The following is a 57671-nucleotide window of genomic DNA, read 5'->3' on the forward strand; positions in this document are numbered from 1 at the left end:
GAGATCTTAAACAAGTATTGATATTCTCATTCGATGCCGAAGATAAAGTTGGCATCAGTGATACAGCATATACACGTAAGTTATAATTGACTTGTGGTGTATTTCCACCGCCTGATGTCGAGTTTAGTGATTGAATATCTGTACCCAAACTTTGCCCTTCAAAAGGTTGTGTGGTTTCGCTTGGCAAATTCTGAATAGATATTTGGGTAAGTACAGCATTCCGGCCGCTATTAAAAAAGTTATTATTGCCTGCTTGACAGTAGCCTAACACTCCATGAGAGCTGCTAGGTTGACCTTGTCCCCTTATCCATTCGGTCACACTGTATCGGATGTTAGAAAAAAATTCTGCTTGAGTTTTTTGGTAGCAAAATACAATTTCTTTACCGTCAGTAGAATTATTTCTTGATAACTCCAAAATATTACTAACTGATAGGACTAATGTTCCATTTGCATTTTGAAATTTTGATAATGCAGCATCTGAGCTCTGAAACATGATTTGTTTCGCTTGAGCATTGGTTGATATATTTAAACCCGTCATACTTTGTCTGACTGCAACAGCCCCAATAATGGTTATGAGTAATAAAACGATTACTGTAATTGCAAAAACAGCAGACCCCTGCTGATTATTTGAAAATTTCATTTAGCTCCCCAAAGCATTTCTTAACGCGACAGTCTGAATAACAACATCACGTAAAAATTGTTGTTTTACTGCCTGTGTATCTGCATTTAGTTTTACTTTTTGATCTAAAATTTGAATATCTCGGTTATTATCAATATATTTTTCTGTACCAAATGACTGGTTTGATCGCACAATAACGCCCATCTGAATACCAACTATGTTTGAAACCCCATCATAGCCTGCAATAGAAATATCTTTTAAATCATTCTTTTCATTTTTGATCATCAGTAAAACACGGAAATAATCTACACCAGCAATTACAAGCTCTCCATTACCAGATAATGCACTTAGATTACCACCTACATTAGATGTACAAGCTAACCCTCCACCTTCACGTACAAAATAGCGCTCAACGACATATCGGCTTGCTGTCACTTTCTGCCCTTGACAGTCAAAGAAGCCTTGATTCACTTGATCACTTGTTACTTGATATTGAATAGTTAACTGATCGCTCTTGACACTTACATTTGAGAAACCAACTTGTGCTTTTGTCAATAGACTTGTTGATGCGCCAGGCAAATTCTTATCAGTTAAAACAATTCCACTGTTTGAGCTTTCACCATTGACAACAGTACTTCCATTATAATTTGCCATTCGAATATTCTTAACCACATACTCTAGAGCAAAATTTGAATTTTCTTGCATTTCAGATGTTGCTTGTTGCAATGTATAACTACGCTGGGCAGAGAAAAATAATGCCAATGCTGCTGCACTCACCAATAAACCAAGTACAAGAGAAGCCATTAGCTCAACGAGTGTGAAGCCTTTTTGTAAGTTCAACATTACAAAACCTCCATTACAGTACAGGTTGAGTTATTTACATACCGAAAGCCATCTTCTTGGCTCACTGTACATGCGGTTTCTATAGTGCCGGTAGCAGCTGAAGATGATACATTGGTCGCCTTAGTTTTTCCCCAAGCAACATATATACAGCGCTTATCATTCACCGCACTTGGGCAAACGGTCATATTGAGTACCATACCAAGCGCAGTTGCAGCAGCTGCAGATTGACTAACATCAAAATCTGCTTTGGCTACTGCATTACAAAAGCTAGTAAAGCAGTTGGTTGCGAAGGTATTTTGCTTGTTTAGTCCGCCTGAAAGCTCTGTTTGATAACTTGCAATAACATCACCATTTAATCCACTATTGACTCGTATTTTTTCTGCCAAATCGCGTGCAATATTCATCGCTGCAATACGGTTATACGCTTCAGAAGATGCTTCTACTGCGCGAAGCTGCAGTGTGGCAAAACCTAAAATTCCTATTGATAAAATTAGTAGTGCAACCAACACTTCAACCAACCCCACTCCCTTTTCTAATTTCAATAAGTACATCAACAAGTCCCCATAATATCAGGCTGCTTAACGACTGAGCCAATACGCCCCAAAGTAAATACCTTGCTAACATTTAATTTAGTGTTACATACGCGAAAAGTTAACGTTTGATTTAATGTTGTTGTACCATCAAATCTAAATACAATGCTTGATATACTCGTATCTGAAACAATTAACTGTATATTCTCAGTTGGTGACCAATTGCGAGTTGTTGCTGTATCAACAGCTGTACTGTTTAAATTAACTGTTGCTTCTACACGCGCTGTTGCAGCTTGAGACCGGGCTTGAGCCAATTGATTAATTAATGCTTGCGTAGACTGATCCAGTCGCTGTTCTTCAAATAAACGTGAAAATGAAGGAGCTGCCATAGTTACAATAATTGCCATAATTGCAATTGTTACCATGAGCTCAATTAAAGTGAACCCCCGTAGAAAATTCATCTACGCCCCCGAAAATAAATAAGATAACTTAAAATAACAAATAGAACAAAAAAAAAGCGAATAAATATGTATTCGCTTTTATTGTATGCTCTTTTGACTACGATTGTACTACTTGAATACGAAGTTCTTTCGGTAAACTGAATGTAATGTTTTCTTCACGACCATCTAACTCTTTAGGTATTTGAGCACCCCAATCATTAAGCCGTTGAATTACCTGTTTAATTAAAATTTCAGGTGCAGAAGCGCCTGCAGTCACACCAATTTTACAATTTTCTTGAAACCATGCTTGATTCAGTTCATCTGCATTATCGACAAGAAATGCTTTTTTACCCATACGCTCTGCAAGTTCTCTTAAACGATTCGAGTTTGACGAGTTTGGCGAGCCAACTACTAAAACAACATCACATTGTGTTGCTAAATCACGCACAGCATCCTGTCTATTTTGTGTGGCGTAGCAAATATCATCTTTACGTGGGCCTTTAATTTCTGGAAATTTTTGGCGCAATGCATCAATGACTTTGGCTGTATCATCAATCGACAGTGTCGTTTGTGTGACAAATGCTAAATGTGTAGGATCATTGACTGTTAATGCAGACACATCATTTTCATCTTCAACCAAATAAATTTGACCACCATACTTGGTATCGTATTGCCCCATGGTCCCTTCGACTTCAGGATGTCCATGATGACCAATCAAAATGGCTTCACGTGCTTCTCTTGCATATCTTGTGACTTCAATATGTACTTTCGTCACTAAAGGACAAGTGGCATCAAACACTTTTAGACTTCTTTTTTGTGCTTCGTCTTGAACAGCCTTTGAAACGCCATGAGCGCTAAAAATAACAATATTATCATCAGGGACTTGATCTAATTCATCCACAAAAATGGCGCCACGCTGACGTAAATCATCAACAACAAATTTATTATGCACAACCTCATGGCGGACATAAATGGGGTGATCAAAACATTCAAGTGCACGATTCACAATCGCGATCGCTCGATCAACGCCTGCACAAAAACCTCTTGGATTCGCCAGTATAATTTCCATAAATTCCTCAACAACCTTTGAAATAATCAGTTTTCTGTAATGAAATGTCCGTCAAAGATAAATAAAGTATTTTGTTTAGATACAGTCTACTTTAAAATACAGAAGATATTTTATCATATCAGGAAAATATCATGTCAGGTCTATTGTTTGTCGTTTCTGCAGCATCGGGAACAGGCAAAACATCTTTAGTCAAAGCCCTGCTTGAGCGTGTGACGAATTTACATGTTTCGGTATCTCACACCACCAGAGGACAACGACCAGGCGAATTGCATGGTGTCCATTATCATTTCACATCAAAAGATGATTTTTTAGCCCAAGTTCAGCAAGACGGTTTTATTGAATATGCTGAAGTCTTTGGCAATTATTATGGAACCTCTCAAGCAACAGTACGTCAGCAACTTGAGCAAGGACATGATGTTTTATTAGAGATCGATTGGCAAGGTGCTGAGCAAGTTAGAAAAATCTTTCCTGATGCCAAACAAATTTTTATTTTACCACCAAGCCAATTTGACCTTCGCCAACGGTTATCCAACCGTGGTACAGATGCTGTTGACATTATAGAACATCGTTTAAGCTGTGCTGTAGAAGATATGCAACAATATGTGCACTTTGACTATGTGATTATTAATGATGATTTTAAAAAAGCATTACATGACTTAGAGTCTGTTGTTCATGCCAGTCGTCTTACAACCCTGCAACAAGCTCGTCGTCATGCTGCATTAATTGAAAAATTGTTACGTCCTGAAAGTTGAGTAAAACTTGAGTCTAGTGGCGAAGCCATTTATACTAGTCCATTGAGTTAAAACTAACGCATTCGATATAAGAGATCAATTATGGCACGCGTCACTGTAGAAGACTGTTTAGACCACGTAGATAACCGCTTTGAGTTGGTACTTGTGGCGAGTAAACGTGCGCGTCAATTGTCACGTCAAGGCATGGAACCTACTGTTGATTGGGACAATGACAAGCCAACTGTAGTTTCACTTCGTGAAATTGCGCTTGGTCATGTGACTAAAGGTATTTTGAAACAACGTGATCAAGATTATCAAACATCTAATCTCGACATGGCATTATCTGCAAACAACTTGAACTTAGATGGTTATTCTTTCTAAACAATTGTTTCCTGAAAAAAGCCTAGTCTGACTAGGCTTTTTTGTTTTTTCGCTGAATTTGTGAGAAATATCACCCTTTTTTTTAGTTTTTCCGCACTTTCTTGTTCATAAGATTTGACAATAGACACAGAATGCTTTTCATTAGTGTATATCCATTCTATTTTTGTCTAACATAAGGATTACCGGTCTATGCCAGGCGAAGATGTCAGCCAAGCCAAACAACACTTAAAAATGATTATCGACACTTATTTAGATGTTGATGATGTCGTTCGCGTATTGGCTGCCTGTGACTTTGCAGACTTGGCACACAGTGGTATTACACGCAAAAGTGGTGAGCCTTATATTCTTCACCCAATTGCTGTGAGCTGTATTCTTGCGCATATGCGTTTAGACACTGAAACTTTAATGGCATCATTACTTCATGATGTGATTGAAGATACTCAATTTACTAAAGATGACATTACTGAAAAATTTGGTAAAACAGTAGCTGATCTTGTTGACGGCGTCACTAAGCTGACACATTCAAGCGATAAAGAATTTAATAAAGCAGCTTCGTTTCGCAAAATTTTACAAGCTACATTACAAGATCCACGTGTCATTATTATTAAATTGGCTGACCGTTATCATAATATGACAACGCTTGATGCTTTACGTCCTGAGAAAAGAGCACGTATTGCACAAGAGACCTATGATGTTTTTGTACCGATGGCACGGATTGTCGGTATGAATGAAATCGCAGATAATCTTGAATATTTATGCTATCAAAATCTTGATTTAGACTTATTTAACCGAATTCAAGAAGCGCTGCGGCAAACACGACCTCGTCGTTGTCAATACCAACAAGTGTGGGAAGAAAATTTACATGCCCTACTTCAGCAGTTTAACTTGCAAGGGCAAATCAAGAAAAAAAATAATAATATTGAACTATTAAGACATTTTTTAAAAAATAAAATTAATTTAGAAGAACTCACCACAAGCCATAACTTTGAAATTATTTTAGATACTATTGCTGACTGTGACCATTTAGTTGAAGTTTTAAAAGCCAACTTTAAAGTTGTCAGCTTCAAAGACTATATCCGTCGTCCACTGCCTGGTGGCAACCAATTATTAATTTTGACTCTAAAGGGTGAAAAAACCACGCTAACACTGACCATTCAAACCAAGCTTATGCAAAAGGCAGCGCGGTTTGGTGTCATTTTAGGTGAAAATGCACCTCAAGCATGTCGTTCAGCAATACAAGCGTCTATGCAAAACTTAAATACGCTCATTGATACTGACTGTGCAAAAACCACTTTTAACTATTTATTAGATTACCTGCACCAAAAGAAAATTTGGGTCTATACCCCACATGGTCAGCTTCATGAGCTTCCACAAGGTGCAACCATTGTTGACTTTGCTTATTCAGCAAGCCTATTTTTAGGCAACCATGCCATCGGTGCAAAAGTTGATGGTGAAGTAAAACCACTGTCTACACCAATTGCTAATGGTCAAGTGATTGAAATAATAACAGATGTATTGGCTTCTCCAAATCCAGATTGGCTAAGCTTTGTAAATACTCAAAAAGCGCGTCGGGCTATTCAAAGCATTTTGAAAGACCAAGATATTGAAGAGCAGCGTGTCATTGGTAAACAAGCATTAGTACGCGCATTTAAATTGTTTAATAAAACACTCAGTGATATTTCTGCACACGAGTGGCAAGCGCTTCTTGAATGGCGACGTATTGATCTACCTGAACAGTTATATGAACAAATTGCTGTGGGTGAGCTTTTACCACAATTGGTTGCCAATCATTTATTTGCCAATGAAGCAGATTGTCCTGAGGAATCACAACGTTTAATACAAGGCACGGATGGGATTGATATTAAATATGCACGGTGCTGTAATCCTGTGCTTGGTGACCCTATTCGTGGGCATTTGTCTCGTCGTGGTCTAGTAGCACATCGTTTAGGCTGTTACAACCTATCGCATGAGCAGGAACTGCATCCTGAAAATATTATGCCATTGCATTGGAATAATGATGATAACAGCGATGTTAATTTCCCTGCTTACTTGTGCATTCATATGGCAATGGATGATGAGCAAATCTCTGAGCTGATTTATCAATGTCGTAAATCGCATATTGGAGTTGAACAAGTTCATCCTGAAGGCAAAAAAACCTATGTCAATCTTGTCGTCAATAACAGGCAACAAATTGCGCATCTTATTCGTGAGTTACGCATGCATTTTGGTTTTCCACGTATTGTAAGACAAGATATTCCTGTTGCTATTAATAAAATAAGTCGAGTCAGTTAAAGGCTCCATTTTCAAAGGACAATAAGCCATGACAACACGTCAAGTTATTCATACTGACCAAGCTCCTGCGGCAATTGGTACATACTCACAAGCCATACGTGTCGGTGATACAGTATATTTATCAGGACAAATTGGTCTTCACCCTGAACATATGCAGCTTGTAGACGGTATTGAAGCGCAAATTCGTCAAGTCTTCGAAAATGTCAAAGCCATTTGTGAAGCTGCAGATGCTACGCTTGCTGATATTGCTAAACTGAATATTTTCTTAACAGATTTATCTCACTTTCAATTGGTGAATGAAATTATGGGTGAGTACTTTTCTCAGCCTTATCCTGCACGTGCAGCACTTGGTGTTGCAAGCTTACCAAAAGGCGCATTGGTTGAAATGGATGGGATTGTTGTACCTCAATAACATCAAAATAGTGTTTTTTAAAAGCTGCCTAAAATGGCAGCTTTTTTTATTTACTCTACCTATCACATTAACAATTTAATTCGATCAAGAGCATTGACAAACGATAACAATTATCAATATTATAATTATTCTAATCACCCAACTGTGAGTCCGTCTCATGTATGTTTGTTTGTGCCGTGGAATTACTGATCAAGATATTAAGAACGCTATAAACAACGGTAGTGAGAGCTTTCGTCAGATTCGTGAAGAACTTGATCTTGGCACATGCTGTGGACGCTGTGTTCCAGAAGCACGACAAATTATCAGTGAAGAATTGGCTCAAATTGCTGCCCGTATATCAACTGCAGCATAACGTATATTAGCTACAAATGAATCCCCTCCTGTGCAGCAAATGATATCTATATAATTGTTTTTGATTCTGATTTCCATTTGCTGTTCAAAAAACATCTCGCTTTCATCGCCTGTCTTCGCTAGCATACGCATCTATACACTGCCTTTTTTACAGGGCATATAATTTTTGCGGAGAATATAGCCCATGAAAGGCCATCGTGATGTGATTAATCAACTGAATCAAGTGCTTTATCACCACCTGACAGCAATCAACCAATACTTTTTGCACTCACGTATGTTCAACGATTGGGGCATTGAGAAACTCGGTTCTATCGAATATAAAGAATCGATCCGCCAAATGAAACATGCAGATAAAGTGATTGAACGGATTTTATTTTTAGAAGGTTTACCAAACTTACAGCACTTAGGTAAATTATATATTGGTCAACATACTGTTGAAATCTTGCATTGTGATGTGCGTAAAGTAAAAGAAAATATTGATGTCTTGGTATCTTGTATTGAAATCTCTGAAACCAATCAAGATTACGTAACACGTGACATGCTGAAAAAAATATTGGCATCAGAAGAAGAATATTTTGATTGGGCAGAAACTCAAATTGATTTAGCTGAAACCATCAGTACTGAAAACTATATTCAAAGTAATCTGAGTAAGGATTAAGCTCATTACTTTAAAAAAGCTGCCTCAAGGCAGCTTTTTTTATGGTTTAATTCTGATTCTCTGAACGCTGAGTCAATTGTTTAGGGTCATGTTTCATACGGTATAACCCTTGAATTAAAGTCAATTGATGCATTGCCTCTGCACTTTGCCCATTAAATGCTAATAACTGTGCATATTTATATAAATCATAATGCGATGGTGATACCAAAACAGCACGATGAAAATGTAGTAACTCTTGAGGTGTCAGATGAGTAAAGCGATCTAAGTAATACCATTCAGTACGTGCTGAATACTCTGTGAGCATGAAAACCTGTGTGGCGGGTTGTTTAGCCAATCCAGCATCTGTGTGTTTACGTCCATCAGATAAGCCATCTACTGCATGGATGTAATCTCGCCAAATGAGTCCATAAAGCAAAATACAGACAATCAAAATACAGGTGTTTACTCCACCTTTCATTTTAAAAGCCACGCTAGATGTGGTTTCTGATTGAATAAACCCCAATAAAAATGCAACAGGTAATAAAAAGTATGCGTAATTTTGTGGAAACTCTAGCATGGCATGAATAGCAACAGACAAGACAATTAAGCTAGCAATTAGCGTTTCTTTAGAACGAACCACTCGGTTTAATGTCCACAGCCAATACGCAAAATATGCCAAAATACAAGTGCCTAAAATAATTCCATTCCACACGATAATTTCTAAGACAATATTATGAGCACTATTGGTTCTTTCGCTGTGCACAACATAATCAGCCCCGACCAATTGCGCCATTCCTGTTTGATTCCATCCATAACCAAGCCAAGGCTGTTCACGAATGGCATATAACATTTGCTTCCAAATACCAAAACGTGAATGACTTGTGTTGGCACGCTGAACAATATCTGACATTTGTGCTTGAGAAATACCCACATCCACCAATAAGCTATTTAAATATGGAATCCACAATAAACAATTGAGGTAAAGTAAAACCCACAATAAAAGATGCTTTTTGCTAAAGTGATAGCGGTCATGCTTGTGTTTCAATAAAAAATAACAGCTTAAAACAATACATGCGATCCATGGCGTACGTGATTGGCTCAAAGCAATACAAAATAAGATTATGCCTACACCCAAAGCCGTAAGCCATACAGGGATACTGCGCTTTTCAAACACATACAATGCGCCCATTAAGCTCATCAGTAAAAATGTTGCCATATTATTAGGCTGAGCAAAGTTTGCATAAGGACGATTGCCTTTTAGCTCCATCAGTCCCCAAATATTTTTTTCTAAATCAAACCATTGTAAGAGCGCAATGATTGAAGTGATGAAACCCACAATAAACAGCATTAACGATATTGCTGTGAATAAGGATCGTTTTTCATAATCTTTTGCCATGTTATGACCCAAGACCACAACCATGCCAAATGCAAATAAATAACTTGATGATAAAAGCGCTTTGCTAAAATATAGCTCAATTGAAAAACACCACTGTATTAGCGGGATGAGCACTACAAGCATCCAGCCTACTTGTAGCTTTGGCACTTCAAGGGGTTGGTCATAATACAATGCCAATAGACACATCATACTTGCAAATGCAAACATTTCGCTTGAAAAGGTTAGCCAAGGTGTATAGTGGTCAGGAGACAACCATGCCAAGCTAAGTAAAATTGCTGATATCAGTAAAATAAAACGCTGCATGGCATGACAAATAGCAAAAATAAAGGCAGCATTATAGATCAAGTCAGCTTAAAGATCAGACTTATAGAAAAAAGCATTTAATATCTTTAATCGGCAGTATTTTTTCGGTTACAACACAAATTTAAAGACAGTTGTTCATCTTGAAATTTAAGCTGCTGTCCAATATATTATAAAAAAATTAAATTTAATTACCTAAGTTTTCTTATTTGTTCACTAAAAACAACATATTGAATGTAATAAACGGTTAGTCTAAATACATGACTACGAAAAAGATGATCTCTGTATGAAAATAAAATATGCCTTAATCTGTTGCCTACCCTTTTTAGTCACTGCGTGCCAAAATATGCCTTTTTCATCTGAACAAAGTAAAATTGCAGTTGCAGAACAACTGACAGCAAAACAGGTCCATGCTTTAGTCGATTACACATGGTCGCATCAGGCAAATCCAAATTTGCCACCAATTGAAGTCAATTTTGAAGGCGAAAATCGATTTTCTATTGCAACAGGTTGTAATCAGCAAAGTGGTACATGGCAGATTGTTGGTCAAAGGCTACAAACAGGTCCTTTACGCTCAACGCTCATGATGTGTGATCCTGCACGTATGGCACAAGAAAAACAATCACAAGCGCTGTTTGGTGATGCTCAGTTACGTGTAAATCTTGATTTAAGATCAACTGAACAACCTGTATTAACATTAAAAGATAAGCAAGGCGTCAGCTATCAATTTACAGGGCGTATGAAGCCTGAAGCAAAATACCAATCTGAAGGCGAAACAGTCTTTTTAGAAATTGCGCCTGAAACCAAACCATGTCCAGCAGATGCCAGTAAGCAGTGTTTTGTGGTCCGTGAAATCACTTATAATGCACAAAGTGTTAAACAAACAAGTCCAACATGGTTTGCTGAGCCAATTGATATTGAAGGCTATAAGCATGATGCTTCAACACGAAAAATTATTCGTACCAAGCGTTTTCAAACCAAAACAACGCCTGCAAGCAATGTTTACATCTATGACATGACTGTAGAGCAAGAAATTATTCCGAAAAAATAATTTACCATATAAAAAAAGCCATCTTTCGATGGCTTTTTTTATATGGCGCTATTTTAGGTGGCTAGCACAGCCTGTAATGTTTTTTGCTCCAACTCTACAAAAGCTGTATTTTTAACACGTGGTCGAGGCAAATCAACAGTAAACTGTTCGGCAATTCGCCCCTTATCCAATAAGATAATCCGATCTGCAAGTTGTACTGCTTCACTGACATCATGCGTTACTAATATGGCTGTAAAACCCTGCTCTAACCACAATTTTTCAATTAAGCTTTGCATATCTAAACGGGTTAATGCATCTAATGCCCCAAGCGGTTCATCAAGCAAAAGTATTTTTGGTCGATGTAATAATGCACGTGCCAAAGCAGCGCGTTGGCGTTGACCGCCAGAGAGCTGTGTTGGCCACAAGCCTGCTTTTTCTGCTAAACCCACTTTCGCAAGCAAATCCTGTGCTTGGCTTAATTTGCTTTTTGGTAAGCCTAAATTCACATTCGAAACAATGTCTCGCCATGGCAATAAACGAGGGTCTTGGAACATGACTCGAATATCATCTCGACCAATTTTTTCTGTTGCTTTAAATTCAATACTGCCTTGGCTGCTTTGCTCTAAATCTGCAATCAGTCGAAGTAATGTACTTTTTCCACAACCGCTTCGACCGACAATAGCAAGAAACTCACCTGCTCGAATATGTAAATTTAAATCATCTAGTACAGTGACTTGACCATAATATTTCTGTAGTTGGTTAATAGCAATTTCAACCCCTGCTGTGGCAGATGATTGTGCATGCCCGCGTGTGGTTGCTTGATTGGACGTGTGTTCTTGTGTCAGGTGTGCAATATTTAAGTTTGTCATGATCTTACCTTTTAATTTTGATATCCAGCATGCCAACGGAGTAAATAACGCTCTAAATATTGTGCAAGTACATCTGCCAATTTACCTAATAATGCGTAGAGCAATATACCGACCAAGACTACATCTGTTTGCAAAAATTCACGTGCATTCATGGTCATATAACCAATGCCTGACTGTGCGGATATGGTTTCTGCAACAATCAATAAAACCCACACTAAACCTAAAGCAAATCGTAAGCCCACTAAAATAGAAGGCATTGCACCAGGCAAAATGACTTCTTTATATAACTGCCAACGGGTTAATCCATAGCTCTGTCCCATTTCGATCAATTGTGGATCTACTGAGCGAATACCATGATATGTATTAATATATATTGGGAAAAACACACCGACAGCAACTAAAAAAAGCTTTGCTGATTCATCAATACCAAACCATAAAATCACCAATGGAATGAGTGCCAATGCAGGAATATTTCTCACCATTTGTAATGTGGTATCAAATAGTGTTGAAGCAATTTTGGATGTTCCGTTTAATAATCCAAAAATAAAGCCTAAACTGCCACCAATCAATAAACCAATTAAAGCACGGCCTGCACTCACTTTGACATTTTGCCAAAGTTCACCACTTAACAATAAATGCCAAAATGCAGTGACCACAGCACTTGGTGCAGGCAATACTTGTGCACTCAGCAATCCAGTGGATGACGCCACTTGCCATGCACCAATCAACAAAATAGGTACAATCCAAGGCAATACACTTTTAATGACTTGATGGTTTAACCTAGCTTGTGTGGATTGACTCATACGCTTGGTTCCTTGGTTTTATGCGGTTTACCCTTTCCATTTGGCGTATAGTTGTTTGCAATCACCTCACCAAAAGGACCCGTTAAATTCGGCTGTGCTAATTTTTTTTGTACTTCTAATGGTAATAATGGGAACACCAATTCAGCAAAACGAATAGACTCTTCTAAATGCGGATATCCTGAAAAAATAAAGGTATCAATGCCTAAATCAGCATATTCTTTAATTCGTGCTGCAACAGTTTCTGCATCACCGACAAGTGCAGTTCCTGCACCGCCTCGAACCAAACCGATGCCAGCCCATAAGTTGGGTGATACTTCAAGTTTATCTTTTTGTCCGCCATGCAATGCAGCCATTCTTTTTTGACCAATTGAATCCATTTGTGCAAATTTCTTTTGTGCAGCTTCAATGGTTTCATCATCTAAATACTGAATAAGCTCGTTGGCAGCATCCCATGCTTCTTCATTGGTTTCACGTACAATGACATGTAAACGGATTCCATAAGTTAATGTACGCCCTCGAGCAGCTGCTTTTTTACGTACCACCTCAAGCTTTTCTCGAACTGCTTCAGGAGGCTCACCCCAAGTTAAATAGGTATCCACTTGCTCAGCTGCCAGATCTGTAGCAACTTCAGATGAGCCACCAAACCATAATGGTGGATATGGTGTTTGAATAGGTGGATATAAAAGTTTTGCATCATCCACACTTAAACGCTGTCCATGAAATGTATACGGTTCACCTGTATGAGAACGAGTTAACACCTCACGCCAAATTTTTACATATTCTTCAGCAGTTTGATAACGGGTCGCATGGTCTTCATAGACGCCATCACCTCTTAATTCCTCTTCATCACCACCAGTCACTAAATTCAGCAAAATACGTCCATTAGATAAGCGGTCAAATGTTGCAGACATCCGTGCAGCAAGTGCAGGTGTAGTGACACCCGGACGCAGCGCCACTAAAAATTTCAATTTACTTGTAGATTCAATTAAACTTGCAGCAACAATCCATGGGTCTTCACAAGAACGGCCTGTTGGTATCAAGACGCCTTCATATCCTAAATGATCAACTGCAATAGCAATTTGTTTCATATAAGCATGATCAACCTGTCTAGCACCTTTACTTGTACCTAAATATCGACTATCACCGTGTGTTGGAATGAACCAAAAAATTTTCATTGAACGATCCTGAATTTAAGATTATTGGCTTTGCCAAACAGCTTGTTTGACATCAAGTTTTTGAGGAATCAGTTTTTCTTCACTAAAGCGATCAGCAATACGTTGTTGTGCTTCAACCACTTCAGGTTTTAACTCATTCACAATCGATGGCTTATACCGCTTATCTAGTACACGCTGTGCAATGTCTGTGTTTAAACCGATTGTTTTTGAATAAAGCGATAACGTTTCACTTGGATGATCGACAATCCACTGCGCTGCATTATTAGATGATTGGATATATTTTTTGACTTCACTTGGATGATTTTTAACGAAATCAGGACGGCTAATCAAAAAGTTATACGTTGACTCAAAGGTTGTGCCATCCACAATAGAGCGAGCTTGACCTTCAATTTCAGCTGCACTCAAGAACGGTTCCCAAATCGCCCAAGCATCAATTGATTTTTTATCAAGCGCAGCGCGTGCATCTGCAGGCGCTAACCAAATAGGTTGAATATCAGACCAAGTTAAATGCGCTTTTTGTAAAACACGACCAAGTAAATCATGTGCACTAGAGCCTTTTTGTACAGCAATCTTTTTGCCTTTTAAGTCTTCAATGGATTGAATTGGGCTGTCTTTTGGCACCAGAACGGATTGCCATTTTGGATGAACATTTTCATAACCGACATAAACAATATGTTTATTGGCAGCTTGTGCAAAAATTGGTGGTGTATTGCCAACAGATCCTAAATCAATTGAGCCAACAGACAATGCCTCTAACATTTGCGGTCCTGCAGGAAACTCTTTCCATTCCACTTTCGTATTCGGAAATTCTTTACTCAGTAACTGTGCATCGGATTTAAGCACAATCGAATTTAAAGACGATTTTTGGTAGCCAATAGTCAGTGTTTTTAATTCATCTGAGGTGGTTTTTTTTTCTGAGCCTTCAGATGATGCATTTTTTTGACCACCACATGCACTTAATAGCAAGATCAGCACAATGGCTGTAGATGATGTTGCTGACCACGATTTAAAATATGTCATTGTTTAATCCTAAATGTACTGATTTTTGGTCATTAGAATACAAAGACATCTAAATTAAGATGAACTCGCTTGAACTTCATTGCCGACCCTTATCGTCTGTATTTAATTTCTATTTTTTATACGATACGAGGGATTGTTATATATTAGAATAAATATTTTTTGGATTGCTTAGCGAATTATGAGATAAGAGAAATTAAATGCAAAAAATAACAGGTAATATTTTATTTACTACCTGTTATATCAATAAATAATGTTTTCATTGTTATATGACTAAAAGCCAATAACATTAAATGATGACTTGGTTTATTCAAACTTATTTTAATTAAATACTGAATCATTAATTTTAATTTTTTTAACAGTAATAAATGTATATTCATTTAAAGCAGATTTTCCAGTATGAATAAAATCATTTTTCATTTTTTCAATATAGTTATTTGTTTCTTTAAATACCTCATTTAAAAATTCTATTTCCTCTAAAGAAGATTGTTTACAACTAAATAAATTGCTTTGCTCTTTCTCATTTGCTTTTTGTAAAAACAAATGGAATTCACTCCGTGTAGATTCATTATCATGCAAGTAAAACTCTCTGTAACTTTCACAAGCGTCTAATTGAAAAGTCATTTCATATACATACATTGGCTGCGTACCTTGTTCCAAAACAGTCGTTATCGCTGAGTTAAGCAATGACTTCATCACCAATAAAATAATAGTATGTTCCGTTATCCTATTACTTGAAGTGTTTACTTACTTTTATTTAAACATTCAACAAAGATATAATAAAATAAATTCAAAAAAATAAAAGAGGCACTCAAAACCAAAATAATGAGAAAACCCACTAATATAATATTTATTTATATCTTTAATATTAAATGATTATAAAGTACTGTATTTCATATAATTAATGAGTCACTTTATTCTAATTAATATATTTTTCAGCTTAATACCAGTTAATTTCTACATCTAAAAATAAAAATACATTCATTTAATTTATCTAATATAAACTCTCAAATAAAATAAATGAATATTAAATAATTATAATTATAATAATTTCATCTGAAAATTGAATAAGTTATATTTAATAATCCGATGATGCTTGCATGTAGCATATAAAATGCTTTGAATCATTATATTTGTTATTTTATGTATCTAGTTTTGATCTAATTAAATAACTGTATGGTGTTTTATAAAAATAAAGTAAATTTGTATACATTAATGAATAATAGTACTGATATTTTATGATCACGCTAAGTCACTGCTTTTATATGTTTTTTATATAATAAAATCCAATAATTGAATATGTGATTTTCACTCGACGTTGTTCTAAGCACGGCAACATGCAATCATTACAAATAAAAATTTGCACAACAAAAAAGGCCTAATCTTTATCAGATTAAGCCTTCTCGTATTTCCAAACAATACAACAACTTTGCATGTTTGGTGCGGAAGGGGGGACTTGAACCCCCACGCCCGAAAGCACTACCACCTCAAGGTAGCGTGTCTACCAATTCCACCACCACCGCATTTGCAGGCATTTTATTCTTTTCATCTGAAAAATAAAAGACCTAACATCAAATTAATTGCTTATTTTGATGTATTTGTTGAATTTCCACTCTGTGTATTGGCAGGCGCAGTCACAGGCGCTTGGTTTTCAGGGACCAAACGGTATGCATCTACGGTTTGCTTCTTCGCAAACACAGCCAATGTAATACTGGTCACAAAAAAGATTGCTGTCAAAATACCAGTTAAACGTGTTAAAAAGTTACCTGAGCCTGCTGCACCAAATACAGTACCTGCACCACCACCACCAAAAGATGCACCTGCATCTGCGCCTTTACCATGCTGTACTAGAATCAGTACAATCATGCTAAATGCCAATAAAACGTGTACAACAAGAACAAACGTGTACATTAAAACCCATCCTTACTTAATTTGACTGTGCAAAAGCTGCTGCAATATGATAGAACGATTCAGCATTTAAAGATGCACCACCCACCAATGCACCATTTACATCTGGGCAGGCTGCAAATTCTTTTGCGTTTTCAGGCTTCACACTACCGCCATATAAAATAGCAACTTTAGCACTTGAATCTGTAATTTGACTTAACCCTTCACGTATTTTTTCATGAATGGCTTGTGCATCTGCTGCAGATGCTGTTTTACCTGTACCAATCGCCCATATTGGCTCATATGCAATCACGATGTTTGATGCCCATTGATCAGGTGCAACAACTGATGCGATATCTTGAACTTGCTGTAAAACCACCTGCTCTGCTTGACCATTTTCTCGTTGTGTTAAGCTTTCACCCACACAATAGATCACTGTTAAACCAGCATTAAGTGCATTGGTTAATTTAGCACGCAAAATTTCGCTATGGTCACCTAAAAGTTCACGGCGTTCAGAATGTCCGATCAATACATGCTGAATATGGCTGTCTTTTAATAAGTCAGCACTAACTTCGCCTGTATATGCACCTGTTGCAGGAAAACGTGAAACATCTTGTGCAACTGTATGAACTGTACGGTTATACTGAGAAAATGCATGTTGTACTTGCGACAATGCAATAAATGTTGGCGCGACTGCAAGATGGCATGACTCATTTGAGATTGGTTGTTGCTGCAACAGTTGGTTAAATTGTTCAGTCCATGTTTGAACATTTTCCCCAGTTGGATTCATTTTCCAATTGCCAATTACCCAAGGTACAATTGTCAGAGCTGACATAGGTAACACCTTTTAATTATCTGAGTATAAAATAAGCCTATTTTACACATTTTTTGGCTTTGGGCGCATAATTTTATATCGCCAACATTTTTAAATGTTATAAAATATATCGATTATTATATTATTTACTTTCAAATCAACTGATTAAAAACAAATGTTGGTGAAATGTATATTTTATATGCATAATCATGCTTTAGCACTTTGCTTTTTTTATTTTTTTTGTTGTACACGGGGCTTCATTTATGGCGATATCTTCTTCGAACACTTTAAGATTGACAGGATTTATGCGCCGTTTGGTGGAAGAAGGACATCTTTCCGAACAAACCGCACTTTCAGCTTTAGAAAATGCAGGCAAACAAAAAGAGGATATTGTTCATTACCTTGTTAATCAGACTAATTTTTCCTCTTTAACCATTGCTGAGGCAATTTCACAAGAATTTGGCGAACCTTTATTTGATTTAAACGCATTTGATAAGAGTTTATTGCTCAAAGAAATTGTTGACGAAAAACATGTACGTAACTATCGCATGGTGCCGTTATTACAACGTGGTAATAACTTAATTATGGCGGTCAGCAATCCGACTAATTTACAAGCGATTGAAGCAATTCGCTTAAACAGCAAGCTAAACCCTGAACTTGTTATTGTTGAACACAATAAATTAGAAGCTTTAATTCAAGACAGCTATGGTGAAGGCGGCGGTTTCGATTTTGGGGATGAAGAATTTGACATCAGTTTTGATGAAGATGTACCTGTTGACTCAAAAGATGATGATGACCCAGAAAATGAAGCACCAATTGTTAAATATGTAAATAAGCTACTTGTCGATGCTATTCGTTCAGGTGCTTCTGATTTACACTTTGAACCTTATGAGAAAGTATACCGCGTTCGTTATCGTATTGACGGTATTTTAAAACAAGTCGCTACGCCACCCATTCAGCTAGCGAACCGTCTGTCATCACGTTTAAAAGTGATGTCACAAATGGACATCTCTGAAAAACGTATTCCACAAGATGGACGTATCAAGCTTAAGCTTTCTAAAAATAAAGCCATTGATTTTCGTGTAAACTCACTGCCCACCTTATTTGGTGAAAAAATTGTATTACGTATTCTAGATCCATCTAGTGCCATGCTGGGTATTGATGCACTTGGATATGATCCTGAGCAAAAAGCACTCTTTTTAGAAGCGCTACATAAGCCACAAGGCATGGTATTAATTACAGGTCCAACGGGATCGGGGAAAACAGTCTCGTTATATACCGGTTTAAACATTCTAAATACAGAAGATGCCAACATTTCCACAGCAGAAGACCCTGTTGAGATTAACTTAGAAGGTATTAATCAGGTCAACGTAAATGCCAAAGTTGGATTAAACTTCGCAACAGCCTTACGTTCATTTTTACGTCAAGATCCAGACATTATCATGGTGGGTGAGATTCGTGACTTAGAAACAGCTGAGATCTCTATTAAAGCTGCACAAACAGGACATATGGTGTTGTCTACACTGCATACCAACAGCGCACCTGAAACGTTGACTCGACTCAGAAATATGGGGGTCCCATCATTTAATATTGCCACTTCGGTCAGCTTAGTTATTGCTCAGCGATTAATGCGACGTTTGTGCCCACATTGTAAAACCCCACTGAGTATTCCTGAAAAAAGCTTACTTGAAATGGGCTTTACACAAGCAGATTTAAGTAAAAGTGATTTTAAACTCTATCAAGCCGTTGGTTGTTCTGAATGCCGAGACGGTTACAAAGGACGTGTCGGTGTTTATGAAGTCATGAAAGTGACTTCTGAAATTGCCAGATTAATCATGGAAGATGCAAACTCCATCCAAATTGCTGATGCATCACAAGCACTTGGATTTAACAATTTACGTCGGTCTGGACTCATTAAAGTCATGCAAGGTCTTACTACTTTGCAAGAAGTCAACCGTGTCACAAGCAGTATGTAATTGACCATAGGATAATCAAAGTGGCTAATCCAGAAAATAATTTACTTAATTTTTCATATACCGGCAAAGATAGAAAAGGTGTCACTGTAAAAGGGGAATTGACAGCGCCTAATATGGCATTGGCAAAAGTGATGTTACGTAAACAAAGCGTGACTGTAGTTAAAATTCAGCTCAAACGTAAAAACTTGCTTGAAGGTGCCTTCAAAAAGAAAATCAATACCATTGATATCACAATTTTCACACGCCAGCTTGCAACCATGATGAAAGCAGGTGTGCCATTGGTACAAAGCTTTGAAATCGTGGCTGAAGGTTTAGAAAACCCATCCATGAGAGAAGTTGTTTTGGGAATCAAAAGTGAAGTTGAAAATGGTAATACGTTTGCTGAAGCAATTAAAAAATACCCGAAATATTTTGATGGTTTATTTTGTTCACTCATTGAATCTGGTGAGCAGTCTGGTGCTTTAGAAACCATGCTTGATCGAGTAGCTATATACAAAGAAAAAAGTGAACAGCTAAAGCAAAAAATTAAAAAAGCATTAAAATATCCTATCAGTGTCGTAATCGTTGCTTTTATTGTTACGATTATTTTGATGGTAAAAGTGGTACCTGTATTTGAAGGTCTATTTTCATCATTTGGTGCAGATTTACCAGCTTTTACTAAAATGGTGGTAAACATGTCCAACTGGATGCAGCAATATTGGTATATTTTGATTGCAAGCATTGTAGCACTGGTCATTTTTGTGAAGCAGAGCTATGAAAAAAGTCAAAAGGTCAGAGATGGGTTAGATAAACTTACATTAAAACTACCTATTTTTGGTGATTTGATTTTTAAATCAATTATTGCACGCTATAGCCGTACCCTAGCAACAACATTTGCCGCTGGTGTACCTCTGATTGATGCGCTTGAATCTACAGCAGGTGCAACCAATAACGTGGTTTATGAAAATGCTGTGATGCGAATTCGTGAAGATGTTGCATCAGGACAACAATTACAATTTGCGATGCGTGCAACCAACCGCTTTCCATCAATGGCCATTCAAATGGTCAGTATTGGTGAGGAATCAGGCGCACTTGACAGTATGCTTGATAAAGTTGCGACCTATTATGAAGAGGAAGTCGATAATGCTGTGGACGGCCTAACTTCAATGATGGAACCGCTTATTATGGCAGTACTCGGAGTCTTAGTCGGCGGACTCGTAGTTGCAATGTATTTACCAATCTTCCAAATGGGGTCTGTGGTTTAGTGAATGATCTTATCCAATTTTATACAGCCAACCTGACATTATTTTATGTCACGGTTGGTTTAATTAGTTTATGTATTGGCAGTTTTTTAAATGTAGTGATTTATCGAACCCCTAAAATGATGGAAAATATGTGGCATGCAGAGTGTCAGATGTTGCTTCATCCACATGATCCAGTCATTGAGCATGAAAAACTGACACTTAGCCAGCCTGCATCAACTTGCCCAAAATGTAAGACAGGTATTAAATGGTATCAAAATATACCTGTCATCAGCTGGCTGATGCTTAAAGGTCAATGCGCACATTGTGAGCAAAAAATTAGTCTTCGCTATCCTGCTATTGAACTGCTGACTGCCATTGGTTCAGTGGTTGTGGCCGTGCATTTTGGTCCTACGCTACAAGCTGTATTTGGTATCATCTTGACATGGGTCTTGGTCACATTAACTTTCATCGATTTTGATACTCAGCTGCTCCCTGACCGCTTTACCCTCACATTGGTTGGGTTGGGCTTGGCATTAAATAGTTATGGTCTGTATATTTCACCAGTTCAATCGATCTGGGGTGCGGTCATTGGTTTCTTGTGCTTATGGGTTGTGTATATTGCATTTAAGCTCATCACGGGTAAAGAAGGCATGGGTTATGGAGACTTCAAACTACTTGCTGCTTTAGGGGCTTGGATGGGACCCTTGTTATTGCCACTCATTGTGTTTTTATCATCGCTTATTGGTTCCATCGTTGGTATTATTTTAATCAAAGTTCGTAAAAAAAATATGCCCTTTGCATTTGGTCCATATATTGCCATTGCTGGATGGATTGCATTTTTATGGGGCGAAAAGATTATGGCACTTTACTTGGGATAAAATATGCATTTCACAGTGGGACTGACAGGCGGTATAGGCAGCGGAAAAAGTGCTGCAAGCGACTGGTTTGCAGCACAAGGTATTTGTATTGTTGATGCAGATCTTGTCTCACGTGAAGTGGTGACAGCAGGACAGCCGGCTTTACTTGAAATTGAACAGTATTTTGGCTCATCAGTAATTCAAACAGACGGCACACTAAACCGTGCTCAGCTGCGAAAAATTATTTTTAATTCGCCTGATGCCAAACTCAAGCTTGAAAGCATCACTCACCCTCGTATTCGCTTAGCCATTGTGCAGCAACTAGCGTATGCAACAAGCCCTTATGCGCTGCTTGTTTCTCCACTGCTGTTTGAAACAGATCAACATCTGTTGGTGCAACGCACGCTCCTCATTGATACAACTGAAGCTCTACAAATACAGCGTGCCTCTGAGCGCGATCAACAGTCTATTCAACAGATCGAAAAAATCATCAAAGCACAAATGCCACGCGAACAAAAACAGCAACGTGCCGATGATATTATATTGAATAACAGTACATACGATGCTTTATATCAAAAGCTGCATCTCTTGCATCAACACTATTTAATTTTGGCCAATAACAGTTAAGTTACTTTTTCTGATCAAGCTGTGTTTGTAATGGATCATTACGCTTAAGCCAGCGCCATGGTTGTAATGCACCAATCGCCATACCAATCAAGCCACAAATCAAAGCCACATTCAGCGGCTCACCTAATAAAGGGATGGCTGCAACTGCCGCAATAAACGGCGCCAACACAATAATACTGCCTGCTCTAAATGCCCCTAAGCGCTCAATGGCTGCAACATAAGTTAATGTACCAATAATCATCATAAAGACGCCATGAAACACGCCTTGAATCACTAAATGTGCCGTAGATGGTTCATGAAAATGTTTAGGAATAAAAATTAAGTAAATGGGTAGGTAGATGATTGTGGACCAAATAGCAATAGAGTTCATCGACTGCCATGCAGAAAACTTCCACTTGCGGACCAATACAGTAAATGTTCCCCACCACAGCGCTGCCAGAAAAAATAAACCGTCACCCAAGCTAAAAGCAACACCTGTTTGCTGATACAGCAACACACTCATGATTGACAATGCAGTCAGCATAATCGCCAAGCTTAGCCACGTATGACGATCAAAAGCTTGTCTGAAGAGTATATAACCCATAATCGCAGTGGTCAGTGGAATGGCACCCGTCAAGAAAATCGCAGCATGTGCAGCAGGCACATATAAAAAGGCACTATATGTAGTCACACAATAGGCAACACCACCTAATAACCCCAAAATAAACGGTTTGATATGCCATAAAAACGCAGTTTCTTTACGCCACAACAGTACAGGTAATAAAATTAAACAGCCAATGCTAAAGCGAATGGCCACAATATCCCATGCACTAATATTCCATGATGCATTTAGGCGAGAGAAAATAGTAAACCCGCCCCAAATGCACATGGTCAAGAAAACATAAAAATAACCTTGTATTTGCATTTTGGTGAGCATTCTTCCCTCTTATCTTATGGTTGATGTGTGATATTGCGCTGACGACAAGCCTCGTACAATGCCATACCTGTCGCTACACTGACATTTAAACTTTGTAAGTCACCTGCCATTGGAATATATACCTTTTCATCACATTGACTTTGTGTGATTGGACGAAGCCCTGTGTCTTCTGCACCCATCACCACAACCAATGCACCAGATAAATCACAATCTTGAATTGATTTTGCAGTTTCATCTAACATGGTACCAACCACACGGCAGTAATGACGGTCTTTCAAATGAGCCAATGTCCGTGCCAAATTGGTCACCTGAATGAACTTCACACGTTCTGCCCCACCTGCTGCGACTTTACGTGCTGTAGGCGTTAGACTGGCTGAACGATCACGTGCCACAATCACAGCATCGACCCCCATAGCTGCAGCAGTTCGTACACATGCACCTAAGTTATGTGGATCTGTGACCTGATCTAATGCCAACAATAAAACATCTTTTTTGCTTGCAAAAATTTGGTCTAAATCTTGTTCATTTAACACAGGATATGGACGAACAGCCGCCACCACACCTTGGTGATAAGGTAAACCTGCCAATTTTTCTAAGCTATCGCGACTTGCTTTTTGTACGCTGATCCCAAACGGTTCAGCCAATTCTAAAATATGTTGTAAGCGCTGATCTTCTCGCCCTTTTAAAGTAAATAGTGTCAGTACTCGCTCAGGTTCTAGACTTAAAAGAGATTCAACTGAATGCACACCGTAATAATATTCTGGCTTTGCCATGACCTAACCACCTTAAAAGACCCAAAAAAATAAAATCCTGTAAAGCATCACTTTACAGGATTAAGTATAGCAGCATAGTTTAGCTGATTTTATGTGCGAGAAGTTAACCTTCTAAATGGCAGACATAATCTAATACTTCAGTTGTTTCTATTTTAAACGTACTTGCACCAGGTACATAAAATGATTGACCTGCACGAAACAGTTCACTCTGCTCACTATCTGCAATTCTTACACGACATTCCCCTGAAACAATTTCCATTCTTTCAGGTACATGCGTTTCAAACGTCAAGACCTGATCACTTGGCAAAATTACACCCAAAGTTTTTTTTGTGCCATCTTCAAATTGAACCGTGTGGCTTACACACAAACCACCAAAGTACACATTTGATTTTTTCACAACAGACACATGATCAAACTGAGGTGACATAAAGACTCTCCACATTTTCTTTCTATATAATATTTAATCGAGTTAAAAAGAGTAATTTCCAATCCATTAAACTCACTCTATAATTAAAATTAGCAGTTTTATCATGAAATGGTAATACATATTTTATAAATTTTTCCATCAAACATCGCTTAAACTCGGTTGGCTTATCACGATTTTTATGTATCATCATCTTTAATGATGAATTTTTTATGACATCTCTTCAATTAATCGCTATCCTTTTATCTAAAAGAATTTTCGCACAATCCTGGATGCGTATATGCTCACTCATTTAACGCTTATAAATTTTGCTTTGGCTGATCATTTAACAATTGATATTTCTTCTGGTTTTAATGTACTCACTGGCGAAACAGGTGCGGGAAAATCACTTTTATTAGATGCCTTATCTGCATGCTTAGGCGAACGAACAGACAGTCAACAGATCCGCTATGGTGCAGACAAAGCTGATATTACAGCGGTCTTTAGCTATATTAAAGACTCTCCAGAACAAGTTTGGCTCACGCACAAAGAACTTGAAGATGGGTCAGGCGAACTTCATTTACGGCGTGTTATTTTTTCAACAGGACGCAGTAAAGCATGGATCAATGGCCGTCCAACCAGTCTTGCCGAACTTAAAGAATTGGGACAGATTCTTGTTCAGCTATATAGTCAGCACAGTCAGCAACAGTTGCTTGGGCAACACTATCCAAAACAATGGCTTGATCGCTCAAGTGGACTCTTAGACACGGTACAAGATGTTAAGTCACACTACCAAGCATGGCAAAAAGCTATTCGTCAGTATGATGATGCATTACATGCACAAACCACCCATCAACAACGTGTGCAGTTACTTGAACTTCAACTCGAAGAAATTGAACCCATCACAGCTTATCATTACCCTGATATCGAACAAGCATTTGATCGTTATAGTCACCATGAAGCAATCATGCAAGATTGCAACTACAGCTTAGATGTTTTGGATGATTCCGAGCAAAATATTGCACAACAGTTGGCAAGTATTTTAAAACGCATTGATACTCATGCAGGACGAAGTGATGAATTGGCTGCCATCAATACTGCTCTACTGAATGCACAAAATGAAATTAGCGAAGCTGCATCACAATTAAGACAGTTTATTGACCATCAAAGCTTTGATCCCGAACGAATGGCAGAGCTGAATACTCAACTGGAAATATTTCATCGTTTAGCCAGAAAACACCGTGTTGCTCCTGAAGACCTTAAACAGCAATATGAAACATGGCAAGATGAGCTGACACAGTTAAACTTGCTTGAAGATCCTGAAACCCTTGCCTTACATGTTAAACAAGCAGAGCGAGAATTTTTAACACGAGCAGAAAAGCTTGACCAAATGCGACAAGCTGCTGCACCGCAACTAGCCAAAGAGCTGACCCATCAAGTGAAAAGCTTGGCATTGCCTGAAGCACAGTTTGAGTTTGTGTTTATGCCTTTTGAACAACCGCATGCCGAAGGTTTAAGCCAAGTCCAATTACACTTTACTGCGAATAAAGGGATTCCTGCACAACCTTTAGCAAAAGTTGCATCTGGTGGTGAATTGTCGCGGATTGCTTTAGTGATGCAAGTGATGAATGCTGAGCGTACAGATGCAGATCTCATTGTATTTGACGAAATTGATGTAGGGATCAGTGGGGGTACTGCTGAAATTGTTGGTCGATTATTGGCAAAACTTGGTCAACATGTACAAGTTTTATGTATTACCCATCAAGCACAAGTTGCAGCACAATCCGACCAACATTTATTGGTTCAAAAGCAACAAACAGACCCTGCCAGCAGTACAATATTCGAGCTAGATGAAGATCAACGTATTCAAGAACTTGCCCGAATGACAGGCGGTATAGAAATTAACAACATCACCCTTGAGCATGCTAAACAACTCAGAACACTCAAATATCAACAAAAATAAATAATTTTACTTGGTGATTTTTCTCAGCTCTTGTATGTTGAGAAGAAACACGACATTAAATGACTCATCTATTCTGGGAGAATCACAACGGTGGCCAAACAATATTTTACACATCGCTGTTTAATTGCACCGCCTGGTATGGAGGATGACACCTTTGCAAATACTGTGATTTATCTCGCACGTCATGACGAAGACGGTGCACAAGGAATTATTATAAATCAGCCCACCAATATTCAAGTTAAAGAATTATTGAATGACTTAGATATTGATGCAGACCATGTCCATCCACATGCCGTATTACAAGGTGGTCCATTACGTCCTGAAGCAGGCTTTGTACTCCATACCGGACAACCAACATGGCACTCGTCAATTGCAATTGGTGAAAATGTTTGTATTACCACCAGTAAAGATATATTAGATGCAATTGCACATAACGAAGGTGTAGATTGCTATCAAATTGCGCTTGGTTATGCCAGTTGGGGTAAAAGTCAGCTTGAAGCTGAAATATCTCGCGGAGATTGGTTAATTTGTGATTCTGATATGGATCTAATCTTTAATCTAGATTATCACCAACGCCTAGATGCAGCTTACCGCAAAATTGGTATAGACCCTGCAAGGCTGTCTGTCGAGATTGGTCATGCCTAAACCACAGCTTATTATGGCTTTTGATTTTGGGACACAAAAAATGGGAATTGCAATTGGACAACCTGCGATTGAGTCCAATACGCCCTTGGCACCTTTTCCAATGAAAGACGGTATTCCTGATTGGACACAATTACTTAACATTGTGCATGAATGGAAACCAGAACTGTTTTTAGTGGGATTACCGTTGAATATGGATGACAGTGAATCAGAGCTTTCAAGACGTGCACGCAAGTTTGCACGTCGTTTAAAACATCAAACCAATATAGAAACATGGATGGTGGATGAACGCTTAACCACGCGAGAAGCACGGCATGATTTAGAGAAATATCATCAACAAGGGCGTGGAAAAAAGATGTCTGCAGACAGCTTAGCCGCTGCATTATTCATTGAAAGTTGGTATTACACACCTGAAGGCATCCAACCTTAAATTGAATGGATTGACTCGAAATCAGCTTACGCTAAAGCGCAATAGAAAATTATTATTTTAATGGATTACCATGATATGTTTTAGCCTCAAGTTGAAACCTGCATGCTCAAATCTTAAAAGACAAAAAGTAAGGCTGCAACCTAAGTAACAGCACTACTTTAATTTGGATGAATTTAAGATCTATATATGCATTTACACCAACTGAGGTTAAAATACAGCATTAGCTTAACCGTCTGTTTTAATACGGATAAACAAACTTACTTGCTGAAGCTTGAGCACCTGAATAATTGATATCCCAATTTCTAGCAAAACCAGCAGCCTTGACGCTATAAGAATAAGGCACTTTCCATGAGAGTGATCTAGAGTATTTCTTTATACTGCTCGGATAGCTATTGATATCCGTAAAAGAAGTATTTTCTTTTTTATCATCAACAATGCCTTTTTCATTACCTGCTTCAAAATAATTTGCTTCTGACAGAACTTTTGCATTTTGTGCAAGCGTATAGCCCAAATGATAATTTGAAATATAGTTATTATAAGCATGATAATAACCATATCTCATCAGACCCGGGGATCTCACATCAATATTATTATAATAATTGTTAGATAACGTGATATGTGGATAGCCATTATATTTTGAATTATATCCCGCTACAGAATAGCCAAATATAGAACCATATTTATGATTTTGAAATAGTGAATGACTGATGGTGATGTAGTCTGCTGTCTCACCGATATATAACAGTTTATCTAAACTGCCATCATTTGCACTCCACTTATGCCCAACGAATGAGCAATGATCAATCCAGTATTTATTGCCCGAAGAAATATATAACTGCATATCTCCATTTGCACGGATTTTTGGATCATGTTTAAACACTAAGTTTTTAAAAATGACATTTGAACTATTTGAAGAAGAAGTTAAATAAATATTCTCTAAAACATTCAAATTATTAAATGAACCAACGATTGTTTTATTACTGCCAAAATACAACACTTGTTTAGAAGAACTTGCTATACGACCTTTTATAACAATCGTTTTGGGTGTATTACCTAGTAATTCATACTTTAACATTGCAATGTCTTTAACAGTAACAACTTTGCCACTTCCCCCGCCAGTAACTCGTGCTTGCTTTGCATAACCAGTCAATTTACCTAAATTTGTAACCGGATAATCAGCGGCATGAGAAACCGTTGTAACCAAAATGCATGTAAAAGTAATAAAAAATTTATTTAACATAATTAACACTACATTGAAAAAGTATGAAATGTAGCACATTTAATGAGAAATAGATTACTTATTAAACAACTTGATACAATTTTGTCAGATAAATTCTTACTTTTTTATGATTCATGCAAATGACTGATAATTTATGCGTCGTAAGGCACTTCGATTGGTTTTTACAGTGAACTCAAATGAACTTATTTGCTTTGCCCAACAATGTTTACTGTTGCTGTACGACCTGCAACAAAAGCCAATGAATTTTGCGGAACTTCATCTAAAACAATTTTAACAGGAACACGCTGCGCTAAACGCACCCAAGTAAAAGTTGGATTAACGTTGGCCAATAAGGATGAACTTGATGAACGCTCTCGATCTTCAATCCCTGATGCAATACCTTGTACATGACCTTTTAATTTTTGATGATCTCCCATTAACTCTACTGTGGCTTGGTCACCAATATGAATGCGATTGAGTTTAGTTTCTTCAAAATAACCGACAATATATAATTGTTTACGATCAACCATCGCAGCAACTGCTTGACCTACTTTGACATAATCACCTACACGCATTTCAAAGTTAGACAATGTGCCATCTGATGGTGCGACAACCGCTGAACGGTGTAAATTTAGTGCTGCTAAATTCACATTACTTTGTGCAACCTCAATCAATGCCTGTTGTTGTTTAATATTGGCTTGGGCTTGTACAATCATTGCTTCTAGTTGCTGATGCTCTGCATGTGCTTGATCTTTTAACGCAAAGACTTGATCTTGATCTTGCTTTGAAATTGCACCATCCATTAACGTGGCATAACGGGTGGCATTACGGTCTGCAAGTTTGGTGTTGGCTGCAGACTTAATTAAATTGGCTTTGGCTTGAATTAGACTTGCCTCTGCTTGAGCAAGACCTGCTTTGGCTTTGGCAAGATCAGATTTTGCTTGCTCAACATCAAGTAACTGTCTTGCTGTATCAATTTTAAAAAGGACTTGCCCTTGTTTTACAGTTTGGTTGTCTTGGACCAACACTTCTGTCACTAAGCCTGAGATGTCAGATGAAACTTCGATTACATCGCCACGTACTCGACCATCGCGTGTCCACGGTTCAGCATTGTAATAGTCCCATAAATGTAAAATAACCATACATGCCAACACCAACATCACAAGAAGAATCATTGGCCTTACCACTTTACGTGCATCAAAAGAACGCATAACCTTTTCCTATCTGTATTTATTTAATCAGTCCAATGAAGATTTGATGCACAATAAACAAGCAGATCAAATATAAACATAAATTAAATAGTCCTAAAAAAATCACCCACCCTTGCTCGATAAATCGGCTCGTTAACGGACGAATCATCACAAAAATCACATACGCTAAAATGGCTTGAATTAAAAAACTAGGGACAAAAATGCCATAAATATCAAAATCGCTCACAGTGCAGTTTCTCCCACATGTATTGCATCCTTGGCTTGTGTATGAAAAATACTGCTACGAATATTATTTAAACTCATCAAAACGCGGAATTTTATATTCTCATTTTCTTCTTGATAGGCAACCTGTTCAGCCTGATTCATATAACTCACTACAGCATCTTTGGTCTGGTCAGACACCACAGTATTTTTTTCTAACTCATTAAACATGGTGTTTAATTCATTTTGCAGATTGACAATACTTTGCTGTAGCGCTGTTGAAATCAGTTGCGACCCTGCCAACTCATGCACACGGGTTAAATCAACAATTGCGCTGGTTTCAATCAATGCACGATTCATCGCCTGCTTCAATGCACTTGACTGCACCATCTTGCTATTTAATATGCCAATGCGGTCTAACATGCTGCGCAAATGTATTCTAAAACGTGTGTCATAAGACAAATTGATTGCTTGACGCATGGCTTTATAATGCTTAGATAAAATCCGCTGCGCTGTTGTTTCAGGAGACATTGCGCGAATAAAATAAATAGCAATCAATGCACAGACCACACCAAGTACTGTTGCAAAAGAACCTTCTAAAAAAGAAACAATATCAATGCTATAACGGTTTTGTATATTCATGGACATGACTGTGGTAATTCCAAGCATTAACCCAAGCGCCATCAGGCTTGGAGTCGGAATTAGTACAGTAAATAAAATTAATGGCGGGGCAAGCACCAATGCCAATTGCCAAAACTCAGTTATGCCCGGCAAAATAGCAAAAGCATAAACGAACACCACACCACAACTTAATATACTGGCCAAAATAAATGTTTTTAACACAGGAACAGGATTATCAATGGCTGTGACAATACATGAAGTCACTGCTGCCATTTGAGCCAACATGAAGCCTGCTTTCCATCCACTGACAATCCAAATAGCAGCTGCAGCAAATGTTCCTAAAAATGCAGCTAGACCACCTCTTAATGCCACACCATGGTCACGATGCAAACTTGGATACTTGGTGGTTAAGGGCACAATATTTTTTGGAAAGTCTTTTTTTCCATCTTGAATATTCTGCCAAATAAATAGCACAATGCGGATATTATAAATATAGTGCCGTACATCCATTCTAAAACTATTTAAAATCACTTTTTGATCTAAAGACACGCATGCTGTTAAAGCATTAAATTGTGTTTCAAAATCGTCAAACATCTGTTCAAGCTGACTTTCCTCAATATGTTTTTTATCCTTAATGTGCTGTATTACATTTTCCCGAATGATAGCCAAGTGCTGATCAAAGGTTTGATCATGAACATTGAGTTGCTGTAATCGTTCAGACATTGCCACTAAGTTGGATACTGCCATTGAAAGCTGATGTAACATCTCTTGTAAAGGATGCGTCATGCCTTTGAGATCAGAGTTTTCATAGGATAAATGCTCAGTCATGACATGTATTTCACTCATATCACGGGTGACAGCATTTAAAGTTTGGATATAGTTTTGCTCTTGTTTTTGGTTGGCTAAAATACTACTAAAAACCTGTTCTAAACTATTTAGATTTTTATCGATCCGCTGCTGGATCACAGGCCCAACATGAACGGGTAAAATTACAGCAGAGACCACTGCAGAACAAATTACCGCAATACCAATTTCTAAGAATCGAGCTAAGGCAATATCAAAAATACTGTGTGTATCAACAGAATTAATGGCATTAAAAACAATCATGGCGACGGTATAACCGGACAGCATTAACATATAACTGCGTGGTGTACGGTCAAGCAGTGAGATATATAAACAAAACCCTACCCATGCAGCAATGACAAGCGAAAAAATCCAAGGTAAATTAATTAAATGTGGCATCAACAAAATGGCAACAATGGCACCAATGGCTGTACCACCGATTCGGAAAATCGCTTTAGAAGACACCATTCCTGCATATGGATTAGCAATAATTAATACCGTCCCAATAGACCAAATTGGGTTTAATAAATCTAAATAAAATGAAAAAAATAGTGCAATGATTGCAGTTAAATAGGTTTTCAAAGCAAAGATTATATCCATCCTGCTTGGCCTAAATGCCAATAACTGCTGAATCAATTGCATCTATAACTCCCTTTATATCGCGTATAAATTATTTATGGTCTTGCATCGGTCTTCGATATCAGGAATAAAAAAAGATCAACGTGTTGATCTCAAGACATAGTTAATATGACCCTATAATTATTTTAATAAAATATCTTAATTAGATATTAATTTATATATTTATTTATTTTATCCTTATCAATTATAGCATAATATCTTATTATGATAATAAACTCATAATTTGAGTATTGGTTTTTTTTACATAATATGATAAAAAGTGACTCATATTTATTCTAAAAATAAGATGGATTGTTTAAATCATGGCATTAACGAGCTTTGGCAAAATTTTGACTGTTTTAGATTTATTCTCTGTCACCCGTCATGCCATCGATGTTGATATCATCAGTCATGAACTTGAATTATCACGCCCAACCAGTTACCGCTATTTAAAAGAATTGGTTTCAACGGGGTTATTACAACGAATTAATGGTACGTCTGGGGAATATATTCTTGGTCCTAAAGTGGCTGTTTTAGATTATTTTTCTCGTGCTACAGATCCACTTGTACAAATTAGCATGCCGTATATGAAAGAAATTGCAGAACGTACTGAGCTAAATTGTATTTTAACTTTTCTAAATCATGATTATTGCATTGATTTACATAGCGAGCCATTTAAAAAAAATGTCTTAATCTCATATGGACGAGGAAATCCGCGACCTGTTTATATTGGCGCTTCGCCTAAAATTATTCTTGCACATACCAACAAACATTATTTAGAAGATTTTTATCGTCATTATTCACATCAATTAAAAGACGTAAATTTTGCGGCAAGTGAATCAGCATTTCTTGATAAAATGAAAAAAATAAAAAAACAAGGTTATTACTTCTCTCAAGGTGAAGTCCTTGCAGATTACTCAGGCTTAGCTGTTCCTGTTCGCTATTCCAATAAAATTCAGCCGTTGGCATTAACAATTGTCGGAACTAAAAACCGTTTTGAGTATATCGATTTACAAAAAATGATTTCAACCCTGCAAGACTATGCCATGGAAATTGAATTTCACTACAAAAACCCATCTTTAGCTCAGTAATCATTGAAGAGTTATCTAAACAAATAATCATACATCACAAAAAAAGAACCTGATGGTCAGGTTCTTTTTTTGAAATTTTAATGAGATATATGGTCTAGAACGGTAGATCATCGTCTAAGTCAGCAGGTGCAGGACGTGATTGCTGCTGCTGAGGCGCTGAATTGTTTTGATAGCTATTTTGTTGGTTGGCAGACGAGTTATTATAGCTATTGTTTGGCGCACCTTGACCTTGTGAATATCCACCATAACCACCTTGGCCTTGATTTTGCTGCTGTGGCTGCTGATTATAACGAGGCTGTGCAAAACCACCGCTTTGGTCTTGATTCGGCTGTTCACCACCTGCACGTGCAGAATCTAACATTTGCATTTGGTCACCACGAATTTCAGTGGTATAGCGCTCTTGCCCATTTTGATCTGTCCATTGACGTGTACGCAATGAACCTTCGATATAAACTTTTGAGCCTTTACGCAAATATTGCTGTGCAATTTCACCTAAACGATTGTTAAGCACAATACGATGCCATTCAGTTTGCTCTTTACGCTCACCTGAGCTTTTGTCTGTCCAAGACTCACTGGTCGCAATAGAAAACTGAGTTAAAGAGCCGCCATTAGGAAACGTTTTTGTTTCTGGATCTCGACCCAACGTTCCAACTAAAATCACTTTATTAATACCGCGCATCGGTTATACCCTCTATCTGCTATGGTCTTACTTTATAAGAATTATACTTAAATAACTAGTTCTTTGCCAAAGAGCTGCGTTAAACGCTGTCGCCCATCATCATTGAGCACTTTTTTATCAAGTTTAACATAAGCCACATGTTGGTCAGGCATCACAACCACCTCTTCAATACCATCAATGGCAAGCAATTGCTCTGTCCATTGGTGTGCTACATCGGTTTCAGGTAAACGTAATACCATGGACGACAAATAACGCGGCTGTCTTAAACTAAAACTGACAATCAACCAAATGAGTGCAATGACACACAAGATACCCCAACCCACTGATGTATCATGTAATTTCATTAACTGCCCACCTAAGGTACCACCCACAAAAGCTCCTAAAAATTGAGCGCTGGCATTCACCCCCATAGCGGTTGCTTTCGATTGAATGGGCGCAATTTTAGATAGCCATGATGGCAGTAAGGCTTCCATCACATTAAATGCCACGAAAAAGAAACCCAGCCCAAGCAATAAAATATACTTTGACGTAAAACCAAAAATTAAAACAGCAAGACCAATGATGACGCCTAAAATGGCTGTTAAAAAGATACCGCGCATTTTGCGATACTTTTCTGCCAAAATAATACTTGGAAATGCAAACAACACACCAATGACCAACAAGGGTAAATACACCCAACCATGCTGTGACAGTGGAATATGGGCAAAGTTAATCAGCTGAGATGGCACATAAATAAACATTGCCGTTAATAATAAGTGTAAAGAAAAGACTGAAATATGCAGTCGATTTAAATCACCCATGCTTAAGACATGTTTTAATTGGTGTAAATAGCCGTGCTGAAAGCTGCGATGATGACGAGTCGTTTTAGGGACAAAGACCAACATCGCAATAGCAAGTAAGCCCATAATGGTGGTCACCCAAAACAAGCCTGAAATACCAACTAAGCTGGTTAACCATGGACCAACACTAAAAGCAACCACAAACGATAAGCCAATACTCATACCCATCGTGGCCATGGCTTTGGTACGATATTCTTCACGCGTCACATCTGCAAGTAATGCCATAACTACAGCAGATACTGCCCCTGCACCAGCAATTGCACGACCGATAATTACACCATATATGGTATGTGACAGCGCTGCCACTGCACCACCGATTGCAAATAGAAGCAATCCTAAAATAATGAGGGGTTTACGGCTAAAACGATCTGCCCATAAACTAAAAGGAATTTGTAAAATTGCTTGTGATAAGCCATATACGCCTACCGCAAGCCCGATTAAACCTGGCGTTGCATATTGATATGATTGCCCTTCGATCGCAAACACAGGGATAATCATAAACAACCCAAGCATACGCAGTGCAAAAATACTGCTTAAAGCAAAGGTTGAACGGCGTTCTAAAGCATTCATCATATCATTTCTATCAATTAATTCTTTTAAAAGCGTATGTAAGATGGCACGAGAGCTGTCTTATTTTTCCCAGAAAAAAAGGGATACAAACCTATTGTACCCCGATATTCTATACAAGATATTAAATTTTGGCTTAATCTAATTTTCTATCAACTTAATGGCTAATTTGAATGATGCTTTTTATGCTGAATAGATGCCAACACAGACCAAACAATAAAGACAATACCTATAAGACCTGTCACCACTTCTGGTACATGAACTCCTGTGCCACTTAACAACATAATAAATGCCAAAGCACCAATCGCATAATGCGCACCATGCTCTAAATAAATATAAGCATCTAATGTGCCTGTCTCAACCAAATAAATGGTCATTGAACGGACAAAAATTGCACCTATTGCAAGACCAAGCATAATAATGACTACATCTGATGTAATCGCGAATGCACCAATCACACCATCAAAACTAAAAGATGCATCTAAAACTTCAAGATATAAAAACCCACCAATACCGGCTTTTACCACACCAGATGCTTGACCAGATGCATCATGTGTAACAGCTTGTCCATGCTCATCAATTTCAGGTTCACCGCCAAGTAAATGACCTAAAACTTGTACACCGATATATATCACAATACCCCAAATACCTGCCATTACCACCGCTAGACGACTTGTATCTGGTACATAAGCTGCTAAAACTAGTAACGAAATTAATGCCACAAAAACTGACATTGCAGGCACATTGGCTAAGTTAGCAAAACGTTTTTCAATTGCTGCAAACCAATGCGTGTCTTTTTCGCTATCTAAAAAGAAACTTAAAAAGACAAGCATTAAGAATGAACCACCAAATGCAGCAATTTCTGCATGGTGTGCCATTAACCGTGCTGAATATTCTGTTGGGTTATTCAATGCCAATTGTGTAACTTCAATAAAACCCATGTCTGCAGTTACTGCCACAATAACCACAGGGAAAATTAACCGCATGCCAAACACTGCAATTAAAATACCTACAGTTAAAAACAGCATTTTCCAAAACCGGTCCCAACCGCGTAACACCGACGCATTCACCACTGCATTATCAAAGGATAAGGAAATTTCCATAACCGCCAAAATAGCAGTTACAGCCAATGCTTTAAACATGGTACTTATGCCAGCCGCAGGTCCATGGGTATATCCCCAATAGGCAGAAATGGCTAAACAGACAATACTAAAGACAATCGAAAAACGGAAATGCTTCATAAGAAACCTATAAGAGAAGCCGTCAGACCTCACAACACAATCAATAAAAGTAAAATGTAAATTATTGTTGAATTATACTGATTTTATTTTTCATCGCAGTAAATCATACACATCAATGCAGTAAAAAACGTTATATTCAAGCCATCTCATTCTTTCATCAGTATAGCATCAGGTCAAACTATGACGTTTACTCAACAATTATGGCAAGACAATTTCACGCTTTTTACACACACCATCAACCATCCGTTTAACCAAGGGTTAGCAAACGGTACGTTGAGCCCACAAATTTTTCAGCATTATATCGTACAAGATGCACATTATTTGTTGGCGTATGGCAGAGCACTGTCTGTTGCCGCTGCAAAAGCATATGAAGCAGATGATATTATTCAATTTTCTGAAGGTGCAAAAGTTGCCATTATTGTTGAGCGTGGCTTGCATAAAAACTTTATGGAACAATTTGGAATCACTGAAGATGAATTTAAAAACACACCACTCACACTCGCGTGCCACCATTACACCGGATTTCTAACATCTACAGCATGGTCTGAAAGTTATCCTGTTGTGCTTGCAGCATTATTGCCTTGTTTTTGGGTGTATGCTGAAGTCGGCAAAACGATTGTCCAACAAGTGACTGAAAACAATCCGTTTCAAGCTTGGATTGATACCTACTCAGGTGATGAGTTTAATCAAGCAGTACAACATATTATTGCAACAGTCGATCAAGTGGCTGAACAATCTGATCCAACCACACGAGAAAAAATGAAAGCAGCCTACCGCCGTGGTGCTGAATTAGAATGGTTATTTTGGGACAGTGCTTATCATCAACGTCAATGGTTAGGTTTAGACACATTATAAGTCAGTTAACAGGCAGTTAATGTCAGTTGACTGCCTGTACTTAAATCACATTAACGATAATAAGTCGTCCATCCATACAATAATATTCCTGCTGCCACAAGCCAAGCTGCTGTTGCACTTAACAAACATACCATCAATGACGTTTTGGTGGCTAAGCAGTACACCATCAGCAAATAAATGGCATAAGGAATTAATGACCATAAACCAAATAAAGCCGTTTTTTGTAATGCATCTGCACCTTGCTGCTGAAAAACAATTGCATGGGCAATTAAAGCAAAGGTTGGAAATAAAGGGACTAAACCTGCGATATAAAACGCTTTACTTTTTGAAAGTGCAGAAATACATAGCACCACAGCCACACCCAATAAACATTTCAACCATAGTGCTGCCATGCTAAACGATCCTTCGTTAATATTTTATTTCTAAATTCTACCTTTCTAAACGCAGAATACAAAGCGCTTCTATTCATTTGCGCTATGTAAAATTCAGCTTGATTTTCTCGAGCTTTTCTTGCATTCTTATTTATTAATGATAATCGTTATTATTTAGAACACCAAAGTAGCTGTTGTTATACAATAAATAAAGTGAGATCAGGACATGTCACATCAACATACCCTCGGTACAGAAGCCATCCGTGCAATGGTTACATTACGCACATGTTGGTCATTAGATGAAGAAATTTATATTAACCAAGGCTGTTTACATTGTGGTTCAGCGGCAACCTATTTAATTTATTTTACCAACTCATCAATTCAAAAACTCATGCTCGATTTTATCGCAACATATAATTGTAATGCTGCAGGTCGTTTTGACCTATTAGATTTATGCTCCTTTGAAGATGATTACAACCTCTTTTTATCCACCCTCGAACAACACGTCATTCATTATGCATTCCAAGAACGCTATAGCAAACGAAGTTTAGCGTTTGAATCAGTACAATCTATCTTTGAACGATCATTTCATCCTGCTTGTGCTTATGCTTAACCTATAATAATAAAAAATAAAAACATGACTTACTCCATCCCGCACAACATCTGTTGTGCGTATTTTTGTTGCGAAACCTAAGCCACATTGTGAGGTCAATACACATCCCGCACTGATTGATATACACTAAAGAAAAACGACATTAAATATCAAATTAGGATGCCCCATTTTATGAGCCAAAGTCATATCCGTATCCGAGGTGCACGTACCCATAATTTAAAAAATGTGTCACTCGATATTCCACGTGACAAATTTGTGGTGATTACGGGTTTATCCGGTTCAGGCAAATCGTCTTTAGCCTTTGACACTTTATATGCTGAAGGTCAACGGCGATATGTTGAATCTCTTTCAGCCTATGCACGCCAATTTTTATCACAAATGGAAAAACCTGAGGTGGACTCAATCGAAGGATTGAGCCCCGCAATTGCCATTGAACAAAAGTCGACCAGCCACAACCCCAGATCAACTGTCGGCACCATTACTGAAATTTACGACTATTTACGTTTGCTTTATGCACGTGTAGGTACCCCGTTTTGCCCTGAACATGATTTACCCATGGTCGCGCAAACTGTTTCTGAAATGGTAGATGCTGTAAAAGCACTTGATGAAGGTACTGCCCTGTTATTGCTTGCGCCTGTCATTCGTGACCGCAAAGGCGAATATGTTCAGTTGTTTGAACAATTACAAGGTCAAGGTTTTGTCAGAGCACGTGTCGATGGTGAAGTTATCGATATTGACAATCCACCGACATTAGATAAAAAGAAAAAACATACCATTGAAGTGGTGGTTGACCGTTTTAAAGTACGTGATGACTTAGGCAACCGAATTGCAGAATCTTTTGAGACTGCATTACGCTTAGGTGGTGATATTGCTATTTTATCTTGGATGAATGGCGAAACACCTGACCGCGTCTTTTCAGCCAAACACTCATGTCCTGAATGTGATCGTGCAGTGGGTGAATTAGAACCTCGTCTTTTTTCATTTAACAACCCATATGGCGCATGTACCGTTTGTGATGGCTTAGGTACACGAAGCCATTTTAGTCCAGCAAAGCTGATCCCTGATCCAAGTTTATCCATAAGCCAAGGTGCCATCCGTGGTTGGGACAGACAGCGCCCGTATTATTACACTTTGCTTGAAAAAGTTGCTCAGCATTTTGAATGGTCACTTGATACGCCATGGAATGAGCTCTCAAAAGATGTCCAAAAAAAGCTACTGCAAGGTACAGGCAAAGAAAAAATTGATTTAAGTTATGTGGATGAACGTGGTCGACAACATCGCCGTGTTCAAGCTTTTGAAGGTGTTCTGCCACACTTAGAACGTCGTTACCGAGAAACCGAAAGCAACTATGTCCGTGATGACTTATCACAATACTTATCCAATGCTGCATGTGATGTATGTGATGGTTCTCGCTTAAATGAAATTGCACGCCATGTCCGTGTCAAAGATAAAACAATTGCTGATATCACTAAAATGTCTATTGGTCATGCAGCAACTTATTATCAAGACGTTGCTTTTTCGGGTGCCAAAGGTGAAGTTGCTGATAAAATTTTCAAAGAAATTCGCGAACGTTTACAGTTTTTGGTCAGTGTAGGACTAAATTATTTAAGCTTGTCACGTTCAGCAGAAACGCTCTCTGGTGGCGAAGCGCAACGTATTCGCTTAGCCTCACAAATTGGTGCAGGGTTAATGGGAGTCATGTATGTACTTGATGAACCTTCCATCGGATTACACCAACGTGATAATGATCGCTTATTACAAACCCTCATTCGCCTGCGTGATTTAGGTAACACTGTGTTGGTTGTTGAGCATGATGAAGATGCGATTCGAGCAGCAGACCATATTATTGATATTGGACCAGGTGCTGGTGTACATGGTGGACATATCATTGCTGAAGGTACTGCACAAGACTTAGCAAACCACAGCGAATCGCTAACCGGACAGTATTTATCAGGCAAAATTAAAATTGAAGTTCCTAAACAACGTAAACAGCCACCCTCACCTGAGCATGCCTTACAGCTGATTGGCGCAAGTGGGCATAATCTTAAAAATGTAGATTTACATATACCACTTGGCATTATGACCTGTGTAACAGGGGTATCTGGTTCAGGAAAATCAACTCTAATTAATCGCACATTATTGCCATTGGCTGCAACACAATTAAATGGTGCAACCACACTCACTGCTGAGAAATTCACCTCAATTAATGGATTACAGCATTTAGACAAAGTGGTCGATATTGACCAAAGCCCTATTGGCAGAACACCGCGCTCTAACCCAGCCACATATACAGGGTTATTCACTCCTATTCGTGAGCTATTTGCCCAAACACCAGAAGCTAAAGCACGTGGATATGCTGCAGGGCGTTTTTCATTTAACGTCAAAGGCGGGCGTTGTGAAGTGTGTGAAGGCGATGGCATGATTAAAGTGGCAATGCACTTTTTACCTGATATGTATGTTCCTTGTGATGCTTGCCAAGGGAAGCGCTATAATCGCGAAACTTTAGAGGTTAGCTATAAAGGCAAAAATATCTCTGATGTTCTTGATATGACAGTTGAAGATGCCGCAACATTCTTTGATGCAATTCCTGTGATTCATCGCCGTCTAGACACCTTAATGATGGTCGGTTTAGGGTATATTCGTTTGGGTCAGGCAGCCACAACACTATCTGGTGGTGAAGCACAGCGGGTTAAACTCGCACGTGAACTTGCAAAACGAGATACTGGTCAAACGCTTTATGTCTTAGATGAGCCAACTACAGGTCTACATTTCCATGATATTGCCAAACTACTCGATATTCTTTATGCGCTTCGTGACAAAGGCAACACCATTGTTGTGATTGAGCATAACTTAGATGTGATTAAAACAGCAGATTGGATTGTTGACTTAGGTCCAGAAGGTGGTTCTGGTGGTGGTGAAATCATTGCAACAGGTACACCTGAACAAGTTGCAGAAGTGAAAATTTCACATACAGGGCACTTTTTAAAGCCGTTATTACAACAATAATGGTCTGATTGCTATATTTTGAGCCAAGATTTTATCTTGGCTCTTTACTTTTTAAGAAAAGATTCATTTTTCTTTTTCCATAAAAATGAACATATTACCTATTTCTAAATGTGACATGAAACACAAAAATTAGGAGTTAATGAAAAGTTAACATTATTTTACAGAAAAATAATGCACCATTATGGAACAACCATAAAGAAAATAAATCAAATTATGTTAAAAAAATGAATTTATATATTTTTATATCATATTGTTATTCCTCAACTTTTTATTAAAACAAAGCATCCTGCCTTTTTTTTTGTATATTTATGTTATTTGATCTAAATATTTTAGACTTTGTCAAACTTTTTATCCTTATTGACTAAGTAATTTGTAACAATATAATAAGAATTAGGATTTAATAACCACTTTGGAAGTTAGGACATGAAAAAAATCGGTTTAGCAACAGCTGTATTATTAGCCATGACCGGCGCAAATGCATATCAAGTTGAGCTACAAGGTCAATCAGAGCACCTTGATGTTAAAGGATATGACAAGACATACACAGGTCAAGGCCAAGGTACATTCTATTTTAAAGATGTAGATTCATCTAAAGGCCCTTTAGCTGAAGCTGCTTTCTTAAATAAAGCGTCAAATGTTCAATTAGGTTATCACTACAATAAATTAGAAGCTGACAACGGTGGACCACGCACCCAAACTCAAGCTTATGGTGCTAAGGTTGAAGGTTATTACACTTTACCTGCATTACCAGCTGTACCAATGTATGGTAGTGCTTCGTATAGCCATACACAATCGAAAAACAAAAGCACAAGCTACAAAGACAATGGCGACCGTTATGCACTTGAAATCGGTGCAATGCCAACAGATAACTTCTTGCTTGCTGTAGGTTACACAAGTGTTGCAAACCCATACTCATTAGACAACTTTAAAGCATTTAACAATGGTTTATTGATTGCACAAAATGAAGCTGGTGTTGCAAACCAACGTAAAGATGCAATTACTGCACGTGCTAAATATGTAGGCAACATTGACAATACAAACATGGCATTTGGCTTTGAAGTAGACAGCATTTTTGCAAATGATAATGCTGCATATGGTTTAGCAACTGATTTATACTTAACGCCAAAATTAAGCGTTGGTATGACTTATGCTGACACATCAAGCTATGACTCACTATATGGCCGAGTTTGGGGTGGTAATGTAAACTACTTCATCACACCTGTAGTGTCTGTAGGTGCAACATATAACAAGCTTGATGCGAAAAACTATAAAGACTCATCAGCTACTCCAGCTGCTGATGCAGAAACAATTGGTTTAAATGCACGAGTTCGTTTCTAATTTAAATTAGACTTGAACCACAAAAAAGGATGCTTAAAGCATCCTTTTTTTATGCTTGCGAACGTATTTTACTTCACGTAACGAAAATAGCCGTGATACCACAATGGCGATATACATCACGCTAACAAACATTTGAACAATAGAAATGACTTTAACCGCAGGTCGCATTGGCAGTAAATGCGACAAGCCTGTCGCAGATTGCAAACTAAAACTATAAAATAAAATATTAAGCCAAGACTCAATTTGGTTTTCAGCCAAAGAGTTTGAGAAACTATTTGGCGCAACTAGCTGACAAATATGATATGCATATGCAAATGCCCATGCCAATAATGTAAATACGGCTCCTGCTGCAAAGAGTTCATCTTTTGTTAAAAACTGATCTGCAAACATATAGCGTAATAAACCATAAATAGCACAGCCATAAGCCCCTATTTCAAAAACATGAGACGTGATCTGAATATATAAGTGCTGAAATCCTGCCATCAACAAGCACAAACATAAAATTGCACCAAAAATAAAGAAACGACCTAAAAAACGTGTTGTGGCTGTTTCTTTAATTACACGAGCAATTAAAAATAGTGTTAATACACCTGAGCACCAAACAGTAACTTGATACCAACGATATTGGATTGGTACAAAAGTCATGACCAAGATAAACAGCTGTACTGCTAAAAGCCATGCTGAAGGTAATAAACGCCAATGGCGAATAAAATCCTTAACGCGATAAAACGTCATGCTTAATCACTCTAATGAAATGTAAACTAATTAACTTTTTCTAAATAAATAGTGACTATTTATATATAATTTAAAATATGTTATATATGTGTAACAAAATTATGATCAACAGAGATATTTTATCATGGCTCTATCACGTTTAATTGCACTTATTTTTACGAGCTTTATGCTATTGGCATGTACATCCAAAGACAGCGGCCTAAGCCAACATGAAACATTTATTGGAACATGGAATGCACCACATAGCCGAATCATAATTCAAAGTGATGGACGCTTAGAATATAACTATGCTGCTGAAAGCGCATCATCGTCATCAAAATCACATATTGATGCACCTATTAAGCATATTGACCCGACTGTTATTGAAGCTGGCGTTGCTTTTTTTACCACTGAATTTAAGGTAACCCAAGCTCCTCATTTGGTGGGTGATCAATGGCAAATGACTGTAGATGGGGAAAACTATATCAAAGACTAACGGATTTGCTATAAAGCATCATAAATAAGTACAGTTTATTCATTTTATTACTGACTTTAGGCCGCTAGACTGTTAGCATTTTGACAATATGACCACTTTGTTAAACCCATGGATATTATTAACTTTATTCTTCACATAGATCAGCATTTATTAGAATTTATCCATGCTTATGGCACATGGATTTATGTCATTTTATTTATTATTATTTTTGTTGAAACTGGCTTAGTGGTCATGCCATTTCTTCCAGGTGACAGTATGTTGTTTGCGGCAGGCGCACTTGCCGCATCTACAGGTGTGATGGACCCAATAACACTCATTATTTTACTTTGCATCGCAGCAATCTTAGGTGACACATTAAACTACCATATTGGTCGCTATATTGGTCCTAAAGTATTTGAACGAGACAGCCGTTTTATTAAAAAAGAACATTTAGCAAAAACCCATGCCTTCTTTGAAAAACATGGCGGTAAAACCATTGTTTTTGCACGGTTCCTACCTTTTTTTCGTACATTTGCGCCCTTTGTAGCAGGTGCAAGCAGTATGAATTATCGTTTTTTCTTAATGTATAATGTGATAGGTGCGATCTTATGGATTAGCTCATTTGTAACATTAGGCTACTTCTTTGGTAATTTACCGATTGTTAAAGACAATTTCACTTTACTGATTATTGCCATTATTGTGTTAAGCATTGTGCCTGCTGTTTTTGAAATTGTGCGTAATAAATTTGCTGGTAAAAACAAAAAAGAGGGCTAACCCTCTTTTTTTAATTGCGCCGAACCGTTTCAATATAACAGTTTTTAAATCGGGCAGCCTGAGCAATCGCATCTTGCTGTCCAAGCAATTGAGCAACCTCGGTACGCTTACTGTTTGATGACTGACCTAAGTTAAACGAAATAGATGGGCCAAAGCCCCAGCCACCTCGCCCCCAACCACCACCTAAACCCAAACCTACGCCTGAAAAAATTCGCTTTGGAGACTCAACACCTTGGCTAATGTATTGCTGTAAGCGATTATATTCAGCTTGTAATTGATTGCAGTTTAAATTTTGGTAAAGCGTTGGCGAGACATAATTGGGCTTTACAGGTCCTGTTGCACATGCACTTAATAACATTAGCATCAAAGATGATACAACCAATTTGATTTGTATATTCATCAACCAGTCACCTATTTTATTATTTTAAAGTTCTCTCATTTTTCAATATTGAGCGGACAATAACAATATTCTTTTGTAAGGAATCTGCTTAAAAAAATGCAGGTTTTGTTATAACTAAGCCAATAATGGAAAAAAAAGCAACCCATGCTATAACTATTCCGCCTTTACGTTGCACAGGTAAAATGCTGCCATCACCTTTTTTGAATGCTTTGGTCGAGGCTGAAATAATTACTAAAAATAATACTGCTTTGGCATAAAACCAATGCTGAACATTAAAGCCTTTAAGATATAACAAGAATGTGCCCGTAAGTATTAATAAGAAGAAAGTTGAATGCTGCACAATCACTATCTTTTTTCGGCTAGCTAGTGTAGATACATCTTCTTTACCACGATATAAAATCACAGTTTGTGTAATTAGAATAATCAGTAATAGTGTCATTGCCACACCATGGGCAATTTTCAATCCAACAAATAAATCCATCATATTTAACCTTTTGGCGCATGAGCACAATTTGGACTTTCAGGAACACGTCCCACCCACTCACTTGGTACATAAGTATGCAATGCCAATGCATGAATATGACCACCACCTGCAGACAATAAGTTTTGAGTACATGCATACACTTTTTGATGTCTTTGTACAGCACGCAGCCCCTCAAAGGCTTCGCTCACAATAACAACTTTAAAGTGTGATTCTTTACCTGGGTAATAACCCCCATGGCCAGATGACTCATTAATGACTTCTAGATGGCTAGGAGAAAGTGAATTCAAATTCTCGATCAGTTGCTGTTGTAAGCTCATAATTTTAGCTGTCTAATAATTATTGATTTAATCAGTATAACAAGTTTTATAATTATTCCGTAAATAAAGACAAGGTTCTCACCGACCTGCTTCAATATTGTATAAATTTAACACTAAATACACCTTATTGCTTTAATTTTATTCACTTAATCAATTTTTTATCAAAAAATTATTGCTTCTTATCCCACTTGATGTAATATGTGCCTCACGCGGAAATAGCTCAGTTGGTAGAGCATAACCTTGCCAAGGTTGGGGTCGGGAGTTCGAGTCTCCTTTTCCGCTCCAAATTTTTTAGTGTAAGTTTTTATAAAACTGCTCAATATGCGGAAATAGCTCAGTTGGTAGAGCATAACCTTGCCAAGGTTGGGGTCGGGAGTTCGAGTCTCCTTTTCCGCTCCAGATTCAAAAAAGCCCTCATCGAAAGATGAGGGCTTTTTTATTTATTGATAGTGACAAAGCTCAAAACGTAGCAGCAGCCATTTGCAATGGTTGCCATTTTTTACTTGCCCCTAAAGTCAATGTTGCACAATCATATGCCTGTTGAAGAAATTGTTGTCTTTTAGGTTCAGTAAACCCTGTTTGGGCAATTAAAGTTTCTCTTAATGGATGATGACTTGTAATTAAATATTCGTTTCGCTTGTGTAAACGTTCTAATAAAGAAATAGATGGGAGTAAATCAAACTTTCCTTGATGCCCTCGATTACATGATATGCAAGCTAATACTAAATTGGATACCCCATTAATTGGCTTCCCTGCATCGCACTCTCGTAACTTGTGCGGGAAAAAGTGATCCACATCAGCAGATTCATCAAGTAATGATGTAATAGTAATTGGTCTAAAACAATAAAAACATTTTCCTTTTTGATAACCATTTAAAGCCGCTTTTGCAGAAGTTACATTCACTCTTCTCATCTTATTGTCTGCAATTAAAATACCTGTATCATCATGTTCAATTTGCACTAAATGTTTAGGTAAATTCATACTCCATGCTGTTTCCACTAAGCGCCATCTGGCTTCTGTTTCATCAATCAAATCATTGGCATGTTGAGTATCAAATAATTGAAAAACCTCATCGGTTAAAATAATGCCGCCATGCGTTTTTCTTGCATCAGCAAAAAATCTTTGTGGTAACTCTTGCCCATGTACCATATGGAATGCATCAATCACATTGGCAAAACCATATTGAACTGTTTTCTGTATTAATGTGTTTTGATCTATCTGATTGCAATTATATGCTCGACAGACATCTAAAAATTTACTTGAATTTGATGTTGCCTGTTTATCTACTAACTTTAAATGCTCACAGATATGTTGACTAAATGGATATGCGAGTTGGTCTAGGGTGACCACTGTTTTGCCTTGTTCTTTTAAGTGATATAACGATTTTGCTAAAGCAAACTTATAAGATGCAACATTACGACCAAACAAAATAATTGAGCGCCAATAATTCTCAAGATTCGGTTCAATTTCATAAAATTTAGTCATCTTCCACTCAAGTCTAGGTTTTCTTAAATAAAATATTGAGCCATTTTTCATCACGATCTGGTCTTCGATCGGTAGTAATCCATTGCTGTAGTATTTGAATGTTTGCAAAATGATTAAATAATACTTCTGCTTGATGTTCATTTAAGTCTGTAAATTGGCGCCCTTCTTTTTCTCGATCACTATCACCATATTTAAATGATATATAACAAACACCTTGATCTAGCAATGCTTCTTTAATACGGTGTATGACATCAGATAATCGATTTCTTTCACAATGCAATAAGGATGCACAAGCCCAAATCCCATGATATTTATTTTTTACCGATAAATCATAAAAACTTTGATGCATCACTTTTAAGCCTGTGAATTGAGATGCTTTTTTAACCAATTCTTCTGAATAATCTATCGCATCTACATCATAACCTTGGTGTTTAAAAGCCAAAGTATCTCGACCAGATCCACAGCCTAAATCTAATATTTTGGCATGTTTGGGCAAATGAGTTAAAAAAGGTTGATATAAATCATTCATATCTACACATACCGTTTGAGCATAAAACGCTTCAGCATGTTGGTTATAGTAATCTTGTGTTGTTGACATTTCTCTTCCTTATATTCATTCCTGAATAAGCATTACTTTTCATGCTACAGAGCTAAATATTTAATTAAAATAATGATCAGTCTTACTCTGAATGAAAATTGATATTATGCATTTACAAGATATTTATATAGCCCAGCTTCAACTGGCCGATCAATTTTAAAATCCATTTTCACAACTGAAACAGGCTTTTCCTCTGTTTGCATTAAAGTTTCTTGCGCAGTTCCTATGATATAACTTAAAAAACCAATGAAATAAAAGTCTACGCCTTCATCATCATCTTTTTTAACAAATAAAGGCAGTAATGTACCTTGTTGCTGTGAATTTAAAATCACCTGTACATCAGGACTTGAAATTTTTCTTTTTGATTTAGACATCCATTGAAAATGCTGAGCATCAATAAACTGATCTTCATATTTCGTAGTTTCAGAAATATCATTTGCTTTATGGTAAGTAACAAATATTGGGCAATTGGATTTATCTGGGCTGGCTAAATATCCACCCACATTTTGTGGATTTTGGTTTTTTTCCCAATTTAAAATTCGAAATACATCTTTGCGTGAATATTTTGCATAATAAACAAAGCCATGATTAAAGTTTTGACGATCAAAATCTTTAAAATAGCTTGTGACAGCATAGTCCACATTATCTATTAAAAAAATTTTAAAAGTAGTCTTTTTTAAAACCTCTTTAAATAAATCAGATACCTTAAAATAAGCATCGTTAATACTCAACATGGTGAATACTTCACGATCTTTAAAATATTTGATTGGATGAAATACCATATTTAAATTATTAACAATTGAGGTAATATCCGCGCTAGACACGTCAATTTGATACTGCGTTTTCACATCATCTTGAAAAGCTTTAACAGATAGATGGGTTAAATTAGACGCAAGTAATTTTTTGAATAATAATGACTCAAGTACCCGCTTAGTATTGTTAATTTCTAAGGCATAAAATTGTAATAAGGCTTCTTCAAACTCATTTAATATAGGTATATGTTTTTCAATTAAATGCACAAAAGAATAATAAGACTTTGCATAACTGACAAAGCTAAATGGATCTCGTAATTGAGTTTCAAGAAAATCCATCATCATTGGCATACGACCAAGTCTCACATTTAATAACTTATAATCGCTCACCAAATCTTTTTTAGTTTGAAAGTTAGAGTGATTAATTGAGGCAAATATTTTTTCTTTAGCAACTTCATCAAAATAAATTGTTGATGCACCAGGCAATAATGAGCTGCCACTGGTCACTAATTTTCGCAGTTGGTCTTTATTAAATGAATTATCCCCAAATAAAGCCATTGGAATTAAAAAGTTTTTCTCATAATTACCAATAAAATCAATGACTGTTAAATATTCTTTATTTACATGTTTTCTGAGCCCACGGCCTAATTGTTGAATATATATAATTGATGATTCTGTTGCTCGTAAAAAAATGACTTGGTTAATTGCAGGAATATCAATGCCTTCATTAAAAATATCCACTGTAAAAATCATTTCAACACGATTATTGTCTGCTGAACTGATTGATTCAATTGCAGCAACGCGCTGTGTTGTCGTATTCTGACCACTTAAAGCGATACTTCGGACACCCAAAGTATTCATTTTTTCTGAAAGAATCTCTGCCTCTTGAACACCAGAACAAAAAACCAAAGCTCTTAATTCACCATTGTCTGTACCAAATTGATCTGATGCTTGCTTAATTTTTAAAACACGTTCAGCACTTACGAGGTCATTAAAGTTTGCATGATCAGCAATGGGCTCACCATCTATTTTTAAATCTGAAATACCAAAGTAATGAAAAGGACATACCAAATCACATTCCATTGCTTTTTTTAAACGAACCTCGTAAGCAATGTTGTAATCAAATGATTTAAAAATATCTACGCCATCACTGCGGTCTGGTGTTGCTGTCATTCCTAAAAGAAATTTTGGTTTAAAATATTCAATAATTTTAAGATAACTTGCCGAGCCAGAACGATGGCTTTCATCAATTACAATATAATCAAAAGCTTCAGGTGCAAACTGATTTAAGTGATGGTCTTTAGATAAAGATTGGATGGTTGCAAAAACATATTGATGACCTGCTAAATCTTGCTGAGAACCTGAAAAAATAGTTGATTTAAAATGAGCGCCAAAAACATTTCTAAAGGTCTTCTGTGCATCAATTAGTATGTTTTCTCGATGTACTACAAATAACAAGCTTTTAGCTTGAAAAGCATGAACATCAAATGCAGACAGATACGTCTTTCCTGTACCCGTTGCTGAAATCAGTAATGCTTTTGAATGACCTTGCTGTCGCAATTTTTTTAAGCTGGCTAACGCATCTTGTTGCATTAAATTGGGTTGAATAGCTTGATAGGCAGATGGTTTTTGCAGCAGCAATTGCTGAGAATTTTTTTTAATATTTTGATATAACTCACTATATTGTGCTATATAGTCATCCGTTAATTCTTGTGCATGATCAAATAAAGTTTGCTTTTTAAAGATAAGATCATGAATTACTTTACTGTTAGGTAATGCCCGAATAAAGATATTTAGCTCTTCATTTTTACAAAGTGCATTGGCTGTTAAATTACTGCTCCCTAATAACACGCTAACATGATTTTCATGCTCAAATAGATAACTTTTTGCGTGTAAATCAGAGGTTGTGTCTATACGAACTTCGATATTTTAAAATTTTTTTAATCTGATGAGCGCATCAGGCTGCGTAAAATTAAGATATTGAGAAACTAAAATTTGGCCTGGTATATTTCTAGATTGTAAATTTTCAAGCAATGCATAAAGGGTGTTAAAGCCACTCATGCTTAAAAAAGCAGTAGTGAACCAAAATCTTGTGCAATCTGCTAATTCATTTTCAAATGTATTAATCACTTTTTGTATTGGATAATGATTTTGCACCAATTGAGCTTGATACATATTTTCAGAAGTGACAGACCCATCTATAAAGCTTGTCATTAATCCTTGAGCTAAAGCATCTCTAATCATTTTTTATCAACTCGTTCACAATGGGTAAGTCTGCTGCTGCCCAATCCAAAGTGATTAACTCATCAGCAGTTAACCATTGATAATCTATATGCTCAACTAACTGTAAGCTCTTATTTTGGCTATAACATAAAAATGTATTTAAAGAGATACTAAAATCAGGATAGTCATGATTGACTGTCATAAGATATGAGTCAACAATGATATGCATACATAATTCTTCTTCAACTTCACGGACAATGGCTTCTTCTAGTGTTTCACCAAGTTCTATTTTTCCGCCGGGAAATTCGTATTTAAAAGAAATATAATCATATTTAGATGATGCTCTTTGTACACATAAAATTTTGTTTTCATGTTGAATGACAGCAGCAACAACAGCAAATTTTTTCATATAAATCTTATTCATTGATAGGCATATATCAATAAGTATAACGGTATAGAGATGAAAGATAAGCGATTTAAATCAATAAAAATTTAAAATCTAGTAAGCCAGGTGAGTGATAAAAATCATATTGTCATGACAATATAATTGAGCAATAAATTTGAAACTCAATTATCAATATTGATCATTTAAGCTAAAAAACCTACCACTGTAGAACAATGATAGGTCAATTTAAAATTAAATTTTTAAAAATTATAAGTTGCTTTCACAAAATAGTTTCGGCCATACATTTTGGTGTTAAACCCTGTGTTTTTATCTTCTAAATCGACATTGGTAATGTTTTTAACACCATAATCTACAATTACTTTTGGTGTTAAGTTAGATGAAAATACAACATCATAGGTGGTATATGACGGCAGTTTTTGTCCAGAACTTAAAATTTGTGAACCAATATAATTTGCACTTAAATTCACTTTGTAATTTTCAACTGGTGTCCAAAATACAGAGTTATTCCACATCCATTTTGGTCGTTCAGTTAGCTCTTTCTTGGTGGTTTTATTTTCTGTTTCTAAATAAGTTGCATTGGTTTTAATGCCCAAATCATCATTAAAATCATAACCTGCTGCAAGTTCTATCCCACGTAAATTGGCTTTTGAAATATTGCTCCATTTGTTTGGAAACAACGATCCCGCAGGTGCAGAGGTGTCTTTAACACGCTCAATTAAGTTTTCAACATCGTTGTTAAATGCAGTGATGTTAAAATTCCAATCTGGTCGTTTCACCAATAACGACACTTCATAACTTGTGCTTTCTTCAGGCTGTAAATTGGCATTGCCTCGAATATAACAACTACCACCACACGATATGAAACGATAACTTTCATTTAACTGATAAGGACTTGGTACTTTATAAGCTTGCCCTACGCCCCCTTTTACCACGACACCATCAAGTAATTCATATGCCAAATAGGCTTTACCTGTCGCTTTGCCTTTAAAGTTGTCAAAGTCATCATAACGACCACCGAGTGTCAGGGTTAAATCTTTCGTAATATGGGTATCATTTTGGGCAAAGACACCATAAGATTTTTGCTGAGAACCGCCTGTATTTGGATAACCAATAATGTCTGTAATTTCTTGGTCTTTATAATCTGCACCCACTGTACTGCTGTTCATCCACCAATCAAAGTTAGCAAATACACGACCAATTAAATTTTCTTGTTTATAATTACGGCGTTGTGGCGCGTCATAATCACTGTCGTAATCTTCAATTTTACCTGTTTCTTTTCCGATATATGCTTCTGTTGTTCCCCAATCCCAATGACCACGGTGAGTTAAACCAAAATTTGTACGTTCAATTTCAAGTTCAGAAAAACCGTTGGATGTATCTTGTGTCAACGGGCGTCGGTCATGGTTATAATTCACATCAAAGTCAATCGCTTGCTGATCGTTAATATCCCAAGTTAAAGTGGTATTAATATTTTTGGTTTCTTTTTTAACAAAATATGCGCCATCTTTTGTCACTGCCGCCTCTCGATACCATGCATCACGATTGTATGCATCCCCAGTAACACGTAACGAAAGATGATCTGTTAACCCCGTGTTTAAGTTAAAACCATAGCGAGATTGGTTTTTTCCTCGGCCTGTATCAGCTCGGTTAAACTGTGCAAAAATAGAGCCTGTCGTTTCGCCAGGCTTGGCTTTTTTAGTAATAATATTAATGACACCGCCCATGGCATCAGACCCATAAAGCGATGACATTGGACCACGAATCACTTCAATGCGATCAATACTATTTAATGGAATTGAGCTCCAGTCAAAATCGTTACCACGCCACATGGCACCTGATGAAGACATGCGCTTACCATTTAATAAAATTAACGTATAACTCCCCGATGTGTCTTGCATCCCACGAATTAAAACTTTGTCTATCCCAGTATTATAGTTATAGACACCAGCTTCTCTTTGCAGAACATCTGCAATATTGAGCGCAGCACTACGCTCAATATCTTCACTGGTCACCACGCTCATTGAAGCAGGCGCTTTTTGTATATCTTGTTTTTTTAACGATGCACTAACAACAATGGTTTCAAGCTGCTGCGCTTTCGGTTCATCTACTACAGTTGTATCTTCTGCATAAACTTGAATTGATAAAATCATTGTTCCTGTAATTGCCAATCCCAATCTTGGTTTTATCAATTTCATTCCTTATTCTCCATAATCCATTCTCCATAGCACAATATACTGATAATCATTATCATTTATTTTTTGGTATCTTATCCCTCACCTTTGCAGATTGCAATAAAAAGTTTAACTATTGTATAAATGTTTATTATTTATATAACGGTCAATAACCATTAACCTTCAATTAAAATATCAATTCATATTCTATGGATATATTAAATTTAAATAATTGATATTAATCACTTTGATTAATTTAAATTCACCACTAGTAAAAATAAACTTAGATTTAATTTAAATAAATATAATCATTTGGTAAAATAATAAATCACACTCAAGTAAAGTATCTTTGAATTACGACATTCAGCTCATTTTGTTTCAGTCATTAAAACTGAAGGCCGTGCTTTAATCTATTGGGTTGAAATCATGTTGTATAAAACAACGTGTTCAAACCCAATATCACGTTTTAAAGCACCTCTTGATGTTGAATAAACAGATTAAGCGGCTATTTTTCCAATCCATGCATCTAAAGTGGGTTGCTCTGCTAAATCCTCAAAACTGACACGACTTCCACAAGCTTGCCATACCCCCACCAATGTCATTAAACGGACTGAATCTAAGCCTAAAAGCAATAAATCATCTTGGAGTTGAATTTCTTCAGCAGGAAGTTGTAACTGTTCACTTACCGCACGCAAAATACCTGCTTTTGATAGCGGATGTATTTGATCCTCTGCCTGATTTGACCATGCTGTAAGTACATTATCCGTGGTCATCACTTGGGCACAGCGTGTACTGGCATATTTAAGTGCAAGATCATGTTCTTCACGGCTAAAGTCAGCCATCGCATCTGCCAAGAGAAAGGGTTTAATATTTAACATAAATGCTTCTGCGGCACTCATTAAACAACCAATATGTGCATATACACCACACACAATCAATTGATTACGTCCCCACTCTTGCATCAGTTGCTCAAGGTTTGAAAATTTAAATGCACTGTAGCGCCACTTGGTTAATACAGTGTCTTCTGGCTGTGGGGTTAATTCATCATGAATTTTTGTTTGTACAGGATCATCTTTTAACCCTGCCCCCCAAAAGTCAGTTAAAAGCTGGCGATGCTCTGGCGTTTGATTACCAAGTTGTGCGGTATATACCACTGGAATATCTTGTTCATGTGCATGTTCAATCAGCATTTTCGTGTGCCGAATAAGTTCTGGAATAGGCTCTTGCGAAACATCATAAAAATCTAAAAAGTATTGCTGCATATCGTGCACAAGCAATACGGATTGTTGAGGGTCAATGCGCCAATCTGTTTTATTATGAATAGATTGATCCATTTTTGGCATGGGATAACTGGCAATTCTTGGAATAGTCATGGGTGTACCTTATTTATTAATTTGACTTTAAAGCTGTTTAATCAGTGTTTTTTTGTCTATTTTTCCAAAAGCGGTATAGGGAAAATGCTCAATAAATTGAATAGAATCTGGAATTTTATATTGTGCTAGACCATAATCTTTTAAGTATTGACGTAGCATCAAACTGCGCCTAATTTCACTCGGATCGTCGTGCTGTGTTTGCCAAGACACAAATGCGCAGCTTTTCTCACCAAGTAATTCATCAGGCATTGCGACTAAAGCCACCAATTTGACTTGCGGATGCGTAATTAATGCTTGCTCGACTTCTTCAGTGGCAATTTTTTCACCGCCACGGTTAATCTGTTCTTTGGAACGACCTTCAACCACAATACAACCATCATCTAATATTCGGACAAGATCGCCTGTTCGATAAAAGCCATCTTGCGTAAAAGAACGTGCGTTATGTTCTTCCGCTTGATAATAGCCACGAATGGTATAAGGACCACGTGTCAGCAAGTGCCCAATCGCCCCTTGTGCCACAGGTCGATCTTCATCATCTAAAACCAATATTTCATCATCTTCAGAAATTTTGAGCCCTTGTGTATAAATAATTTGTGCCTTGTTCATATCAAAACGGGTGTAATTGACTAAGCCTTCTGCCATTCCAAAAACCTGCTGCAAACTCACTTTAAATTCATCAATCAAGCGTGTTGCAACGACATCAGCTAAACGGGCACCACCCACTTGTAAACAGTGTAAAGTCGATAAAATATCATCTTGATCGCGTGCAGCTTTTTCAATCCAAGGATGAACCAATGCAGGCACAAGACAAGCATCTGTCACTTGATATTTTCGGATTAATGCAAATGACGTTTCAGGACTTGGATCTGTCCCAAGCACAACAGCACCACCGACATAAAAAATGCCCAATGCTCCCGCAGAACTCATCGAAAAATTATGCGCAACAGGCAACACCATTAGTAATCTAGATGTTTGATTAAGCTCGCAGATTTTGGCACTTTCTCGCACACTATAAAGATAGTCATCATGCGTACGTGGAATCAATTTAGGAATGCCTGTACTGCCCCCTGACAATTGTAAAAAAGCCACTTGATCAGCACTGCTGGCTTGGCTTGCAACATACTTGTCAGGTGGTTGTGTATCAAAGTCATATAAGGCTGAAATTGATTCAAATTCTGCAGCATCGCCTAAAATAAAAATATGTTTTAAACTTGGATTAGCATCTTGGCATTGCCGAGCCAAAGCCCGATAATCAAATTTTTGTGCTCCAAAGTCTGCACAAAAATAAGCACATGCTTGAGTTTGTTTAAAAAAACTGTTTACTTCAGAAAAGCGATGGGCGGAGAGCGACATAATCGGCAAAATACCCAATCGAATTAATGCAAAGAACACTATGTAAAACGCATGATGATTGGGCAACTGCACAACAGCTTGATCACCCGCTTGTAAACCGTATTTACTCAAGCGTGTAGCACAAGCGTCTACGGCTATATTCAATTGCTGATAGCTAATTGTTTGATCGCCGCAGTAGATGGCAATATTGTTTGGAAATTTTTCAGCAGATACATGCAGAAATTCACTTAGATTTTGCCCAATCCAATAGCCTTTCTCTCGGTACTTTTGAGCAAACTCTTCAGGATATGCAACAGCACCTTTTAAATAATGGTTTGGCATGTGGTTCATCCTTTAGATATTTGTTCAGGCGACAGCCCAAAACCATCTAAAACTGTTCTAAATTTTGCAGCCGTTTCATTACACTCGGCAGCAGGATCAGATGCAGCGACAATCCCTGCACCTGCAAAAAGCCGTGCAGTATGTTCAAAAATCCGTGCACAGCGGACCGTGACTGACCATTCACCATTGCCACAACCATCTGCCCAACCCATAGTTCCTGCAAATAATTCCCGATTAAATGGTTCAAGTTCAGCAATTTTTTTGCGTGCTATATCGGTCGGTTGACCACAAATGGCAGGTGTGGGATGAAGCTTCTCAACCAAATCAAAGACATGCGTTTGCTCATCTTTTAATGTCCCTTCAATTTGGGTTGCTAAATGCCATAAACGTTTGGTTCGAATTAAACTTGGTTGTTTAGGAATATGCAGTTGTTTGCAAAATGGATTCAGTTGATCAGCAATCATTTCAATGACCAAAGCATGCTCATATTGGTCTTTTTCAGAATTTAAAAGCTGTTGTGCATGATATTGATCTTGTGCAACATCCGCACTTCGTGGCAATGTCCCTGCCACAGGTTTACTCCAAATGCGCTGCTGCTGTTTAGCAATTAATAATTCGGGGCTAGCGCCTACAAACCATCCTTCTTGTTGAGGATTACGTGCAACCGCATAATTATAACCATCTGGATTATGCTTTGATAAATTATAATAAAGCTTAGAAATATCAATTTTTTGATGGAAAGATATATGTAATATTCGAGCCAAGACTGCTTTATCTAGCAGATTATTTTTTAATGCATGAACCAAGGTTTCAACTGATTGTTGAAAGTCTTCAGCACTTGGGATGTAACTTGTGCTGTGATATTGATGGGTTAAATCATAATCTGCTTGCGAAAATAACAGCTTTTGATAATAGTTTGCCTGTTGCATGATCATCAAGTTAACATCTTCTGCATGACTAAATGGAATACCGCCCATAATCAATGCATCAGGATGACCTTGCTGAATAGTGTCTTGTAATTGCAACTTGGCTTGTTTTAACCAAGCTGACAAATCTTGATCAGGTGAGACATGCACATCTGCCAATTTTTGGTGACTTTGAATCAC

Annotated in this window: 58 protein-coding genes and 3 tRNA genes (2 of these 61 cut by a window edge); 23 read left to right on the top strand and 38 right to left on the bottom strand. The window is 37.3% G+C overall.

Annotation, left to right across the window (positions count from 1 at the left end; genetic code table 11):
* The 5 genes from CFY84_RS07090 to ispH all read right to left on the bottom strand — a co-directional run.
* Positions 1-640, bottom strand: partial view of a pilus assembly PilX family protein gene (locus CFY84_RS07090; RefSeq protein ID WP_088823524.1) — the 5' portion only. It extends 158 nt beyond the left edge of the window; 640 of the gene's 798 nt are visible here — the first part of the coding sequence; its start codon is at positions 638-640; its stop codon lies off the left edge, out of view.
* Positions 641-1462 (bottom strand): PilW family protein, encoded by an 822-nt coding sequence (locus CFY84_RS07095; RefSeq protein ID WP_088823525.1) that lies wholly within the window; start codon positions 1460-1462, stop codon positions 641-643.
* On the bottom strand, positions 1462-2013 hold the full coding sequence (gene pilV / locus CFY84_RS07100) for a type IV pilus modification protein PilV (RefSeq protein ID WP_088823526.1): 552 nt from the start codon (positions 2011-2013) through the stop codon (positions 1462-1464). Before pilV ends, CFY84_RS07095 begins: the two co-directional genes overlap by 1 nt.
* The gene (locus CFY84_RS11380) at positions 2013-2453 is read right to left on the bottom strand and encodes a prepilin-type N-terminal cleavage/methylation domain-containing protein (RefSeq protein ID WP_088823527.1); all 441 of its coding nucleotides are present in this window, start codon (positions 2451-2453) and stop codon (positions 2013-2015) included. The genes pilV and CFY84_RS11380 overlap by 1 nt, the downstream gene beginning before the upstream one ends.
* A gap of 97 nt (positions 2454-2550) precedes the next feature.
* Positions 2551-3501 (bottom strand): 4-hydroxy-3-methylbut-2-enyl diphosphate reductase, encoded by a 951-nt coding sequence (gene ispH / locus CFY84_RS07110; protein ID WP_088823528.1) that lies wholly within the window; start codon positions 3499-3501, stop codon positions 2551-2553.
* Positions 3502-3632: 131 nt separating this feature from the next.
* Here ispH and gmk point away from each other — a divergent pair, with 131 nt between their 5' ends.
* The 6 genes from gmk (at position 3633) to bfr (ending at position 8326) form a co-directional block, all read left to right on the top strand.
* Positions 3633-4253 carry a guanylate kinase gene (gmk, locus tag CFY84_RS07115; protein WP_088823529.1) on the top strand — a complete coding sequence of 207 codons (621 nt, stop codon included), beginning with the start codon at positions 3633-3635 and terminating at the stop codon, positions 4251-4253.
* An 81-nt stretch (positions 4254-4334) separates the two neighbouring features.
* Entirely contained in the window at positions 4335-4613 is a 279-nt protein-coding gene (gene rpoZ / locus CFY84_RS07120) for a DNA-directed RNA polymerase subunit omega (RefSeq protein WP_088823530.1), read from the top strand.
* A gap of 189 nt (positions 4614-4802) precedes the next feature.
* A complete protein-coding gene (locus CFY84_RS07125) occupies positions 4803-6905 on the top strand; it encodes a RelA/SpoT family protein (RefSeq protein WP_088823531.1) in 2103 nt (700 codons plus the stop codon).
* A gap of 28 nt (positions 6906-6933) precedes the next feature.
* Complete coding sequence (locus CFY84_RS07130) at positions 6934-7317, top strand: RidA family protein (RefSeq protein WP_088823532.1); 384 nt, start codon at positions 6934-6936, stop codon at positions 7315-7317.
* Between the two features lie 157 nt (positions 7318-7474).
* Positions 7475-7669 carry a bacterioferritin-associated ferredoxin gene (locus CFY84_RS07135; RefSeq protein WP_088823533.1) on the top strand — a complete coding sequence of 65 codons (195 nt, stop codon included), beginning with the start codon at positions 7475-7477 and terminating at the stop codon, positions 7667-7669.
* Between the two features lie 183 nt (positions 7670-7852).
* A complete protein-coding gene (bfr, locus tag CFY84_RS07140; RefSeq protein WP_088823534.1) occupies positions 7853-8326 on the top strand; it encodes a heteropolymeric bacterioferritin subunit Bfr in 474 nt (157 codons plus the stop codon).
* 46 nt (positions 8327-8372) lie between these two features.
* On the opposite strand, the gene CFY84_RS07145 is transcribed toward bfr, so the two are convergent.
* Positions 8373-10004, bottom strand: coding sequence for a PglL family O-oligosaccharyltransferase (locus CFY84_RS07145; protein WP_088823722.1), 1632 nt, complete (start codon positions 10002-10004; stop codon positions 8373-8375).
* Positions 10005-10287: 283 nt separating this feature from the next.
* On the opposite strand from CFY84_RS07145, the gene CFY84_RS07150 reads away from it, so the two are divergent.
* Entirely contained in the window at positions 10288-11052 is a 765-nt protein-coding gene (locus tag CFY84_RS07150; RefSeq protein WP_088823535.1) for an META domain-containing protein, read from the top strand.
* A gap of 53 nt (positions 11053-11105) precedes the next feature.
* Here the strand turns inward: CFY84_RS07150 and CFY84_RS07155 are convergent, their stop codons facing one another.
* From CFY84_RS07155 to tpiA, 8 genes are all read right to left on the bottom strand, one after another.
* Positions 11106-11900: an ABC transporter ATP-binding protein gene (locus CFY84_RS07155; protein WP_088823536.1), complete on the bottom strand. Its 795-nt coding sequence runs from the start codon at positions 11898-11900 to the stop codon at positions 11106-11108.
* Positions 11901-11911: 11 nt separating this feature from the next.
* Positions 11912-12703 (bottom strand): aliphatic sulfonate ABC transporter permease SsuC, encoded by a 792-nt coding sequence (gene ssuC, locus CFY84_RS07160; protein WP_088823537.1) that lies wholly within the window; start codon positions 12701-12703, stop codon positions 11912-11914.
* Positions 12700-13878 (bottom strand): FMNH2-dependent alkanesulfonate monooxygenase, encoded by a 1179-nt coding sequence (ssuD, locus tag CFY84_RS07165; RefSeq protein ID WP_088823538.1) that lies wholly within the window; start codon positions 13876-13878, stop codon positions 12700-12702. Before ssuD ends, ssuC begins: the two co-directional genes overlap by 4 nt.
* A 21-nt stretch (positions 13879-13899) precedes the next feature.
* Positions 13900-14898: an aliphatic sulfonate ABC transporter substrate-binding protein gene (locus CFY84_RS07170; RefSeq protein ID WP_088823539.1), complete on the bottom strand. Its 999-nt coding sequence runs from the start codon at positions 14896-14898 to the stop codon at positions 13900-13902.
* Positions 14899-15216: 318 nt separating this feature from the next.
* A complete protein-coding gene (locus tag CFY84_RS07175; protein ID WP_171289058.1) occupies positions 15217-15555 on the bottom strand; it encodes a hypothetical protein in 339 nt (112 codons plus the stop codon).
* A 778-nt stretch (positions 15556-16333) separates the two neighbouring features.
* A tRNA-Leu gene (locus CFY84_RS07180) sits at positions 16334-16418 on the bottom strand.
* A 61-nt stretch (positions 16419-16479) separates the two neighbouring features.
* Positions 16480-16806 carry a preprotein translocase subunit SecG gene (gene secG, locus CFY84_RS07185; protein ID WP_088823541.1) on the bottom strand — a complete coding sequence of 109 codons (327 nt, stop codon included), beginning with the start codon at positions 16804-16806 and terminating at the stop codon, positions 16480-16482.
* Between the two features lie 16 nt (positions 16807-16822).
* Entirely contained in the window at positions 16823-17617 is a 795-nt protein-coding gene (tpiA, locus tag CFY84_RS07190) for a triose-phosphate isomerase (RefSeq protein WP_088823542.1), read from the bottom strand.
* A gap of 242 nt (positions 17618-17859) precedes the next feature.
* Here tpiA and pilB point away from each other — a divergent pair, with 242 nt between their 5' ends.
* From pilB to coaE, 4 genes are read left to right on the top strand one after another with little or no spacing between them, the layout of a single operon-like run.
* Complete coding sequence (gene pilB / locus CFY84_RS07195; RefSeq protein ID WP_088823543.1) at positions 17860-19572, top strand: type IV-A pilus assembly ATPase PilB; 1713 nt, start codon at positions 17860-17862, stop codon at positions 19570-19572.
* Positions 19573-19592: 20 nt separating this feature from the next.
* Positions 19593-20816, top strand: a complete 1224-nt coding sequence (locus CFY84_RS07200) for a type II secretion system F family protein (RefSeq protein WP_088823544.1) — start codon at positions 19593-19595, stop codon at positions 20814-20816.
* Positions 20816-21673 carry a prepilin peptidase gene (locus tag CFY84_RS07205; protein WP_088823545.1) on the top strand — a complete coding sequence of 286 codons (858 nt, stop codon included), beginning with the start codon at positions 20816-20818 and terminating at the stop codon, positions 21671-21673. Before CFY84_RS07200 ends, CFY84_RS07205 begins: the two co-directional genes overlap by 1 nt.
* 3 nt (positions 21674-21676) lie before the next feature.
* The gene (gene coaE / locus CFY84_RS07210) at positions 21677-22279 is read left to right on the top strand and encodes a dephospho-CoA kinase (protein WP_088823546.1); all 603 of its coding nucleotides are present in this window, start codon (positions 21677-21679) and stop codon (positions 22277-22279) included.
* Position 22280: 1 nt separating this feature from the next.
* Here coaE and CFY84_RS07215 read toward each other — a convergent pair whose 3' ends face one another.
* From CFY84_RS07215 to ppnP, 3 genes are all read right to left on the bottom strand, one after another.
* Positions 22281-23195, bottom strand: a complete 915-nt coding sequence (locus tag CFY84_RS07215) for a DMT family transporter (RefSeq protein ID WP_088823547.1) — start codon at positions 23193-23195, stop codon at positions 22281-22283.
* A gap of 14 nt (positions 23196-23209) precedes the next feature.
* Complete coding sequence (gene rlmB, locus CFY84_RS07220; protein WP_088823548.1) at positions 23210-23968, bottom strand: 23S rRNA (guanosine(2251)-2'-O)-methyltransferase RlmB; 759 nt, start codon at positions 23966-23968, stop codon at positions 23210-23212.
* Positions 23969-24071: 103 nt separating this feature from the next.
* Positions 24072-24395 (bottom strand): pyrimidine/purine nucleoside phosphorylase, encoded by a 324-nt coding sequence (ppnP, locus tag CFY84_RS07225; RefSeq protein ID WP_088823549.1) that lies wholly within the window; start codon positions 24393-24395, stop codon positions 24072-24074.
* A 277-nt stretch (positions 24396-24672) separates the two neighbouring features.
* On the opposite strand from ppnP, the gene recN reads away from it, so the two are divergent.
* The 3 genes from recN to ruvX all read left to right on the top strand — a co-directional run bounded on the left by recN (position 24673) and on the right by ruvX (position 27406).
* Positions 24673-26334 carry a DNA repair protein RecN gene (gene recN / locus CFY84_RS07230; RefSeq protein WP_088823550.1) on the top strand — a complete coding sequence of 554 codons (1662 nt, stop codon included), beginning with the start codon at positions 24673-24675 and terminating at the stop codon, positions 26332-26334.
* Between the two features lie 90 nt (positions 26335-26424).
* Positions 26425-26979: a YqgE/AlgH family protein gene (locus tag CFY84_RS07235; RefSeq protein ID WP_088823551.1), complete on the top strand. Its 555-nt coding sequence runs from the start codon at positions 26425-26427 to the stop codon at positions 26977-26979.
* Complete coding sequence (ruvX, locus tag CFY84_RS07240; protein ID WP_088823552.1) at positions 26972-27406, top strand: Holliday junction resolvase RuvX; 435 nt, start codon at positions 26972-26974, stop codon at positions 27404-27406. The genes CFY84_RS07235 and ruvX overlap by 8 nt, the downstream gene beginning before the upstream one ends.
* A gap of 238 nt (positions 27407-27644) precedes the next feature.
* On the opposite strand, the gene CFY84_RS07245 is transcribed toward ruvX, so the two are convergent.
* The 4 genes from CFY84_RS07245 to CFY84_RS07260 all read right to left on the bottom strand — a co-directional run bounded on the left by CFY84_RS07245 (position 27645) and on the right by CFY84_RS07260 (position 32143).
* Complete coding sequence (locus tag CFY84_RS07245) at positions 27645-28646, bottom strand: pectate lyase family protein (RefSeq protein WP_088823553.1); 1002 nt, start codon at positions 28644-28646, stop codon at positions 27645-27647.
* Positions 28647-28828: 182 nt separating this feature from the next.
* Positions 28829-29836, bottom strand: coding sequence for an HlyD family secretion protein (locus tag CFY84_RS07250; RefSeq protein WP_088823554.1), 1008 nt, complete (start codon positions 29834-29836; stop codon positions 28829-28831).
* A 19-nt stretch (positions 29837-29855) separates the two neighbouring features.
* Positions 29856-30062, bottom strand: coding sequence for a DUF1656 domain-containing protein (locus tag CFY84_RS07255; RefSeq protein ID WP_088823555.1), 207 nt, complete (start codon positions 30060-30062; stop codon positions 29856-29858).
* On the bottom strand, positions 30059-32143 hold the full coding sequence (locus CFY84_RS07260) for an FUSC family protein (protein ID WP_088823556.1): 2085 nt from the start codon (positions 32141-32143) through the stop codon (positions 30059-30061). Before CFY84_RS07260 ends, CFY84_RS07255 begins: the two co-directional genes overlap by 4 nt.
* A gap of 299 nt (positions 32144-32442) precedes the next feature.
* On the opposite strand from CFY84_RS07260, the gene CFY84_RS07265 reads away from it, so the two are divergent.
* Positions 32443-33210, top strand: a complete 768-nt coding sequence (locus tag CFY84_RS07265; protein WP_088823557.1) for an IclR family transcriptional regulator — start codon at positions 32443-32445, stop codon at positions 33208-33210.
* A 94-nt stretch (positions 33211-33304) separates the two neighbouring features.
* On the opposite strand, the gene ssb is transcribed toward CFY84_RS07265, so the two are convergent.
* The 3 genes from ssb to CFY84_RS07280 form a co-directional block, all read right to left on the bottom strand.
* A complete protein-coding gene (gene ssb, locus CFY84_RS07270) occupies positions 33305-33889 on the bottom strand; it encodes a single-stranded DNA-binding protein (protein WP_088823558.1) in 585 nt (194 codons plus the stop codon).
* Between the two features lie 47 nt (positions 33890-33936).
* Positions 33937-35301, bottom strand: a complete 1365-nt coding sequence (locus CFY84_RS07275) for an MFS transporter (protein ID WP_088823559.1) — start codon at positions 35299-35301, stop codon at positions 33937-33939.
* Positions 35302-35459: 158 nt separating this feature from the next.
* Positions 35460-36536: a DUF475 domain-containing protein gene (locus tag CFY84_RS07280; RefSeq protein WP_088823560.1), complete on the bottom strand. Its 1077-nt coding sequence runs from the start codon at positions 36534-36536 to the stop codon at positions 35460-35462.
* 180 nt (positions 36537-36716) lie between these two features.
* Between CFY84_RS07280 and tenA the strand changes: the two genes are divergently transcribed.
* Positions 36717-37391, top strand: coding sequence for a thiaminase II (tenA, locus tag CFY84_RS07285; RefSeq protein ID WP_088823561.1), 675 nt, complete (start codon positions 36717-36719; stop codon positions 37389-37391).
* A gap of 50 nt (positions 37392-37441) precedes the next feature.
* Here tenA and CFY84_RS07290 read toward each other — a convergent pair whose 3' ends face one another.
* On the bottom strand, positions 37442-37783 hold the full coding sequence (locus CFY84_RS07290; RefSeq protein WP_088823562.1) for a GlpM family protein: 342 nt from the start codon (positions 37781-37783) through the stop codon (positions 37442-37444).
* 205 nt (positions 37784-37988) lie between these two features.
* Here CFY84_RS07290 and CFY84_RS07295 point away from each other — a divergent pair, with 205 nt between their 5' ends.
* From CFY84_RS07295 to CFY84_RS07305, 3 genes are all read left to right on the top strand, one after another.
* Entirely contained in the window at positions 37989-38375 is a 387-nt protein-coding gene (locus tag CFY84_RS07295; RefSeq protein WP_088823563.1) for a hypothetical protein, read from the top strand.
* A gap of 171 nt (positions 38376-38546) precedes the next feature.
* Complete coding sequence (gene uvrA, locus CFY84_RS07300; protein ID WP_088823564.1) at positions 38547-41381, top strand: excinuclease ABC subunit UvrA; 2835 nt, start codon at positions 38547-38549, stop codon at positions 41379-41381.
* Between the two features lie 423 nt (positions 41382-41804).
* The gene (locus tag CFY84_RS07305) at positions 41805-42719 is read left to right on the top strand and encodes a putative porin (RefSeq protein ID WP_088823565.1); all 915 of its coding nucleotides are present in this window, start codon (positions 41805-41807) and stop codon (positions 42717-42719) included.
* 33 nt (positions 42720-42752) lie between these two features.
* On the opposite strand, the gene CFY84_RS07310 is transcribed toward CFY84_RS07305, so the two are convergent.
* Positions 42753-43454, bottom strand: coding sequence for an ion channel (locus CFY84_RS07310; RefSeq protein ID WP_088823566.1), 702 nt, complete (start codon positions 43452-43454; stop codon positions 42753-42755).
* 124 nt (positions 43455-43578) lie between these two features.
* On the opposite strand from CFY84_RS07310, the gene CFY84_RS07315 reads away from it, so the two are divergent.
* Positions 43579-43929 carry a hypothetical protein gene (locus CFY84_RS07315; protein ID WP_088823567.1) on the top strand — a complete coding sequence of 117 codons (351 nt, stop codon included), beginning with the start codon at positions 43579-43581 and terminating at the stop codon, positions 43927-43929.
* A 108-nt stretch (positions 43930-44037) separates the two neighbouring features.
* A complete protein-coding gene (locus tag CFY84_RS07320; protein ID WP_088823568.1) occupies positions 44038-44682 on the top strand; it encodes a DedA family protein in 645 nt (214 codons plus the stop codon).
* Between the two features lie 10 nt (positions 44683-44692).
* On the opposite strand, the gene CFY84_RS07325 is transcribed toward CFY84_RS07320, so the two are convergent.
* The 3 genes from CFY84_RS07325 to CFY84_RS07335 form a co-directional block, all read right to left on the bottom strand.
* A complete protein-coding gene (locus tag CFY84_RS07325) occupies positions 44693-45082 on the bottom strand; it encodes a hypothetical protein (RefSeq protein ID WP_088823569.1) in 390 nt (129 codons plus the stop codon).
* A gap of 88 nt (positions 45083-45170) precedes the next feature.
* Positions 45171-45566: a SirB2 family protein gene (locus CFY84_RS07330; protein ID WP_088823570.1), complete on the bottom strand. Its 396-nt coding sequence runs from the start codon at positions 45564-45566 to the stop codon at positions 45171-45173.
* 2 nt (positions 45567-45568) lie between these two features.
* Entirely contained in the window at positions 45569-45883 is a 315-nt protein-coding gene (locus tag CFY84_RS07335; protein ID WP_088823571.1) for a BolA family protein, read from the bottom strand.
* Positions 45884-46092: 209 nt separating this feature from the next.
* Between CFY84_RS07335 and CFY84_RS07340 the strand changes: the two genes are divergently transcribed.
* Together CFY84_RS07340 and CFY84_RS07345 are read left to right on the top strand one after the other, a co-directional pair.
* Positions 46093-46168 (top strand) — tRNA-Gly (locus CFY84_RS07340).
* A 38-nt stretch (positions 46169-46206) separates the two neighbouring features.
* Positions 46207-46282: transfer RNA gene (locus CFY84_RS07345), tRNA-Gly, on the top strand.
* A 60-nt stretch (positions 46283-46342) separates the two neighbouring features.
* On the opposite strand, the gene CFY84_RS07350 is transcribed toward CFY84_RS07345, so the two are convergent.
* From CFY84_RS07350 to CFY84_RS07390, 9 genes are all read right to left on the bottom strand, one after another.
* Positions 46343-47368 carry an HNH endonuclease domain-containing protein gene (locus tag CFY84_RS07350; protein ID WP_088823572.1) on the bottom strand — a complete coding sequence of 342 codons (1026 nt, stop codon included), beginning with the start codon at positions 47366-47368 and terminating at the stop codon, positions 46343-46345.
* Positions 47369-47381: 13 nt separating this feature from the next.
* A complete protein-coding gene (locus CFY84_RS07355) occupies positions 47382-47966 on the bottom strand; it encodes a class I SAM-dependent methyltransferase (protein WP_088823573.1) in 585 nt (194 codons plus the stop codon).
* A 104-nt stretch (positions 47967-48070) separates the two neighbouring features.
* Positions 48071-50569, bottom strand: coding sequence for a DUF3427 domain-containing protein (locus tag CFY84_RS07360; RefSeq protein ID WP_088823574.1), 2499 nt, complete (start codon positions 50567-50569; stop codon positions 48071-48073).
* Between the two features lie 78 nt (positions 50570-50647).
* On the bottom strand, positions 50648-50962 hold the full coding sequence (locus tag CFY84_RS07365; RefSeq protein ID WP_088823575.1) for a hypothetical protein: 315 nt from the start codon (positions 50960-50962) through the stop codon (positions 50648-50650).
* Entirely contained in the window at positions 50955-51350 is a 396-nt protein-coding gene (locus CFY84_RS07370) for a (deoxy)nucleoside triphosphate pyrophosphohydrolase (RefSeq protein WP_088823576.1), read from the bottom strand. Before CFY84_RS07370 ends, CFY84_RS07365 begins: the two co-directional genes overlap by 8 nt.
* Positions 51351-51586: 236 nt before the next feature.
* Complete coding sequence (locus CFY84_RS07375) at positions 51587-53542, bottom strand: TonB-dependent receptor plug domain-containing protein (RefSeq protein WP_088823577.1); 1956 nt, start codon at positions 53540-53542, stop codon at positions 51587-51589.
* A 473-nt stretch (positions 53543-54015) separates the two neighbouring features.
* Complete coding sequence (locus CFY84_RS07380; protein WP_088823578.1) at positions 54016-54891, bottom strand: isochorismatase family protein; 876 nt, start codon at positions 54889-54891, stop codon at positions 54016-54018.
* 27 nt (positions 54892-54918) lie between these two features.
* Positions 54919-56565, bottom strand: coding sequence for a (2,3-dihydroxybenzoyl)adenylate synthase (locus tag CFY84_RS07385; protein WP_088823579.1), 1647 nt, complete (start codon positions 56563-56565; stop codon positions 54919-54921).
* A 5-nt stretch (positions 56566-56570) separates the two neighbouring features.
* Positions 56571-57671 carry the 3' portion of an isochorismate synthase gene (locus tag CFY84_RS07390; RefSeq protein WP_088823580.1) on the bottom strand. The gene runs 123 nt beyond the window's last position, so only the last 1101 of its 1224 coding nucleotides appear in the window; its start codon lies off the right edge, out of view — the gene reads right to left on this strand; it ends in the stop codon at positions 56571-56573.

This window comes from Acinetobacter apis (assembly GCF_900197575.1).
Classification (GTDB): domain Bacteria; phylum Pseudomonadota; class Gammaproteobacteria; order Pseudomonadales; family Moraxellaceae; genus Acinetobacter; species Acinetobacter apis.

Excerpts from the sequence above, each read along its gene's own strand:
- CFY84_RS07095 (WP_088823525.1), bottom strand. The coding sequence starts at position 1,462 with ATGTTGAACTTACAAAAAGGCTTCACACTCGTTGAGCTAATGGCTTCT.
- pilV (WP_088823526.1), bottom strand. The coding sequence starts at position 2,013 with ATGTACTTATTGAAATTAGAAAAGGGAGTGGGGTTGGTTGAAGTGTTG.
- CFY84_RS11380 (WP_088823527.1), bottom strand. The coding sequence starts at position 2,453 with ATGAATTTTCTACGGGGGTTCACTTTAATTGAGCTCATGGTAACAATT.
- ispH (WP_088823528.1), bottom strand. The coding sequence starts at position 3,501 with ATGGAAATTATACTGGCGAATCCAAGAGGTTTTTGTGCAGGCGTTGAT.
- gmk (WP_088823529.1), top strand. The coding sequence starts at position 3,633 with ATGTCAGGTCTATTGTTTGTCGTTTCTGCAGCATCGGGAACAGGCAAA.
- rpoZ (WP_088823530.1), top strand. The coding sequence starts at position 4,335 with ATGGCACGCGTCACTGTAGAAGACTGTTTAGACCACGTAGATAACCGC.
- CFY84_RS07125 (WP_088823531.1), top strand. The coding sequence starts at position 4,803 with ATGCCAGGCGAAGATGTCAGCCAAGCCAAACAACACTTAAAAATGATT.
- CFY84_RS07130 (WP_088823532.1), top strand. The coding sequence starts at position 6,934 with ATGACAACACGTCAAGTTATTCATACTGACCAAGCTCCTGCGGCAATT.
- CFY84_RS07135 (WP_088823533.1), top strand. The coding sequence starts at position 7,475 with ATGTATGTTTGTTTGTGCCGTGGAATTACTGATCAAGATATTAAGAAC.
- bfr (WP_088823534.1), top strand. The coding sequence starts at position 7,853 with ATGAAAGGCCATCGTGATGTGATTAATCAACTGAATCAAGTGCTTTAT.
- CFY84_RS07145 (WP_088823722.1), bottom strand. The coding sequence starts at position 10,004 with ATGCAGCGTTTTATTTTACTGATATCAGCAATTTTACTTAGCTTGGCA.
- CFY84_RS07150 (WP_088823535.1), top strand. The coding sequence starts at position 10,288 with ATGAAAATAAAATATGCCTTAATCTGTTGCCTACCCTTTTTAGTCACT.
- CFY84_RS07155 (WP_088823536.1), bottom strand. The coding sequence starts at position 11,900 with ATGACAAACTTAAATATTGCACACCTGACACAAGAACACACGTCCAAT.
- ssuC (WP_088823537.1), bottom strand. The coding sequence starts at position 12,703 with ATGAGTCAATCCACACAAGCTAGGTTAAACCATCAAGTCATTAAAAGT.
- ssuD (WP_088823538.1), bottom strand. The coding sequence starts at position 13,878 with ATGAAAATTTTTTGGTTCATTCCAACACACGGTGATAGTCGATATTTA.
- CFY84_RS07170 (WP_088823539.1), bottom strand. The coding sequence starts at position 14,898 with ATGACATATTTTAAATCGTGGTCAGCAACATCATCTACAGCCATTGTG.
- secG (WP_088823541.1), bottom strand. The coding sequence starts at position 16,806 with ATGTACACGTTTGTTCTTGTTGTACACGTTTTATTGGCATTTAGCATG.
- tpiA (WP_088823542.1), bottom strand. The coding sequence starts at position 17,617 with ATGTCAGCTCTGACAATTGTACCTTGGGTAATTGGCAATTGGAAAATG.
- pilB (WP_088823543.1), top strand. The coding sequence starts at position 17,860 with ATGGCGATATCTTCTTCGAACACTTTAAGATTGACAGGATTTATGCGC.
- coaE (WP_088823546.1), top strand. The coding sequence starts at position 21,677 with ATGCATTTCACAGTGGGACTGACAGGCGGTATAGGCAGCGGAAAAAGT.
- CFY84_RS07215 (WP_088823547.1), bottom strand. The coding sequence starts at position 23,195 with ATGCTCACCAAAATGCAAATACAAGGTTATTTTTATGTTTTCTTGACC.
- rlmB (WP_088823548.1), bottom strand. The coding sequence starts at position 23,968 with ATGGCAAAGCCAGAATATTATTACGGTGTGCATTCAGTTGAATCTCTT.
- ppnP (WP_088823549.1), bottom strand. The coding sequence starts at position 24,395 with ATGTCACCTCAGTTTGATCATGTGTCTGTTGTGAAAAAATCAAATGTG.
- recN (WP_088823550.1), top strand. The coding sequence starts at position 24,673 with ATGCTCACTCATTTAACGCTTATAAATTTTGCTTTGGCTGATCATTTA.
- ruvX (WP_088823552.1), top strand. The coding sequence starts at position 26,972 with ATGCCTAAACCACAGCTTATTATGGCTTTTGATTTTGGGACACAAAAA.
- CFY84_RS07245 (WP_088823553.1), bottom strand. The coding sequence starts at position 28,646 with ATGTTAAATAAATTTTTTATTACTTTTACATGCATTTTGGTTACAACG.
- CFY84_RS07250 (WP_088823554.1), bottom strand. The coding sequence starts at position 29,836 with ATGCGTTCTTTTGATGCACGTAAAGTGGTAAGGCCAATGATTCTTCTT.
- CFY84_RS07260 (WP_088823556.1), bottom strand. The coding sequence starts at position 32,143 with ATGCAATTGATTCAGCAGTTATTGGCATTTAGGCCAAGCAGGATGGAT.
- CFY84_RS07265 (WP_088823557.1), top strand. The coding sequence starts at position 32,443 with ATGGCATTAACGAGCTTTGGCAAAATTTTGACTGTTTTAGATTTATTC.
- ssb (WP_088823558.1), bottom strand. The coding sequence starts at position 33,889 with ATGCGCGGTATTAATAAAGTGATTTTAGTTGGAACGTTGGGTCGAGAT.
- CFY84_RS07275 (WP_088823559.1), bottom strand. The coding sequence starts at position 35,301 with ATGATGAATGCTTTAGAACGCCGTTCAACCTTTGCTTTAAGCAGTATT.
- CFY84_RS07280 (WP_088823560.1), bottom strand. The coding sequence starts at position 36,536 with ATGAAGCATTTCCGTTTTTCGATTGTCTTTAGTATTGTCTGTTTAGCC.
- tenA (WP_088823561.1), top strand. The coding sequence starts at position 36,717 with ATGACGTTTACTCAACAATTATGGCAAGACAATTTCACGCTTTTTACA.
- CFY84_RS07290 (WP_088823562.1), bottom strand. The coding sequence starts at position 37,783 with ATGGCAGCACTATGGTTGAAATGTTTATTGGGTGTGGCTGTGGTGCTA.
- CFY84_RS07295 (WP_088823563.1), top strand. The coding sequence starts at position 37,989 with ATGTCACATCAACATACCCTCGGTACAGAAGCCATCCGTGCAATGGTT.
- uvrA (WP_088823564.1), top strand. The coding sequence starts at position 38,547 with ATGAGCCAAAGTCATATCCGTATCCGAGGTGCACGTACCCATAATTTA.
- CFY84_RS07305 (WP_088823565.1), top strand. The coding sequence starts at position 41,805 with ATGAAAAAAATCGGTTTAGCAACAGCTGTATTATTAGCCATGACCGGC.
- CFY84_RS07310 (WP_088823566.1), bottom strand. The coding sequence starts at position 43,454 with ATGACGTTTTATCGCGTTAAGGATTTTATTCGCCATTGGCGTTTATTA.
- CFY84_RS07315 (WP_088823567.1), top strand. The coding sequence starts at position 43,579 with ATGGCTCTATCACGTTTAATTGCACTTATTTTTACGAGCTTTATGCTA.
- CFY84_RS07320 (WP_088823568.1), top strand. The coding sequence starts at position 44,038 with ATGGATATTATTAACTTTATTCTTCACATAGATCAGCATTTATTAGAA.
- CFY84_RS07325 (WP_088823569.1), bottom strand. The coding sequence starts at position 45,082 with ATGAATATACAAATCAAATTGGTTGTATCATCTTTGATGCTAATGTTA.
- CFY84_RS07330 (WP_088823570.1), bottom strand. The coding sequence starts at position 45,566 with ATGATGGATTTATTTGTTGGATTGAAAATTGCCCATGGTGTGGCAATG.
- CFY84_RS07335 (WP_088823571.1), bottom strand. The coding sequence starts at position 45,883 with ATGAGCTTACAACAGCAACTGATCGAGAATTTGAATTCACTTTCTCCT.
- CFY84_RS07350 (WP_088823572.1), bottom strand. The coding sequence starts at position 47,368 with ATGACTAAATTTTATGAAATTGAACCGAATCTTGAGAATTATTGGCGC.
- CFY84_RS07355 (WP_088823573.1), bottom strand. The coding sequence starts at position 47,966 with ATGTCAACAACACAAGATTACTATAACCAACATGCTGAAGCGTTTTAT.
- CFY84_RS07365 (WP_088823575.1), bottom strand. The coding sequence starts at position 50,962 with ATGATTAGAGATGCTTTAGCTCAAGGATTAATGACAAGCTTTATAGAT.
- CFY84_RS07370 (WP_088823576.1), bottom strand. The coding sequence starts at position 51,350 with ATGAAAAAATTTGCTGTTGTTGCTGCTGTCATTCAACATGAAAACAAA.
- CFY84_RS07375 (WP_088823577.1), bottom strand. The coding sequence starts at position 53,542 with ATGAAATTGATAAAACCAAGATTGGGATTGGCAATTACAGGAACAATG.
- CFY84_RS07380 (WP_088823578.1), bottom strand. The coding sequence starts at position 54,891 with ATGACTATTCCAAGAATTGCCAGTTATCCCATGCCAAAAATGGATCAA.
- CFY84_RS07385 (WP_088823579.1), bottom strand. The coding sequence starts at position 56,565 with ATGCCAAACCATTATTTAAAAGGTGCTGTTGCATATCCTGAAGAGTTT.